50 protein-coding genes, 3 tRNA genes and 1 pseudogene (2 of these 54 only partly in view) are annotated in these 56,269 nt (G+C 70.9%); 27 read left to right on the forward strand and 27 right to left on the reverse strand.

What is annotated here, in order from left to right; genetic code table 11:
- The 3 genes from ACH4FH_RS03300 to ACH4FH_RS03310 form a co-directional block, all read right to left on the reverse strand.
- Positions 1-566 carry the start of a glycosyltransferase gene (locus ACH4FH_RS03300; RefSeq protein WP_398554033.1) on the reverse strand. The gene continues 787 nt to the left of window position 1, outside the view, so only the first 566 of its 1,353 coding nucleotides appear in the window; its start codon is at positions 564-566; its stop codon lies beyond the left edge, outside the window.
- Positions 567-628: 62 nt separating this feature from the next.
- Positions 629-2,266 (reverse strand): sensor histidine kinase, encoded by a 1,638-nt coding sequence (locus tag ACH4FH_RS03305; protein ID WP_398554034.1) that lies wholly within the window; start codon positions 2,264-2,266, stop codon positions 629-631.
- Positions 2,259-2,960 carry a response regulator transcription factor gene (locus ACH4FH_RS03310; RefSeq protein ID WP_398554388.1) on the reverse strand — a complete coding sequence of 234 codons (702 nt, stop codon included), beginning with the start codon at positions 2,958-2,960 and terminating at the stop codon, positions 2,259-2,261. The genes ACH4FH_RS03305 and ACH4FH_RS03310 overlap by 8 nt, the downstream gene beginning before the upstream one ends.
- 759 nt (positions 2,961-3,719) lie before the next feature.
- Between ACH4FH_RS03310 and ACH4FH_RS03315 the strand changes: the two genes are divergently transcribed.
- On the forward strand, positions 3,720-4,298 hold the full coding sequence (locus ACH4FH_RS03315) for an NADPH-dependent FMN reductase (RefSeq protein WP_398554035.1): 579 nt from the start codon (positions 3,720-3,722) through the stop codon (positions 4,296-4,298).
- A 241-nt stretch (positions 4,299-4,539) separates the two neighbouring features.
- Here ACH4FH_RS03315 and ACH4FH_RS03320 read toward each other — a convergent pair whose 3' ends face one another.
- From ACH4FH_RS03320 to ACH4FH_RS03330, 3 genes are all read right to left on the reverse strand, one after another.
- Positions 4,540-5,415, reverse strand: coding sequence for an amidohydrolase family protein (locus ACH4FH_RS03320; RefSeq protein ID WP_398554036.1), 876 nt, complete (start codon positions 5,413-5,415; stop codon positions 4,540-4,542).
- 271 nt (positions 5,416-5,686) lie between these two features.
- Positions 5,687-6,562 carry a DUF2797 domain-containing protein gene (locus ACH4FH_RS03325; protein ID WP_398554389.1) on the reverse strand — a complete coding sequence of 292 codons (876 nt, stop codon included), beginning with the start codon at positions 6,560-6,562 and terminating at the stop codon, positions 5,687-5,689.
- Between the two features lie 267 nt (positions 6,563-6,829).
- Entirely contained in the window at positions 6,830-7,939 is a 1,110-nt protein-coding gene (locus tag ACH4FH_RS03330) for a GlxA family transcriptional regulator (RefSeq protein ID WP_398554037.1), read from the reverse strand.
- A 71-nt stretch (positions 7,940-8,010) separates the two neighbouring features.
- Here ACH4FH_RS03330 and ACH4FH_RS03335 point away from each other — a divergent pair, with 71 nt between their 5' ends.
- On the forward strand, positions 8,011-8,811 hold the full coding sequence (locus tag ACH4FH_RS03335) for an NAD(P)H-dependent oxidoreductase (RefSeq protein WP_398554038.1): 801 nt from the start codon (positions 8,011-8,013) through the stop codon (positions 8,809-8,811).
- Positions 8,812-8,916: 105 nt separating this feature from the next.
- Here the strand turns inward: ACH4FH_RS03335 and ACH4FH_RS03340 are convergent.
- Positions 8,917-8,990, reverse strand: a tRNA-Met gene (locus ACH4FH_RS03340).
- 83 nt (positions 8,991-9,073) lie between these two features.
- On the opposite strand from ACH4FH_RS03340, the gene ACH4FH_RS03345 reads away from it, so the two are divergent.
- Positions 9,074-9,571 carry a hypothetical protein gene (locus ACH4FH_RS03345; RefSeq protein ID WP_398554039.1) on the forward strand — a complete coding sequence of 166 codons (498 nt, stop codon included), beginning with the start codon at positions 9,074-9,076 and terminating at the stop codon, positions 9,569-9,571.
- Between the two features lie 63 nt (positions 9,572-9,634).
- On the opposite strand, the gene ACH4FH_RS03350 is transcribed toward ACH4FH_RS03345, so the two are convergent.
- Together ACH4FH_RS03350 and ACH4FH_RS03355 are read right to left on the reverse strand one after the other, a co-directional pair.
- Positions 9,635-10,075, reverse strand: coding sequence for a GNAT family N-acetyltransferase (locus ACH4FH_RS03350; protein ID WP_398554040.1), 441 nt, complete (start codon positions 10,073-10,075; stop codon positions 9,635-9,637).
- Positions 10,076-10,250: 175 nt separating this feature from the next.
- A complete protein-coding gene (locus ACH4FH_RS03355; protein WP_398554041.1) occupies positions 10,251-10,604 on the reverse strand; it encodes a VOC family protein in 354 nt (117 codons plus the stop codon).
- A gap of 621 nt (positions 10,605-11,225) precedes the next feature.
- Between ACH4FH_RS03355 and ACH4FH_RS03360 the strand changes: the two genes are divergently transcribed.
- The 3 genes from ACH4FH_RS03360 (at position 11,226) to ACH4FH_RS03370 (ending at position 13,755) form a co-directional block, all read left to right on the forward strand.
- Complete coding sequence (locus ACH4FH_RS03360; protein WP_398554042.1) at positions 11,226-11,597, forward strand: hypothetical protein; 372 nt, start codon at positions 11,226-11,228, stop codon at positions 11,595-11,597.
- 431 nt (positions 11,598-12,028) lie between these two features.
- Entirely contained in the window at positions 12,029-12,157 is a 129-nt protein-coding gene (locus ACH4FH_RS03365) for a hypothetical protein (RefSeq protein ID WP_398554043.1), read from the forward strand.
- A 791-nt stretch (positions 12,158-12,948) separates the two neighbouring features.
- The gene (locus tag ACH4FH_RS03370) at positions 12,949-13,755 is read left to right on the forward strand and encodes a hypothetical protein (RefSeq protein ID WP_398554044.1); all 807 of its coding nucleotides are present in this window, start codon (positions 12,949-12,951) and stop codon (positions 13,753-13,755) included.
- A gap of 103 nt (positions 13,756-13,858) precedes the next feature.
- Here ACH4FH_RS03370 and ACH4FH_RS03375 read toward each other — a convergent pair whose 3' ends face one another.
- On the reverse strand, positions 13,859-14,320 hold the full coding sequence (locus ACH4FH_RS03375; RefSeq protein ID WP_398554045.1) for an NUDIX domain-containing protein: 462 nt from the start codon (positions 14,318-14,320) through the stop codon (positions 13,859-13,861).
- 16 nt (positions 14,321-14,336) lie between these two features.
- Here ACH4FH_RS03375 and ACH4FH_RS03380 point away from each other — a divergent pair, with 16 nt between their 5' ends.
- From ACH4FH_RS03380 to ACH4FH_RS03415, 8 genes and pseudogenes are all read left to right on the forward strand, one after another.
- Positions 14,337-15,116 carry a GntR family transcriptional regulator gene (locus ACH4FH_RS03380; protein ID WP_398554046.1) on the forward strand — a complete coding sequence of 260 codons (780 nt, stop codon included), beginning with the start codon at positions 14,337-14,339 and terminating at the stop codon, positions 15,114-15,116.
- 460 nt (positions 15,117-15,576) lie between these two features.
- Positions 15,577-16,046: pseudogene (locus tag ACH4FH_RS03385) on the forward strand (transcriptional regulator).
- 83 nt (positions 16,047-16,129) lie between these two features.
- Positions 16,130-16,387 carry a DUF6284 family protein gene (locus ACH4FH_RS03390; protein ID WP_398554047.1) on the forward strand — a complete coding sequence of 86 codons (258 nt, stop codon included), beginning with the start codon at positions 16,130-16,132 and terminating at the stop codon, positions 16,385-16,387.
- Positions 16,384-17,244: a protein spdB gene (locus ACH4FH_RS03395; protein ID WP_398554048.1), complete on the forward strand. Its 861-nt coding sequence runs from the start codon at positions 16,384-16,386 to the stop codon at positions 17,242-17,244. Before ACH4FH_RS03390 ends, ACH4FH_RS03395 begins: the two co-directional genes overlap by 4 nt.
- A 56-nt stretch (positions 17,245-17,300) precedes the next feature.
- Positions 17,301-17,618, forward strand: coding sequence for a hypothetical protein (locus tag ACH4FH_RS03400; RefSeq protein ID WP_398554049.1), 318 nt, complete (start codon positions 17,301-17,303; stop codon positions 17,616-17,618).
- Positions 17,619-17,620: 2 nt separating this feature from the next.
- Entirely contained in the window at positions 17,621-17,782 is a 162-nt protein-coding gene (locus ACH4FH_RS03405) for a pRL2-8 (protein WP_398554050.1), read from the forward strand.
- Between the two features lie 144 nt (positions 17,783-17,926).
- Entirely contained in the window at positions 17,927-20,044 is a 2,118-nt protein-coding gene (locus ACH4FH_RS03410) for an FtsK/SpoIIIE domain-containing protein (RefSeq protein ID WP_398554051.1), read from the forward strand.
- A 204-nt stretch (positions 20,045-20,248) separates the two neighbouring features.
- Positions 20,249-20,725, forward strand: a complete 477-nt coding sequence (locus ACH4FH_RS03415) for a hypothetical protein (RefSeq protein ID WP_398554052.1) — start codon at positions 20,249-20,251, stop codon at positions 20,723-20,725.
- Between the two features lie 75 nt (positions 20,726-20,800).
- Here ACH4FH_RS03415 and ACH4FH_RS03420 read toward each other — a convergent pair whose 3' ends face one another.
- A complete protein-coding gene (locus ACH4FH_RS03420) occupies positions 20,801-21,811 on the reverse strand; it encodes a hypothetical protein (RefSeq protein WP_398554053.1) in 1,011 nt (336 codons plus the stop codon).
- Between the two features lie 136 nt (positions 21,812-21,947).
- Between ACH4FH_RS03420 and ACH4FH_RS03425 the strand changes: the two genes are divergently transcribed.
- The 4 genes from ACH4FH_RS03425 to ACH4FH_RS03440 all read left to right on the forward strand — a co-directional run bounded on the left by ACH4FH_RS03425 (position 21,948) and on the right by ACH4FH_RS03440 (position 26,246).
- Complete coding sequence (locus ACH4FH_RS03425) at positions 21,948-22,808, forward strand: bifunctional DNA primase/polymerase (protein ID WP_398554054.1); 861 nt, start codon at positions 21,948-21,950, stop codon at positions 22,806-22,808.
- A 3-nt stretch (positions 22,809-22,811) separates the two neighbouring features.
- The gene (locus ACH4FH_RS03430) at positions 22,812-24,287 is read left to right on the forward strand and encodes an ATP-binding protein (protein WP_398554055.1); all 1,476 of its coding nucleotides are present in this window, start codon (positions 22,812-22,814) and stop codon (positions 24,285-24,287) included.
- Positions 24,288-24,765: 478 nt separating this feature from the next.
- A complete protein-coding gene (locus tag ACH4FH_RS03435) occupies positions 24,766-24,963 on the forward strand; it encodes a helix-turn-helix domain-containing protein (RefSeq protein WP_078889597.1) in 198 nt (65 codons plus the stop codon).
- A complete protein-coding gene (locus ACH4FH_RS03440; protein ID WP_398554056.1) occupies positions 24,963-26,246 on the forward strand; it encodes a tyrosine-type recombinase/integrase in 1,284 nt (427 codons plus the stop codon). Before ACH4FH_RS03435 ends, ACH4FH_RS03440 begins: the two co-directional genes overlap by 1 nt.
- Before the next feature lie 80 nt (positions 26,247-26,326).
- On the opposite strand, the gene ACH4FH_RS03445 is transcribed toward ACH4FH_RS03440, so the two are convergent.
- Positions 26,327-26,399: transfer RNA gene (locus ACH4FH_RS03445), tRNA-Arg, on the reverse strand.
- Positions 26,400-26,855: 456 nt separating this feature from the next.
- Positions 26,856-26,946: transfer RNA gene (locus ACH4FH_RS03450), tRNA-Ser, on the reverse strand.
- A 239-nt stretch (positions 26,947-27,185) separates the two neighbouring features.
- Between ACH4FH_RS03450 and ACH4FH_RS03455 the strand changes: the two genes are divergently transcribed.
- Together ACH4FH_RS03455 and ACH4FH_RS03460 are read left to right on the forward strand one after the other, a co-directional pair.
- Entirely contained in the window at positions 27,186-27,677 is a 492-nt protein-coding gene (locus ACH4FH_RS03455; RefSeq protein ID WP_398554057.1) for an SSI family serine proteinase inhibitor, read from the forward strand.
- Between the two features lie 272 nt (positions 27,678-27,949).
- Complete coding sequence (locus ACH4FH_RS03460; protein ID WP_398554058.1) at positions 27,950-32,203, forward strand: PAS domain-containing protein; 4,254 nt, start codon at positions 27,950-27,952, stop codon at positions 32,201-32,203.
- Between the two features lie 132 nt (positions 32,204-32,335).
- Here ACH4FH_RS03460 and ACH4FH_RS03465 read toward each other — a convergent pair whose 3' ends face one another.
- Entirely contained in the window at positions 32,336-33,985 is a 1,650-nt protein-coding gene (locus ACH4FH_RS03465) for a long-chain fatty acid--CoA ligase (RefSeq protein ID WP_398554059.1), read from the reverse strand.
- Positions 33,986-34,786: 801 nt separating this feature from the next.
- Positions 34,787-36,745 carry a SpoIIE family protein phosphatase gene (locus tag ACH4FH_RS03470; protein ID WP_398554060.1) on the reverse strand — a complete coding sequence of 653 codons (1,959 nt, stop codon included), beginning with the start codon at positions 36,743-36,745 and terminating at the stop codon, positions 34,787-34,789.
- Positions 36,746-37,036: 291 nt separating this feature from the next.
- On the opposite strand from ACH4FH_RS03470, the gene ACH4FH_RS03475 reads away from it, so the two are divergent.
- Entirely contained in the window at positions 37,037-41,188 is a 4,152-nt protein-coding gene (locus tag ACH4FH_RS03475) for a HAMP domain-containing protein (protein WP_398554390.1), read from the forward strand.
- Entirely contained in the window at positions 41,185-41,952 is a 768-nt protein-coding gene (locus ACH4FH_RS03480) for a two-component system response regulator (RefSeq protein WP_398554061.1), read from the forward strand. The genes ACH4FH_RS03475 and ACH4FH_RS03480 overlap by 4 nt, the downstream gene beginning before the upstream one ends.
- Positions 41,953-41,989: 37 nt before the next feature.
- Here the strand turns inward: ACH4FH_RS03480 and ACH4FH_RS03485 are convergent, their stop codons facing one another.
- From ACH4FH_RS03485 to ACH4FH_RS03515, 7 genes are all read right to left on the reverse strand, one after another.
- Complete coding sequence (locus ACH4FH_RS03485; RefSeq protein ID WP_398554062.1) at positions 41,990-42,523, reverse strand: SigE family RNA polymerase sigma factor; 534 nt, start codon at positions 42,521-42,523, stop codon at positions 41,990-41,992.
- 180 nt (positions 42,524-42,703) lie between these two features.
- Positions 42,704-43,870 carry a lipid-transfer protein gene (locus tag ACH4FH_RS03490; protein ID WP_398554063.1) on the reverse strand — a complete coding sequence of 389 codons (1,167 nt, stop codon included), beginning with the start codon at positions 43,868-43,870 and terminating at the stop codon, positions 42,704-42,706.
- Positions 43,867-44,286 carry a MaoC family dehydratase gene (locus ACH4FH_RS03495; RefSeq protein ID WP_398554064.1) on the reverse strand — a complete coding sequence of 140 codons (420 nt, stop codon included), beginning with the start codon at positions 44,284-44,286 and terminating at the stop codon, positions 43,867-43,869. The genes ACH4FH_RS03490 and ACH4FH_RS03495 overlap by 4 nt, the downstream gene beginning before the upstream one ends.
- Positions 44,283-45,389 (reverse strand): acyl-CoA dehydrogenase family protein, encoded by a 1,107-nt coding sequence (locus ACH4FH_RS03500; protein WP_398554065.1) that lies wholly within the window; start codon positions 45,387-45,389, stop codon positions 44,283-44,285. Before ACH4FH_RS03500 ends, ACH4FH_RS03495 begins: the two co-directional genes overlap by 4 nt.
- Position 45,390: 1 nt before the next feature.
- The gene (locus tag ACH4FH_RS03505) at positions 45,391-46,479 is read right to left on the reverse strand and encodes an OB-fold domain-containing protein (RefSeq protein WP_398554066.1); all 1,089 of its coding nucleotides are present in this window, start codon (positions 46,477-46,479) and stop codon (positions 45,391-45,393) included.
- Positions 46,476-47,633: an acyl-CoA dehydrogenase family protein gene (locus ACH4FH_RS03510; protein WP_398554391.1), complete on the reverse strand. Its 1,158-nt coding sequence runs from the start codon at positions 47,631-47,633 to the stop codon at positions 46,476-46,478. Before ACH4FH_RS03510 ends, ACH4FH_RS03505 begins: the two co-directional genes overlap by 4 nt.
- A 204-nt stretch (positions 47,634-47,837) precedes the next feature.
- Entirely contained in the window at positions 47,838-48,143 is a 306-nt protein-coding gene (locus ACH4FH_RS03515; RefSeq protein ID WP_398554067.1) for a hypothetical protein, read from the reverse strand.
- Between the two features lie 422 nt (positions 48,144-48,565).
- Between ACH4FH_RS03515 and ACH4FH_RS03520 the strand changes: the two genes are divergently transcribed.
- Entirely contained in the window at positions 48,566-49,549 is a 984-nt protein-coding gene (locus tag ACH4FH_RS03520; protein WP_398554068.1) for a bifunctional DNA primase/polymerase, read from the forward strand.
- Between the two features lie 58 nt (positions 49,550-49,607).
- Here the strand turns inward: ACH4FH_RS03520 and ACH4FH_RS03525 are convergent, their stop codons facing one another.
- The 3 genes from ACH4FH_RS03525 to ACH4FH_RS03535 form a co-directional block, all read right to left on the reverse strand.
- Positions 49,608-50,369, reverse strand: a complete 762-nt coding sequence (locus ACH4FH_RS03525) for a class I SAM-dependent methyltransferase (RefSeq protein ID WP_398554069.1) — start codon at positions 50,367-50,369, stop codon at positions 49,608-49,610.
- A 90-nt stretch (positions 50,370-50,459) separates the two neighbouring features.
- A complete protein-coding gene (locus ACH4FH_RS03530; RefSeq protein WP_398554070.1) occupies positions 50,460-50,957 on the reverse strand; it encodes a GNAT family N-acetyltransferase in 498 nt (165 codons plus the stop codon).
- Positions 50,958-51,179: 222 nt separating this feature from the next.
- Complete coding sequence (locus tag ACH4FH_RS03535) at positions 51,180-51,785, reverse strand: TlpA family protein disulfide reductase (RefSeq protein ID WP_398554392.1); 606 nt, start codon at positions 51,783-51,785, stop codon at positions 51,180-51,182.
- Between the two features lie 193 nt (positions 51,786-51,978).
- Between ACH4FH_RS03535 and ACH4FH_RS03540 the strand changes: the two genes are divergently transcribed.
- The gene (locus tag ACH4FH_RS03540) at positions 51,979-52,440 is read left to right on the forward strand and encodes a hypothetical protein (protein ID WP_398554071.1); all 462 of its coding nucleotides are present in this window, start codon (positions 51,979-51,981) and stop codon (positions 52,438-52,440) included.
- Positions 52,441-52,474: 34 nt separating this feature from the next.
- Here the strand turns inward: ACH4FH_RS03540 and ACH4FH_RS03545 are convergent, their stop codons facing one another.
- Together ACH4FH_RS03545 and ACH4FH_RS03550 are read right to left on the reverse strand one after the other, a co-directional pair.
- Positions 52,475-52,810, reverse strand: a complete 336-nt coding sequence (locus ACH4FH_RS03545) for a hypothetical protein (RefSeq protein ID WP_398554072.1) — start codon at positions 52,808-52,810, stop codon at positions 52,475-52,477.
- Positions 52,811-53,124: 314 nt separating this feature from the next.
- Positions 53,125-54,057, reverse strand: a complete 933-nt coding sequence (locus tag ACH4FH_RS03550; protein WP_398554073.1) for a LysR family transcriptional regulator — start codon at positions 54,055-54,057, stop codon at positions 53,125-53,127.
- 173 nt (positions 54,058-54,230) lie between these two features.
- On the opposite strand from ACH4FH_RS03550, the gene ACH4FH_RS03555 reads away from it, so the two are divergent.
- The 3 genes from ACH4FH_RS03555 to ACH4FH_RS03565 form a co-directional block, all read left to right on the forward strand.
- Positions 54,231-55,058: an EamA family transporter gene (locus ACH4FH_RS03555; protein WP_398554393.1), complete on the forward strand. Its 828-nt coding sequence runs from the start codon at positions 54,231-54,233 to the stop codon at positions 55,056-55,058.
- Between the two features lie 158 nt (positions 55,059-55,216).
- Entirely contained in the window at positions 55,217-55,816 is a 600-nt protein-coding gene (locus tag ACH4FH_RS03560; protein WP_398554074.1) for an NAD(P)H-dependent oxidoreductase, read from the forward strand.
- A gap of 225 nt (positions 55,817-56,041) precedes the next feature.
- A protein-coding gene (locus tag ACH4FH_RS03565) for a PepSY domain-containing protein (protein WP_398554075.1) crosses the window boundary here: on the forward strand, positions 56,042-56,269 show its 5' end (the start). The gene runs 456 nt beyond the window's last position; the window shows 228 of its 684 coding nt (coding positions 1-228); it begins with the start codon at positions 56,042-56,044; the stop codon falls past the right edge of the window.

A 56,269-nucleotide genomic window follows, 5' to 3' on the forward strand; every position in this document is an offset into this window, starting at 1 on the left:
ACCGCCTTGAAACCGCACTGCGCGTCGGAGAACCGGGCGGCGAGCGAACCGCGCAGGATGAGGTTGTACGTCCGCGAGATGAACTCCCGCTTGGGGCCGCGCACCACCCGCGAGCTGCGCGCCAGCCGCGAGCCGATCGCCAGATCGGAGTGCCCGGAGATCAGCGGCGCGACCAGCGGCAGCAGGGCGTTGAGGTCGGTCGACAGATCGACATCCATATAGGCCAGCACCGGCGCATCGGAGAGCGTCCACACGGTACGCAGAGCGCGCCCGCGCCCCTTCTGCTCCAGCCGCACCGCCGTGACCTCGTCGATCGCGTCGTCGAGCAGGGCGGAGACCTCGGGAGTGCGGTCGGTGCTCGCGTTGTCGGCGATGGTGATCCGGAAGCCGTAGGGGAAGGTGCGGGTGAGGTGTTCGTGAAGCCGTCGCACGCAGGGTTCGAGGTCGGTCTCCTCGTTGTAGACGGGGATCACGACATCGAGCACCGTCTCGATCTGACCGAGGCGCAGATGCTCGCGTGGCGGCAGGGAGCCCAGTGGTGTGCGGGCCGGCTGTGTCGTCGTCATGCGACGACACTCGCCAACCCCGCTGTCACGTCGGTGTGCTGAGCCTGTGGCCGGGCTGTGAGTTATTTCAGAGCGGCCGCGGCGACCGGACGCACAGCGGCGTGGGCCGCCGGAAGGGTGACCGCGAAGACCGTCCGGCCGGGCACGCTGTCGACGGTGACCGTACCGCCGTGCGCGGCGACCACCGCCTGCACGATGGCAAGACCCAGCCCGGTGCTGCCCGCGGCCCGCGAGCGGGAGGCGTCGCCGCGCGCGAACCGCTCGAAGACGTGCGGCAGGAGGGCGGCCGGAATGCCGGGCCCGTCGTCCGCCACCTCCAGGCGGACGGTGGGTCCACCGCCCGCGCCACACAGCCGCGCGGTGACGGTTGTCCCCTCCGCCGTGTGTGTACGGGCGTTGGCCAACAGGTTCACCAGGATCTGCTGGAGCCGGCTACCGTCGCCGTGCACCAGCACGGGGTCCTCCGGCAGTTCCAGCCGCCACCCGTGACCGGGACCGGCCGCCCGCGCGTCGCTGACGGCGTCCACGACCAGCGCCGAGAGATCAGTGCTCTCATACGCGAGCGGACGCCCGGAGTCGAGCCGGGCCAGCAGCAGCAGGTCTTCCACCAGCCCCGTCATCCGCTCTGCCTCGGACTCGATACGCCCCAGGGCATGACGGGTCTCCGGACCGGGCTGCTCCCTCCCGCGCCGGGTCAGCTCGGCGTAGCCCCGGATGGACGCGAGCGGTGTGCGCAGCTCGTGGCTGGCATCGGCGACGAAGCGCCGCACCCGCATCTCGCTCTCCTGACGTGCGGAAAGAGCCGAACCGACGTGCCCCAGCATCCTGTTGAGCGCGGCACCGACCTGCCCGACCTCCGTCCGTGCGTCCGCCTCGGACGCCGGCACCCGGACGTGTAGCGCCACCTCCCCTTGGTGCAGGGGGAGTTCCGATACCCGGGTGGCGGTGGCGGCGACCCGGCGCAGCGGCCGCAGGGCGATGCCGACCATGGCGGCGCCCGCGATCCCGGCCGCGACCAGCCCCGCGACCGTCACAAATGCCTCGACGGCGACCAGCCTGCCGACGGTCTGCTGGACGTCGCCGAGCGGCATGCCGACCACGAGGGTGCCGTCTTCGGAGGACTCCACGCGGTAGTCGCCCAGCCCGGGCAGCTCGGTGGTGTGCGGGGAGCCGTCCCGCGGCACGGCGTTGAGCGCCGCTGCCTGCCCCGCGGTCAGCGCTTCCATGCGCTCCGTGGGCAGGCGGCTGGCGGAGCGGTTGCTCTTGGCGCCGTCCTCGATCGTGCCGTCGGGCGTGACCCGCGCGCCGACCGTCCCGAGGGGCTGGCCGCCCATGGCGACGAAATCGAGGCTTGAGGAATGCAGCGGGTCGTGCGGCCTGGGGCCCTGGGCGCGGACGACCGAATCCCGCACCTTGGTGTCCAACTGGCCCTGGAGGTAGGAGTGCAGCGCGATGGTGGTGACCGTACCGATGACGGCCCCGACGACGGCGATCAGCACGACCGCCGAAACGGCCAGCCGCGTGCGCAGGGACCAGCGGCGGCGGGTGGGGCCACTGGGCGCCGGTGCGGGCGCGGGCAGGGGGAAAGGGGCGGACTCGGCGGTCGAGGCGGACGGGACGGAGGGGCCGGAGGGGGCACCAGGGGTGGAGGGGTCGGGCGGGGTGGTGGTGACCGGGGGGACCATCGGCTCGTTACCCACCCGGCTTGATCAGATAGCCCGCGCCCCGCCGGGTGTGGATCATCGGGGCACGCCCCGCGTCGATCTTCCGCCGCAGATACGAGATGTACAGCTCCACGACATTGGCCTGGCCGCCGAAGTCGTAGCTCCACACACGGTCGAGGATCTGAGTCTTGCTCAGCACCCGGCGCGGATTGCGCATCAGGTACCGCAGCAGCTCGAATTCGGTGGCCGTCAGATGGATCTCCTGGCCGTCCCGCCACACCTCGTGGCTGTCCTCGTCGAGCGCCAGATCGCCCACCGTGAGCAGCGACTCGCTGCGCGCGGCGGCCGCGCCCGCCCGACGGAGCAGCCCACGCAGCCGGGCCACCACCTCTTCCAGGCTGAACGGCTTGGTGACGTAGTCGTCGCCGCCCGCCGTCAGCCCGGCGATGCGGTCCTCCACGGCGTCCTTCGCGGTCAGGAACAGCACCGGGACGTCGGGCAGCTCGCGGCGCAGCCGCCCGAGGACCGTCAGCCCGTCCATGTCCGGCAGCATCACATCGAGCAGTACGGCATCCGGCCGCCAGCTGCGGGCCACGCGCAGCGCGCCCGCACCGTCGCCCTCCGCCCGGATGTCCCAGCCTTCGTAACGCAGGGCGAGCGACAGCAGGTCGGCGAGCGAGGACTCGTCGTCCACGACCAGCACCCGCACCGGGCTGCCGTCGGCCCGCAGCAGCTCCGGCTGCTTCCCGGGCGCCCGCGCCGCCGTACCGTTCCCGGCGGCGGTCCGGGAGGCAGCCGAGCGGCCGCCCGCAGCCCTCGCGGGCCTGGGCGCTGCGGGAGCCAAGGGCAGGGCCGGGGCCAAAGAACCGGTGGACGCCGAGGAAGCCGAGGACGCCGCGGGGGACGGGACGGCGGACGACACGGGGAACGACGGGGTGGCGGTCATGCCCTTGAGCGTGACCAGCCCCCGTGAGAGCACCCTTGCGGCTTTCTGTGAATCTCCTGAGAAACCGCGGTGGGTGGGCTGGGCGCCCGGGGGGGCTCCCCCTCCCCCTCTCCCCCCGCGCCCACCCCACCCCACTCCCGCACCCCGAACCCAGCACCCAGCACCACCGCGCACGTACAACCCGCGCCCCTGCAACCGACCGGAACCCCCCGCCCCGGCGGGCCCAGCAGGCAGGCCCGGCCGCCCCGGCAGGCCCGTCACGGCAGCCCCACCCACCAGTCCCGTCAGCACCAGCCCGAGCACCCCATCCCACCCGCTCGGGCCGGCTGCGCAACCGGCCCGAGCCCGCGCGCATGCGGACGGGTCGCCCGTGCAACCGGTCTGGGCCGCCCCCCGCGCGGTCCAGCCCGATCAGCACAACCTCAGGATGACACCCACCACTGACAATCGCTCTGACCAGCAACTACGAGCCCCGAGAGGGTAATTGCCGTCACTCTCGGCCTTCTCGCCACACGACTGCCGTCACCGTCGTACCGTCACGGCATGAAGCTCCTCGCCCTCTCCGGCAGCCTGCGCGCCCGCTCCTCCAACAGCGCTGTACTGCGCTCCGCCCTCGACTTCTTCGACGGCGCCACCACCACCGCGGACATCGGCGCCCTCCCGCACTTCAACCCGGACCTGGACGGCGAGGACGCCACGCCGCCCGCCCCCGTGGCCGTGCTCCGTGCCGCCGTCGGCGCCGCGGACGCCGTCCTCGTCGTCAGCCCGGAGTACGCGCACGGCGTCCCCGGAGTCCTGAAGAACGCCCTCGACTGGCTGGTCAGCAGCGGCGAATGCGTCCACAAACCGGTCGCGGTGATCACCGCCTCGCCGTTCCCCACCGGCGGCGACCATGCCAACGCCCAACTCCGTGAGACCTTGCGGATGATGACGGCCGAGGTCATCACCGCGGCCTGCCGTGAGATCCCCGCCGTCGGCCCGTTGATCGACCCCGCGACGGACCGGGTCAAGGACGAGGCGACCCTCGCCGACCTCCGGACCGCCATGTCCCACCTGACGGCAGCCGCCACCACTGCCGCCACAGCCACCACCGCCACACCCCGGCCATCCCGGACCGCGTGATCCGGACCGCCCAACCCGACCGGGCAGACGGGACCGCCGGGACAGCCAGACAAACGGGGCACAGGGCAGACGGGGCACGGGGCCGACGGGGCCGACGGGGCCGACGGGGCCGACGGGGCCGACGGGGCCGACGAACACTCACCCGCCCCGCCCAGCCACCCAACAACCCCCTCAGCACCCACAGGACCTCACAGGGCCCACAGAAGCCACAACCCCCACAGCCCCCACACCCCCACAACCCTCAGATCCCGAACAGCCGCGCCCCGTTCCCGTAACAGACCCCCCGCAGCCAGTCCTCGCCCAACTCCAGCCGGAGCAGCGCCTCCAGCGCGTGGGCGTACCCGTAGGGGATGTTGGGGAAGTCGCTGCCGAACAGCACCCGGTCGCCGAGTTCCGCGAGGCGGGCGCGTTCGGCACGCGGGAACGGCGCCGTCCGCTCGGCGAAGTCGGTGAACGCCATCGTCGTGTCGAGGTGCACACCCGGGTAGCGCTGCGCCAGGTCCAGGAAATCGGTGTACTCGGGCATGCCCAGGTGCGCGATGACCAGGCGCAGCCGGGGGTGGCGGGCCAGCAGCCGTCCGACCGGCTCGGGGCCGGTGTGCTTGCCCGGCACCGGCCCCGACCCGCAGTGGATGACGACGGGCGTCCCCGCCTCCGCCAGGGCGCCCCACACCGGGTCGAGCAGCGCATCGCAGGGGTCATATCCGCCGACCTGCACATGGGCCTTGAAAATCCGTGCCCCGTCGGCGAGTTCGGCCCGTACGTACTCCGCCGCGCCGTCCTCGGGGAAGAAGGTCGCCGTCCGCAGACAGTCCGGTGTCCTGGCCGCGAAGTCCGCCGCCCAGCTGTTCAGCCACCGCGCCATGCCGGGCTTGTGCGGATAGATCATCGAGGTGAAGGCCCGCACGCCGAACCCGCGCAGCACCGCCAGCCGCTCGTCCTCCTCGAGGCGGTAGCTGATCGGCCACGGCCGGCCGACCAGCGGCCCCGCGGCGTCGAAGTACGCCCAGACCTTCGCCATCACCCGCTCAGGCATGAAGTGCGTGTGCACATCGATCAGTCCCGGCAGCCCCAGCTCCCGCCAGAAGGCACCGACCCGCTCATCGCCGTCCGCCATGCCCGGCCCCTCCCGCAGTTCACGGCCACCGGGGCAGGGTGACTGCCCGGCACCGACCCGTGGCTCCGGCCTGTCCGGCGTCCACCATCCGACGCCCTCCGCTGCCCACGGTGGCGATCTGTGCCCACCACACCTATCAGAGAAAACCCCGGGGGAGAACGCCACCGCACAGGTCAGCCCCCTCGGCACAGAGATCAGCTCGCAACACCCCGGCCTCTCTTCAGCGCCCGACCCCTGCGCCTCTCCCCCTAGCCCTCCCCTGGCCCTCCCCTCAGAAAAGACCCTCCTGGCCGCCGCCCCGCTCTTCCTCGCGTCGCCTCGGGCCGGGCCGCGCCCCCGAGCCGTACGCAGCTGCGCGTACGGGCACCGTCGTCACCCGCCCCTCGGCCGGGCCCAGCACCCACCCGGACAGCATCCGGGCATCCAGCACAGCCACCACGCCGGCCTCATCCGCCCCGCCCCCCGGCGGCTCGCCCTCCCCCGCGAGTCGCAGATACACATCGGCTCCCACACCGGCCAGCACCTCGCCCACGATTTCCGCGCCCGGCGCCAGGCCCGCCAGCTCCGGCGCCTCCGCGGGAATCCGGTCCAGCCCGAACAGCTCACCGTGGTCGCCGCAGGAGAACGCCACCGGCTCCAGCGTCTCCGGCCATCCCGTCAACGCCCGTGCGGTGGCGTGTAGTTGAGCGAGTTCGGCAGCCCGCTCTGCCGGTGGCGGCAGCGCCCCGCGCGCCGCCCGCTTCGCCGCCTTCCCGAACCGGTCGGGAATGCCCAGCGCACTCCCCAGCAGCGCCTCCGCACGCCGCGCCGCCATCAGGGGCCCGCGCCCCAACCACGCGTACGCCACCGCGCCCTGCTCCACCAGACGCGCCGGCCCTCGCTCGGCGGCCGTGATCCCCACCTTGAGGAGCCCGGGACCGAAGTACGCCAGATAGACGCCGTACGGGCGCCTGTCGTCGGCCATGGTGTCCGCGGCCACCGAACGCGACCGGTCGAGCTGCGCACACCGCGCGCACTGGTCCTTCGCGCTCGCCCCGTCCAGCACCGCCGCATACGGACAGACGATCCACCGGCCGGCCCGCCACACCCCCAGGCACCGCCGCTCCCCCCGCGCCGCGAACGCCAGGGCCTTACCGGCGGGGAGCATGCTGACGCGGTCTTCGCCGCGCTCGGCGCTGTACCAGCCGAGCCGCTGCTCGTACCGTCCCGCCGTCCCTGCTCCACCGCCCGACCAGCGCGGTCCCGTACATCGCCACACGCCGCCAGCCTACGGCCCGCACCCGGCCCGCCGAGCCCTTGAGCTCGGCCCCGCACCGGCCCCGAGCCGACCATGGCGTCGCCGCTCAGCGCCCGCGCACCCCGGTCGAGGCCGACGCGCACGGCCCTCCCCGCCACGGACCGCCCTTCCCCGCCCCTACCGCGCCACGCGCAGCTCCGGCCCCCGGAACGTGCTGCGGTACGCCCGAGGGGACACCCCGAGCGCCGACTGCAGATGCTGGCGCAGCGAAGCCGCCGTGCCGAAGCCGGCCTCCCCCGCGATCCGGTCCACGCTCAGGTCGGTCTCCTCCAGCAACTGCCGTGCCCGCTCGATGCGTTGCTGCGTCAGCCACTGCAACGGCGAGATCCCGACCTCCTCCCGGAACCGCCGGGTGAAGGTGCGTACGCTCATCGCCTCCCGCGCCGCCAGCTCCCGCAGGCTCAGCGGCCGGTCCAGATGCTCCAGCGCCCACGCCCGCGCCGCCCCCGTCGAGGACACCTGGGGCTCGGGAACCGGCCGTTGGATGAACTGCGCCTGGCCGCCCTCCCGGTGGGGCGGCACCACCGTGCGGCGGGCCACATCGTTGGCCACGGCCGCCCCGTGATCACAGCGGATCATGTGCAGGCACAGGTCCAGCCCCGAGGCGACGCCCGCCGCCGTCAGCACATCGCCCTCGTCGGTGTACAGCACGTCCGCGTCCAGCTCGACCGACGGGAACAGCCGGCGGAAATCGGCCACCGACCGCCAGTGGGTGGTCGCCCGCCGCCCGTCCAGGAGCCCGGCCGCCGCCAGGACGAACGCCCCCGTGCAGATCGACGCGATCCGCGTCCCCGGCCGGATGTGCGCCAGGGCCTCGGCCATCGCCGGACTCAGCCGGCCGGCGCTCCGCTCCGTCCCCGGTTCGTAGTCCGCCCCCGAGGCCGGTACGACGACGGTGTCCGCCTCGGCGAGCACCTGCGGACCGTGCGCGACATTCACCGTGAAGTCGGTGTCCGTACGCACCTCGCCCGGCTCCGGCGCACAGGTCACCAGCTCATAGAGCCGCTCCCCGGCCGCCGACCTGGCCTCCCCGAAGATGCGGTGCACGATCCCCACCTCGATCGGCAGCATCCCGTCCCGCACCAGCACCGCGACCCGGTGCCGCCCGTCCCGGGAAAACGCCTGCCGCCCGTCCCGGGAAGCCGCTTGCTGTGCCTCCCGGCGCGGCACCTGCCGTCCGTCCGGGGAAGCAGCCCGCCCGCTACGCCCACTCACCATGACTCCCATGGCCCGATCCTTGCACACTATGGCCATCGGGCCACTCGTCCGTTCCACCATCCCGCCGGACAGTGGAGGGCATGAAGGTCCTCTGGCTGTTCGCCCACCCCGATCACCGCTCGCTGAGCGGCTCCCTCAAGACCGAGGGGCTGCGCGCCCTCGACGCCCACGGCCACCGGCACGAGGTCTCCGACCTCCATGCCATGAAGTGGAACCCGGTCGTAGACGCTGACGACTACGCCCACGCCCCGGCCGACCGCCTCCGCATCGGCGAAGCCTCCGAACACGCCTACACGGACGGCCGGTTGAGCCCCGACATCCGCGCCGAACAGGAAAAACTCGCCTGGGCCGACACGCTCGTCGTCCAGTTCCCCCTCTGGTGGTACGGCATGCCCGCCATCCTCAAGGGCTGGTTCGACCGCGTCTTCGTCAAGGGCTTCGCCTTCGGCCTCACCGATCCCGCCACCGGCCGCCCGCGACGCTACGGCGACGGCAAGCTGGCCGGAAAGCGCGCCATGGTCGTGGTCACCGCCGGGGCCCGCGCCGCCACCCTCGGCCCCCGCGGCGTCAACGGCGACCTGAACGACCTCCTGTTCCCCCTCCAGCACGGCACGCTCTGGTACACCGGCATGTCCGTCGTCCCCCCACTCCTGATCCCCGGCGCGGACCGCGCCACGGGCGAGGACTACGAGAAGGCCGCCACCCGCCTGCGCGAGCGCCTGCGCGCCCTCCCCACCACCGAGCCGCTCGCCTTCCGCCACCAGAACACCGGCGACTACGACGACGAGCTTCTCCTCCACCCCCACCTGGCCACCGCCCACCAGGGCCCAGCCGTCCACTACACGGCCCCGCCCGCACCCACCCACGCCGAGCCGGTCTGACGCGCCCCGGCCGCACCGCCGGATCACCCGGTTCCGGCCACTCGGATCAGGACGACAAAAAAGCCGTAGGCCCGGTGGAAGAATCCACCGGGCCTACGGCGTCAGTAGCGGGGACAGGATTTGAACCTGCGACCTCTGGGTTATGAGCCCAGCGAGCTACCGAGCTGCTCCACCCCGCGTCGGTAGGTCAGACACTACGCGACCCACCGGCCAACGCCTAATCCTTTCCTCACGCCCCCGGCCAGCCCGCCCAGGAGCCCGCATGCCGCACCCCGCCCCGGACCCCGCCCGGATCGAAACCGACGAGCACCGACGCATCCCCCTCGCCGGCCCCGGCCCCCGCCCCGACCCGCTGCCCGGCCCCCACTTCGTCCGCTTCCAAGGCACCACGCGCCACCCCCGCGGCCATTTCCCCGGCGTCTTCGCCCTGGTCAACACCCTCGCCAAGAACGGCGAGCTCACCCCCGACCAGGAGCGCTTCCGGCGTACCCACAACGACTGGTACGACACGCACTACCCCGACCCCACGACCGTCGACCCCACCGTCTACGACCCCGCCGTCCATCCCGGCGCCGTCGCCTGGTTCAAGTCGACCTCCCTGGAACTGATCGGCCGCGTCGACGGCTACCTCACGATCCTCGCCGCCCACGACATCCCCTGCCGCCGCGTGCACTCCACACGCCCCGGCCGCATCGTCTACGAGGACATCCACCAGGTGGTCGTCACCCCGTGGCCCACCCGCCGCTCCCCAACCACCTGACACATGACAAACCCCGCCCGGTTCGCCCGGGCGGGGCCACTACTCTCTCCGCGCGCGGCAGACTCACGCCAGCCGCAACGTGAACCAGGGCACCTCGTCCCCCGGCAGCAGGTACCGGTCGACCTCGACGAACCCCTGCTTCCGCGCGAACCGCAGCCCTTCCGTGTTGGAGGCCCACACCACCGTCTCGATCGCCCCGACGCCGAGCTCACGCGCCTGCGCCAGCCCCCGCGCGTAAAGAGTTCCCCCGAACCCTCGCCCACGGTGCTCGGGCAGCACCCGAGCGATCACCGTGGCCGCCGGCTCGTCACTCGTGGGCGGACGCACCGTCGTGCAGCCCACCACCACGTCATCGAGATACGCGACGTCCAACCGGTACCGCCCGGACCTCTCACGCACCTCGTCGAGAGACAGCACGGCACTGGGAATGATCAGGTTGTGGACGTAACGCCAATCCTGGAGCGCGGCTTCGCCGTCCACCGCTTCGATACGAAGTTTCGACACGGCCACAGAGAACCCCGCACCTCGCGGTCCGTCAACTGCATAACGGCCTACGGAGGTTCACGAACCCACCCGGCGGCCACCCCACATGTGCAGCAGGCGCGGTGGTTCTTCGCTGTTTGCGTGGTTACGGGTACCTCGCTGCTGTACTCCTGACTGCGCGCGCGCTCAGGGGTTCTCACTGAGGTCGTCGGCCAAGGACACAGAACTCGTTGCCTTCGGGATCCGCCATGACAACCCACGACTGGTCACCCTGACCGATATCAACACGCTGTGCACCATGAGCCTCAAGGCGAGCCACCTCGGCGTCCTGATCATCAGGCACGAAGTCGAGATGCAGTCGGCTCTTGGCCTTCTTGCTCTCTTCAAGCAGGACGAACTCCAACCCCGGCCGGCGATCCGGCTCCGGGCGGATCGCGAACTCCACATCAGAGCGGTAGACCACAACCCAATCAAGAGCCTCGGCCCACCACTGCCCCAGGGCATGCGGATCTGCCGAATGAACAATCACATTCTGAAACTCCAAGGTCATCAGCCGAGCCTAGGCCCACCGGGCCTTCGAGAACAGGCACTTGAAGCCAAAGGGACGCCATGGGGCGCGTCAGCTCGGCTCTGCCTGGGGCGAAGGTGGACGGGATGGGAGCACCCCTCGGGAAGGCATGGCAGTGCGCCCCTGAGTGCGCGGGGGCGCACTTCCCCGTCCCTCGATCAGGGCGCCGATGCCCGCATGATCATGGAAGTCCTCGGCCACAGCTCGATCCGCGTGCCCATCTGACCCACGCCGCGGAAAAACACCAGAGGCCCCCTTCGATTCGAACGGGGTCCCTGGTCTGCTCTGCGCTCGGCAGGATTCGAACCTGCAACCTTCTGATCCGTAGCTTTGGGCAGGGCCGCCCAGTGACGATGCCTGGTCAGCCGCCCAGTGTTCGACTGAAACGGCTCGCGGACAGTGGAAGCCCGCGCGGAGATCGCAGCGGCCCACGGTCTGAAACCGGCTGAAGCCTGTACGCCCCCGCAGTTCCTGCCGAGCTGTGGCCCGTGCTCGCCCTGTGTTCCTTCGTTGAGCCACTGCGACCCTCGGGAAGCGGCATCGAGCGCGGCTACGATCGGCACACCCGCGTGAATCGCTGGACCGAATCGTAGGAGCACGCACATGGCTGATCACGGCGACGACTTCGACAGCTGGCTGGATGAAGGTGGCACCGAAGCCGTCCAGCGGACTGAGGAAGACTGGGACGTGATCGCTCGACATGTGCGCCATGCAGCGAACAAGATCGGCCCCACTCTGCCGCACTGTCTGCCCGGCGAACCGCAGGATTGCGGGCGTAGCGCTCAACAGCACGTGCTGGCCTGGTCGGCGGCGGTCAAGGCCGCTGCTCAACACCTCATCGAGCAAGCCGCGCCCTCTCCGGCGCGAGCGGCACATGTAGCGGGGCCGCTGTACCAGAGGCGGCTGGAGGAATTGCGTGAACAGGACGCCTCTGGTGCCGACTCCTTTATTGGGGACTCGTATCTGATGGCATGACGACAGAACGCGCGGGGGAACTCGCTTGGTCGACAACAGGGCCCCGCCCGGCTGTGAGTACCAGCCGGGCGGGGCTCTCCTGCGTCTGTGGCCGTTACTGCATATCGGGGCCTGGCTGAGCGGAGAGTGATCGTGGGAGCGTCGACACCAGCCACCGAAAGCCCGCCACGACGCTCCCGCGCTGTAGGAAGCGCCCGTCACGTGTGTCACCCGCGCCCCCGCCGGCCTGCCCGCCACGCTGCACTGTGTTCTGGATTGTTCGTGAGCTGCGGGGCTGAACGCGGATTGGGCCCCGCCCGGATGCTGGTCGCGTGCGCCTGGTCGTGGCGCCTGCGTGGGTCGCTTCCTGTCCTTGCGCGCTGAGCTGCCGGGGGCTGCCGGAGCGGGGCCGGTAGACAGGAGCGTCGGCGGCCTTCGGCCGCTTTGTCCGCGTGACCGTGATCATCTACACGTTCGTGCGGCTCGACTCCCAGCGCTCCGCCTTCGACCGCGTGGGGGACGCGCTGAGGGTGACGGCAACTCGCCGGACGATGACGACGGCACAGCTGGTGTCCCGGTAACCATCTGATCGGCCCCGCACCGACTCCGCTGAGGCGGTTGCCGTCAATCGCTGCTGTCAGGAGAAACACCAGAGGCCCCGTTCGATTCGAACGGGGCCTCTGGCCTGCTGTGCGCTCGGCAGGATTCGAACCTGCAACCTTCTGATCCGTAGGCGGGTGCTGCGGTCAGATCAGCAGATGGTGGCCGGCTCTCGACAGCCGCGACATAGGCGGGCCAGGGCACTCACGTCCGGCGGTGTGTGCCCGTGTTGATGTCAGCTGTTGATGTCAGCCACGGCCCCCGAGGCCCTCCTGCCGGCCCCTCGCCGCTCCGCCGAGCGTCGTTCAGCGGTACTGCATCCACCACAGCACAGCGCTAATCACTGCCGATCCGAGGGCCGAGGCCGCCCCGCGTAGGGCGCTAAGCCCGATGAGGCGCCCGTACCTGCGCCTAGCTCTCCTCTGGTGACGCTCCTGGATAGGTGCCCTACAGTCGGGGGCGGTACTGCTCATCGGTCTCCTTGTCAGGCGTGCGGTGCCATCAGGGAACCGTCGACGGCAGCACTGGCGAGTTCGAGCCTTCGGCGGTCCCCTGAGCTCTTCTCCGAGCCTAGGAGTTGAGACTTGCCGGACCTACCGTTCGAGGACGCAGAGCAGATGTAATTTCGAGGTGCTGGCGATGTAATTTCCAGACGCCAGTGGGGTCTTCAGCAGGATCGACAACCTGACGACCAAGGCGAAGTCACTGCTTAGAGGGCCAACCAGCTTCTATCCACGGCAAGTTGATCTACGTTCTTAGCTACTCTCACGCCATGGAGTTCACTGAGCCTGGAACCATCGACGATCTCGTTGAGGACGCGACGGCTGCTGGCTACCACGCCACGACTCGCCTCGTGCACGACTGGGTCTCTAAGGGGCTACTTGGGAAGCCTCAGCGACGCCGTACAGGGCCGAACGGTTCAGAGAAGGCACTTCAGTCGGCGAACCAACGCTTCCTTTTCATAACCCTGCTGAGAGAAAGGGTCAGCACTCCCCGCCTATCCGAGCTGGCCTCGGTTCCCCTGTCGCTTTGGCTCTACGGTGGCGACGAATGGGTATCGACCGATCAGGCGCTTCGCGCTTTTCAGACATGGGTCGGTGACCCTCGGGGCACAAAGGCTTGGGCGCGGGGAGTCGCGGCACGGGTCATGTCTGATGTAGGTGATCCGCGGCTAGGAACACAGTCCAGTCGGCGCGAACTCCTAGATGCTCTTGCGGAAGCCCTGTACACCGGTTACTTCGACAGGGACCTCATCGTCGCCAAGGCGCGCCCCCTGTTCGAGCCAGCCGATACGCTGCCCCCATCGGCGAACTCTGAAGACCCCGACCAACCACCCAGAACGCCTGAGGCGCTGGCGTTCCATCTTGAGATCATCGTCGCCGCCGGCCAGGCGATCAGAGCAGGCGAGCTGGAGCCATGGGAGCTGGAAGCTATCCGCAAGCTGGAGAACGACGCTGAGGGCGCCACCCCTACGCCCGAGCAGTTCGCTAGCGCTGCGACCAATCTATTTAGATGTATCGGCTTATGGGTCATTATGCGTAGGTACAAGCAGTCGCCTAATCGACCGGATGGGCCCTAGCGAGGACGCGTGGGCGTTCACCTGATTTTCGGCTCACGACTCCGGGTGTCGCGCGCACTCGCACGAGCACCGCGTCTCCCGCGCCTCAAAGTCACCCACAGAACTAGTTCAGCAACCGACGACCATCATGGGCACGCACCTGCGGTTCCCCAGAATCGAGCGCATCGAGGACTCGAACCGCGTACGCCTCCACCATGTGGTTCTCGATCTCTTCGCGAGTGAACCAGCGCACCTCAACGGACTCATCTGACGTGCGCTCCTCACCGCCGACCGGCCGGCAGCGGAAGACCAGGGCGACGACGCCGCGGGTCATGTTCTTGTAGACGCCGGTCAGGCGCTCCGCCTCGACCTTGATGCCGGTCTCTTCGAGGACCTCTCGGCACGCACCGCCCTCGGGGCGTTCGTCCAGTTCGAGGACGCCGCCCGGGGCTTCCCAAGCGCCGTTGTCGGCACGCTTGATCACGAGAACGCGGCTGTCCTCGCGGACTACCACCCCAGCCACCGAAACCGAGTGAAGCGACATTGACCGGCCTTCCCGGTTAGCGTTACTCATGTACAGGAGCATAGGAGGACTGAAGGACATGGGCACAGCAGCCTCTAGAGACTCAGGTCAGCCACGGTACCTACAGATCGCGGAAGACCTGGCTCAGCAGATCAGGTCCGGAGTCCTCGCCCCTGGAACCAAGGTTCCCAGCGAGTCGGAGCTCATGGCTCGCTACTCCGTCTCCCAGGGCACGGCGCGCAAGGCCGTGGCAGAGCTCCGACCTACCGGCTTGATCGACACCCACCACGGCAAGGGCTCGTTCGTGAAGAGCCAACCGCCGGTACGCCGTAAGTCGTCGGATCGCTTCCGGCGGTCCCACCGCAAGGCCGGCAAGGCCGCCTACCTCGCGGAGTCCGAGCAGGCCGGGAAGACCGCAGGCGTGACCGTGCTGTACATCGGCCCCACGGAAGCACCAGCCGAGATCGCAGAGCGCCTGGACGTACCCGCCGGCACCAAGGTGCTGGCTCGCCGACGTCTGTACTTCAGCAACGGGACGCCGACGGAAGAGGCGACGTCATACCTCCCCTGGGACATCGCGGAGGCCATCCCCGAGCTGCTTGCGGAGAACCCCGGGGGTGGCGGTATCTACGCGCGCCTCGAGGAGAACGGGCACCTACTCAAGGAGTTCACGGAGACCGTCCGCGCCCGGCTCGCCACGAAGCAGGAGACCGGCGCCCTGAGCCTGAGCCCGGGCTCACCCGTGATCCACCTGATCAGGAATGCGGAGAGCGAGGATGGTCGGGTGGTCGAGGTCTGCGACACCGTCATGGCGGCTGACCAGTTCGTTCTCGACTACCGCATTCCCGCCGGAGACTGACGACGCCTCACCGCCTCCAGCCCGTCGCGAAGAAAGCTCTCGCGGCGGGTTGACTCATGTGCAGGAGTCGGGCATTCTCATTGCAGCAACTCCTGCACATAAGTACATGAGTGCAGGAGCTCAGGAGGCCTCGACCTCCGTGCATTGCCTGCCTGGGCGCCTCGTCGGCGCCCAGGTGCACCACCCAGGAGCCCCGCAGCGGACGGGGGGAGGCGGCCCGGCGCCTTGTCATTCACCGGAGGGCTTAGACCGAAAGGTCATGTCTCCATACGCCTTCGCCAGGCACAGCGGCTCTACCTCGTACGGGAGTTGCTGGCCTGAAGGAGACACGCACCACCACACCTTCCCGCCGCGCTCTGTTGCGGCGGGCCAGTTGCCTCCTCCGCCCGTCCGGCCCGCTGCCATACGGGCGGGGCTGAGGGGAGCCGGACAGTCCGGATCTATCTCCGAAGGGACCTCGATGTCCGCTACTGCTTTCGCCGCCGTGTTCGTCGCCCTGTACGTCGCTCACAGCGTGGGTGATCACTGGGTGCAGACCTCCTGCCAGTCCGCAGACAAGGGTCGCCCCGGATGGGTCGGCCGCCTGGCCGGCGCGCGGCACGTCGCCACCCTGACCGCCACCAAGCTCGCGTTACTGCTGCCCGTCGCCGCCTGCTGGGTCTGAACCTCTCCGCCGTCGGACTGGTGGCCGGCATCGGCGTGGATGCGGTGACGCACTGGTGGGCCGACCGTCGGAGCACGCTGGCGTGGCTGGCCAAGGTCACCGGCAAGGCCGAGTTCTACAGCCTCGGCACCGCCACCCACCCCGCGCATCCCGTCACCGCCAAGGGCGGCCCGGCCGCCCACCTCGGTACCGGCGCCTACGCGCTGGACCAGTCCTTCCACCACCTGTGGTTGCTGGTCGCCGCGCTCATCATCGCCATTGTCTGAATCCACCCCACACGACGGCGCGGCTCCGGTGCTGGAACACCGGAGCCGCTGTTGGGCCGTCACTTCGAGAGGAACCACGACCCATGAAGCTCATTCTCCCCGCCCAGGACCTATTCACCGCCACCGCGATCGACCTGGAGCCGACCGACGCCGAACTCGACCGGATCGAGCGGGAGATGCCGGTCATCGCCGCCGAGGTCGAGTTGCTGGACGCGCAGATCATGATGCTCGACCGCACGCCGAACGAGCTGGACGCCCGCCGCATCCGCCGGGCCGGGCGCAAGGTGCTCGCCGCTCGCCGTGAGCTGGCCAACCAGGCCGGGACGGGGGACGCGGCATGAAAGCCAAGACCGCCCTGCCCGCCGTCGCGATGACGGCGGTGTCCATGGTGCTGACCCTGGCCGTGGTCGTGATGTGGCTTGGCGCCGCAGTGCCCTGGATCATCGCCGTGGTCGTCGGTCTCGGCATCGACGGGGGATGGCTGGCCACCCTCGCCTACGAACGCCGCCTGGCTGCACAAGGCGACCACAACCGCGCGGTCACCGCCGTCGGCTGGTGCTTCGGCCTTCTCGCGGCCGGCGTCCTGGTGGCGCACGCGCTGACCGCCGAAGCATCCGCCGGCGCGTGGCTGGCCGTGGCATGGCTGCCGATCGCGGCTAAGGCCCTGTGGCTGGTGCACAGTCTGTGGGAGCGGACCGCGCTCACCCCGGGCGCGCTCGGAGCGATCCGGGGCATCCAGCAAGAGGCCCGCGACGAAGCGGCCGTGGCCCGCGCCCGGCTGCGGGCAGAGGCGGTCACCGAGGAGACGCGGCTGACGGCCGTGACGGCCGCCGGCGCACGCGTCGCACGCGTCCAGGCCAAGACCGCCCAGCACCTCTCGCGGGCATGGTCGACGCTGAAGACGGCGCGGGACGGCGAGCACACCGGACCGGCATTGACCAGCATGACGGCCCCCGTCACACCCGGCGTCACGGCCCGCTGGGAACTCCCTGTCTGGGGCCCCACGGAGTCGGTCCCCGTACTCCCGGAGGCGGCGCCCGGCCTCACCGACGAAGCCCTCGACGCGCTCGTCGACCAGATCCGGTACAGCGAGACACCCGCCCTGTCCTACCGCGAGATGGCCGTCCGCTTCCGCGCCGCAGGCCACTCCGCCTCCGAGGTCCGCCTGCGGGCCGCATGGAAGCGCGTCGCCGCGTGACGCGGCTTGGCCTAGCCGCCTCCCCGACCCATCGAACTCCCCAAGGAGAACCTGACATGGGCAACTCCGACCTCCGTCGCCTGGATCGCGAGATTCAGGCGACCACGAAGAAGCTGGAAGCGGTCCGGCGGGGCGAGTCGTGGCCGATGAACGGCAGCGAGCGCCGGGCCATGGCCCGCGCCCTGGCCAGCGGCTCCTACCGCGCCGCCCGGGGCCGCAGCACCGGCCGCGCAGAGGCGCAGATCGACTCCACCGGCAACGCTGCCGAGATGCGGCTGAACGCGGAACTGACCGCCCTGCACGGCGAGCGTCAGCGGCTCATCACCGAGGCCGCCCGCGACAAGGCGGCTAAGAAGTCGTCGGGGTGGTGGTGACCATGAAGGACACGCCTCCCGGCGAGTGCCCGCAGTGCTGGCAGCACGCCCACGACCGGCGCGTTCACCGCAAGCTCGGGCCCCGCGAGGACTGCCCGCAGTGCGTTGACCACATGGTCAACGGCCACCCCCACCTCGTGCCCAAGAAGTCCCGCTGGTGGTGACCGCGCTCGCCGGCGCACTGCCCGCCGCGTGAGGCTCACCGCCCGTCTCTGCTGCCCGGGGTGGCCGTCCCTGCCACGGACCCGGCCACCCCGGCTCTCTCCCTAACTCCGGCCCCTTGTGGGACAGTCAGGAGCGCTTCCAGCATGTCTGAGAACGTCGTCCACCTCCACAAGCCCACCGACCCACCCACCACCGACACCGCCCCCACCGTGCTCACCGTCGTGCCCGACGCCCCGCCCGCGCGGCCCGTGCCGCTGTGGGTGCACTCCGGCCGCGCCGTGAAGCACGCGGTCACTCACGACACCACCAAGACCGCCGCGCGCTCCGTGGCGCGGCACAGCCTCTACACGTTCAACGGGGGTCGGATCGTGGCCCGCCGCACGTGGGAGGGCCGCACCGGGTCCCGCTACGAGCGCATGATCCGGGCCGCCGAAGCCGCGGGAAACCTGGAGATGGCCCACGAGTGGGAAGAGAAGCTGCAGCGCTTCCGCGCCGCCCGCCACCACCGCCGCATGGACCTCCTGCACTCGCCCATGGACGCCGCCAAGGGCGTGGCCGTCGGCGCCGGCATGAGCATCGGTGTCCTCGTCGCCCTCGGCGTCATCATGGCCCTCAACACCGGTCACGTCGCCGACGTCATCACGCCGCTGACCGCGACCATCGACTTCATCGCACTGCTGATCCGGATCGTGCAGGTCGTATGGGGCCCGGCGCTGACGATCGGCCCGTTCCTGGCCCTGCTCGCCCTGTGGTCGGTCGGCCGCAAGCAGCACGCCGCCCCCGCCTGGGCACTGCCCGCCAACGTCCGGTCGGGCGAGGGTGAGCCGATCACCCCGTCCATCGTGGTCAAGGCCCTGCGCGACCTCGGAGTACCCGCCCTGGCCCGCGCCATCAAGGAGATGGGCGACGCCGGCGCGAGCATGCTCGGTCCGATCCGGATCGCTGGATGCGGCGTGGAAGTCGACGTGACCCTGCCCTCCGGGGTGTCGACCAACGAGGTGCAGGGCAAGCGCCGCAAGCTCGCCGAAAACCTCACCCGGCACGAACACGAAGTGTTCATCACCATCCCCCAGGCGGCCCGCACGGTCCGGCTGTGGGTAGCCGACTCCGGGGCGCTGGATGAGCCGATCGGCCCGTCGCCGCTGGTCACCGACGAGTCGATGACCGCCGACTACGCCAAGGGCAAGGCGCCCTGGGGCCAGGACCTGCGCGGAGACGCTGCCGCACTGAGCCTCTACCAGCGCCACCTGCTCATCACGGGCCTGTCCAACCAGGGCAAGACCGTCGCCCTGCGCTCCCTGGCCCTGTGGCTCGCGCTGGACAAGTCGGTGCAGTTCCTCATGGGCGACCTCAAGGGCGTCGGCGACTGGAACATGTTCGACGGTCTCGCCACGACCCTGATCCAGGGCCCGACGGATGAGCACGTGATCCAGGTGACCGAGATGGTCGAGGGCGCGGTGCACGAGATGAACCGCCGTATCCAGGCCCCGCCCGGCACCGTGTTCCCGCCGCTGATCGTGCTGGTCGACGAAGCACAGGTGGCGTTCATGTGCCCCGCCAAGGACGCCGAAAAGCGCCCCTACGGCGGCTCGAAGGCCAACTCCCGGTACTTCATGGCCGTCCGGAAAATCCACAACCAGGGGCGGGCCGTGAACGTGCTGATGTGGCAGGGCACCCAGGACCCGACCAACGAGAACCTGCCCAAGCTGGTCCGCGAGGGCGCCCACACCCGCGCCTCCCTCGCCCTGGGCACCGAATCCCAGGCCCGCATGGCCCTGGGAGACAAGGCCGTTGACGGCGGCGCCGCGCCGAACCTGCTGCGCCCCGGCCTGGACCAGGGAACCCTGGTGCTGGCCTCCAGCGGCATCGACATCCCGGCTGGACAGTCGTCCATCACGGTGCGCACGCACTACATCGACGACGATGCAGCCGAAGCCATCACCGACCGGGCCAAGGCCCTGCGCGACGGCGTCACCACCCTGCACGCCATCGAACGAGAAGAAGAGCACGACGCGCTCGCCGACATCGCCGCCGTTGTCGGGGACGCGACGCGCGTGCGGACCAAGGACGTTCTCGCGCGACTCGCCACGCGGGACGCGGACGCTTACGGCGGCTGGTCGTTCATCGACCTCAAGCGCGTCCTGGACGACGCCGGCGCCGAGCCCTACAAGTCCGACGGCGTGATGGTCGTCGCCCGCGACCGCATCGCCCGCGCCCTCGCCAACCGCGACGGAGAAGGTTCCGCTTCCGCCGAAGGATGACAGGGAGCGCGCCGCCGACGGGTCAGGGAGGCAGGGAGAACTCCCTGACCGCCTCCCTGACCCGCCTCCCTGGCTCTGACCTGCACGAATGATCGTTCAGGGAGTCAGGGAGGCACACAGGTCAGACCCCCCGAACCCCCCTCCACACGGCACCCCGAAGGGGGTGTCTGTGCCTCCCTGGACACGCGCCGGAAGGGATTCCACATGTACCCCGACACCACCCCTCAGACGGCTTCGGCGGGCGCCGGGCTGAGCGAGGCTCAGGCCGATATCGAGGCCCGGCGGATCATCGCCGACGCCTACCGGCCCACCGCCTACCGCGACGACACCCCGGTCCCTGCCCACGGCGACAGCCCACCCGTCGCCCAGCCCGGACGGCCCCCGATGAGCCAGGGCGCCACCGATGCCAGCGTGCTCATGCTCGCCGGCGGCGCCACCACCGCCATGGTCGGCGGCACGGCAGCGCTGGTGATGTACGTGTCCCAGTTCGCCGACCCGGTGGTGTGCGGCCTCGTGTTCGGCGCCCCCACCGCCCTCGTGCTCGCCCTCAGCCGGCTCGCCCAGCGGGCCAAGCCCGCCTCGGACGTCCACCACCACTACCAGAGCCTCGTCCACCAGGACCAACGCACCGTCCACAGCCGCACGGCCGGCGTGTGGGCCAAGACGAACAACCACCAGTGAGACCCAACATGACCCGGCCCGCTCCTTCCGGCGAGCCTCCCCTGGCCGGCGGGAGGCTCGGCCTGGCGGCATCGCTCAGGAGGGGGGCGACGGGAGCGGGAAGCCGGCGAACCCGTCGGCGGTCTGCGTCACCAGTGCGATGTCCTCTGTTTCCAGCAGCGCCCGCAGGTCGCTGGAGGGCTCTTCCGGCAGCAGCACAGCCAGCCGCAGCCCGTCCGGCACCTCGATGTGGCGCCGGTAGTCGCGCAGCTGCCCGATAGCCATGCGCACGTTTTCGCGGGTGGCCTTGCCCTTGGCCTCGTACAACACGTTGTCGGTCGCGTCGTACGTGTCTGTGAGGAAGGTGTTCCGCTCGCCTTTCACCCGGATCTGGAAGCGGCTTACCTCGTGCCCGTGCGCTTCCAAGTGCGCCTCGAACGTCTTGGCGAGCCGACCCTCCCGACGCAGCACTGTGCGGGCGCCGCCGGTGACGTTCGCAGTAGCGGTGTCCGTGCTGTGCTGCTCGGTCGGCACAGCCGTCGCTGACGTTTCCGGCGCCTCCTCGGCGGCCGGCGGCACCGGCAACGCTTCCGTCTTCGGCGCCACGTGCATCGTGTCCTGCTCTGTCAGCGCGAGCGTGACTCCGGGCGCAGGCCTCAGACGGAAGACATACAGCCGACGTCCCGGCTGGCCGTTCACCCGTGTCCATCGCTCGTCATAGGGCTGGATGGGGTCGACGACGACCTGGCCGATGTAGCGCTGGCGCACCGTAGTTGTGCCCGGCTTTACCCCGTCGGCGACGAACAGGTGCACGTCCCGACCAGCCTGCGCATGGTTCAGCAAAGACCGGTTGCGGTCAGTGAGTTCCTGATCGCTCGTGCCCTGGCCGGCGCCGGTGTAGAGGTAGAGCACGCCGAACTCGTCGTCGTCGGCGCGGCCATCGAAGGTGTAGTCGTGCTCCTTGCCGGCCGCCGGGTCGGAGAACACAAAGATGTTCTGGCTCTGGTTGGCCGGCACGATGCCGCCGCCGTACTGCGAACCGCCGTAATCCGCAGCGAGTTCCGCGCGCGTCGTAAGGGACCCCTGAGCAAGTTCAAGACTCGACATGCCGCGGAATCTAGCGGCACCTACTGACACTCCCCGTTTCCCCGCTTCTCGCGGGGCGCACCAGGGGCGGCCCCGCTCACGCCAATGACACCGGGCCGCCCCATCCACCTGCAACAGAACAGTGGAGGTATCCAGCATGACCCAACCCACCGACATTCGGCGACCCTCCGAGCCGCTGAGGACCGCACTGCAGCTGGCGACGGCCGGGGTGCCGGTGTTACCGCTGCGGGCGGGCAAGCTCCCGTTCGGCAACTGCCGCGCCTGCGCGGGCAACGCCTGCGGTGGCCGGTGGAACATGAAGACCCCGGGCCCCTGCACCTGCCCGCACCCGTGCCACGGCTGGGCCGCCGCCACCACCGCCCCCGGTGTCGTCAACTCGTCTACATGGGCGCAGGCGTGGCGGGATGCGGCGGGGGTGGCCTACCACCCCGGCGGCGCCGGTCTCACCGTCGTCGACCTCGACAACGCTGAAGCCATCGCGTGGGCCCGTGCGAGCTTGCCCGCCACCCGGATCGTGCCGACGACCAGGGGCGAGCACTGGCTCTACCGAGGCGCCATGCAGTCAGCCAACGCCGTACGGCCCGGCGTCGACGTCAAGTCGTCCATGCAGTACGCGCGGTGGCTCGGTCCCGGCTCCGGCACCCTCACGGTCCTGCCGGACGTGGTGCGCGCGCTGACCGTGAAGGAGCCGACCGCAGTCCTGCCGGCGGCCATCACCGTGCCCGCGCTGGCCGGCGGCGGGGAGTGTCCGCACCGCACGCCCACGTACCTCGACCGTGGCATCGCCATGGCCGAGCAGCGCATCACCGAAGCCCGTGAGGCGGTGCACGCCACCGTCTACCGCACGTTCCTCGCCGTGCTGTCCAGGCACGGCCGGTGCGGCTGCCTCACCGAGGCGCACACCGCGCGGCTGTTCGCCGCCGCTCAGGCCAAGGGCGAATCGCCCCGGCACTGCACTGACGCGTGGACCAACGCCCGCACCGCACTGGGGATGTGAGCCATGACCGAGGACGACAAGACCCCGGCCCGCGAGATCATCACCGACTACGCAAAAGCCCACTTCCGGTACTTCCGCACCACCGAAGGCACCGTCTACGCACAGAAAAACGGCCACCCCGTGGCCCGCCCGATCCGCTCCCAGGGCACCACAGGCAGCCACCGCCAAGAACTCATGGTCGGTCTCTTCAACGACGGAATCGGCGTGTTCAACGGCACATCACTCAAGGAGGCGTTGGACTTGATCGAAGCACTCGCACTCAGCCAGGACGTCCAACCCACGCACATCCGCGTCGCCCCCGGATACGACGGGGCGACGTGGCTGGACCTGGGCCGCGACGACGGACAGTCCGTCCGCATCCACCCCACCGGCTGGGACATCCTCACCCCCGACCCACGAGAGGTGTGCTGGCGACGCACCCAGCTCACCGGCGAACTCCCCCTGCCCGCACGGGACACCGAAGGCAAGGGCATCGACCACCTGCTGAGGCTGACCAACTTCGCCACCGCCCAGACCGAAAGCCTGGCCTTGGCCTGGCTCATCGGCTGCCTCGAACCGTCCGTGCCCGTCCCCGCCCCGTTCCTCACCGGCCCCCAGGGCGCCGGCAAGTCCACAGCGGGCCGGATGCTCGTACGGATCATTGAGGGCATGACCGGCGACCTGCGCCGCGCACCGAAGGACGAAGAGAACCTGATCACGGCCGTCGCCGCCGGATGGGTCACCGCCCTGGACAACCTCAGCCACCTGGCCCCGGACCTGTCCGACCTGATGTGCTGCATCGTCACCGGCGCCGAGAGCATCAAGCGCGCCCTCTTCAGCGACGGCGACGTCGTCCGCTCCCGCTACCGCCGCCCCCTGCTCCTGACCGGCATCGACGTCGGCGTCATCCGCCCCGACCTCGCCGAACGCCTCCTGACCCTGCGTCTGGAGCGGCCCCGGGTGAGGCGGACCGAAGCGGAACTGTGGGCAGAGTTCGAACCCGCGCTGCCCGTCATCCTCGGCTCCCTCCTCGACCTCACCGTCAAGGTCCGGGCGACCGAAGCCGACATCCCCACCGACCTGCGCATGGCTGATTTCGCCCACCTGTGCGCGCAACTCGACGCAGCGACCGGCTTCCAGACGCTCACCGCCTACCGGAGCAGCCTGGACGAGCTCAACGACGACGTCATCGAAGGCGACCTGCTCGCGCAGACCGTCCTCAAGCACGCCGCCACCCTCGAACCGGGCACGGAAACCCGGATGACGTCCTCGGAGTGGCTGCACTGCCTCACCGGCCTCTACAGCGGCGACGAGCTTCGTCCTCTGCCCAAAGGGTGGCCCACCACCGGGAAAGTCCTCTCCGACCGCCTCAAGCGCCTTCAGCCCACCCTGGCCGCCCGAGCCGTCCTCATCGACTGGGGCCGCACCAAGGATGGCCGCTACATCGAAATGACCCGACGCCCGGCCCAACCGCCCCACGAGCAACCGTCGATGCTCTGACCGGCATCCACGACAGGCACGGACAAGCAAGAGGAGCACCAGTCGCCAAGCCGCCGGGTGCTCCTCTTGCTGTTCGGCGGAACGCCGCCCCCAGGACGCGCCGCGAAGCGGCTCCTTCTTCACGCCTGAAGCGGCACCGCAACACAACAGACACCCCCTCTTTTTTTCCTAAGAAGGGGAAAGCTGCGTCACCCGCGTCACCCGAAGGCCCAGAACACCCCCTGAGCTGCGGCAACAGGGATGACGCAGGACGGATTCGGCTGCGTCATCCCGCGTCACCTGCGTCACCCCATGACGCACGCCTGCGTCACCGATGACGCACCCCCAAACCGCTGCGTCACCACAAACCCCCAGGTCAGAAGCGCACATGACGCTAATGACGCGATGACGCAGAAATCCGCAGCTCGGACAGACGCCACGTGGAAACGGGCGCGTTCGACCTACCAACTCAACAGAAAGCCAGCCCGTGGAGGCAGCCGTGAGCACAGCTCCGCCCACCTCAATCGACGCGCTACGGGTGCCGGAGGTCATGACGGCACTGCGCCTCAGCCGCAGCAAGGTCTACGACCTCATCCGCTCGAACGAACTCCCCAGCATCACGATCGGGCGGGCCCGCCGCATCCCGGTCGACAGCGTCCGCGCGTACATGCGCGACCGATTGGAGGAAGCTGCCTGATGGCCAAGCGACGCGCCAACGGCGAAGGAACGATCACCAAGCGCACTGACGGGCGTTATCACGCCGCCGCCTACGTCTACCGGCCCGACGGGACCAGGGTGCGGAAGTTTGTCTATGGCAAGACTCGCGAGGACGTGGGCAACAAGCTCATCGAATTGCAGGAGAAGACCCGGCAGGGAATCCCGGCCGCTACGTCCGCGATGGCGTTCGGCGACTTCCTCACCTACTGGCTCGCAGCCATCGCGCCCAACCGTCTCAAGCCCGCGACACTCAACAGCTACGAGGGCCTCTCACGGCTCTACATCAAACCCGCCCTCGGCAAGAAGAAGCTCAATCGCCTCTCCCCTACCGACATCCGGCTGTTCCTCGCGGCGTTCAAGGGCGGCTGCCTCTGCTGCTTGCGAGGAGTTGATGCGGCACGCGCCAAGGACGACCGGACTTGCTGCGCAGTGAACAAGTGCTGCAGGCGCCGGCCATCGGCACGCACCGTGCAATACGTCCATGCAGTGCTTCGGTCCGCGCTCCAGCAGGCCGTCCGGGAGGAACTGATCGCACGCAACGTCGCCCGCATCGTCGAGACACCCACCGTCGAACCCCAGGAGGTACAGCCTTTGGATGCCGCTGAGGCCCGAATTTTGCTGAAGACGGCCCGCAATCACCGCCTCTACGCCCTGTGGCTGCTGCTCATCTCCACCGGCCTGCGTCGCGGGGAAGCTCTCGGGCTCACCTGGTCTGACATCGACCTGGCCGCCGGTCAGCTCCGGGTCCGGCGCAATCTCCAACGCATCAAGCGCGAGTTGCTCTTCGGCACACCGAAAACGGCCCGGTCACTCCGAACGGTGTCCCTGCCGAAGAGGTGCGTTGACGCTCTCATCGCCCACAGGGCGCAGCAGGACGAGGAACGGAAGGTGGCCGGCTCCAAATGGCAGCCGGTCCCCGACCAGCCGAACGGCCTGGTCTTCACCACAGCCACCGGCCGAGCCACTGACCCCCGCAGCCTCAACCGCATGCTCACGATCCTGTGCCGGAACGCCAAGGTCCGTCGCGTACGGGTGCACGACCTCCGCCACACCTGCGCCTCCTTGCTCCTGGCTCAGGGCGTCGATGCCCGCACGATCATGGAGACACTGGGCCACAGCACCATCACCATGACACTGGATACGTACGCGCATGTGATGCAGACCACTCTCAAGGCTGCGGCTGACCGGATGGACGACGCCTTGGGGGTGGACAACCTGGGCGACGAAGAGAAGAACGATCCGGAGGCCCCGCCGGCCGCGTGATGCCCACCGCACCCCGCGTTGATGTCACCCGCTGATGTCAAAGGCCCCCTGGACGATGTCCAGGGGGCCTTTGACCTGTGTGCGCTCGGCAGGATTCGAACCTGCAACCTTCTGATCCGTAGTCAGATGCTCTATCCGTTAAGCTACGAGCGCTTGGCTTTCCCGGCGGTTTTTCTTGCCGGTCGGCGTTGCGGGAACAACATTACATGACCGGCGCCGTGAGGTGAAATCCATTCCCCCAACCCCCTCTGACCTGCACAAACGCGTTCGCAGGGGGTTCTGAGGGCGGCCGGGCCCCGGCGGGCTCCTCGATGATCCGGGCGAAGTTCGGGCGGGTGCAGTCCTCTTCGAAACCCGTACCGGCCCACATGGGGATATCCGCCCCCCGTCACCGGGCTCGCGTCACGGTGTGACCCGGACGCCGGGGCCTCGCCCCGTTCGTGCGGGCCGGCCGAGGCGTACTCGTACGGACGCCCGCCCGGGGAGAACCCGAAGGAAGTAGCGGGAGGCTGCCGGGCGGTGGCCGGAGCCCGGGAGCAGGGCCCGCGCAGCAGGCGCAAAAGCGTTCAGGCCCCGGTCGCGGACGACCGGGGCCTGAACGAAGAGAAGCGGAGGCGGAGGGATTTGAACCCTCGATGGGGGGTAAGCCCCAAACCGCATTAGCAGTGCGGCGCCATAGACCGGACTAGGCGACGCCTCCACACACCCCACACGCGCAAGCGCGCTGTGGCGTGTCCAGATGATGGCACAGCTCTGCGGGCTGTCACCAATCGCCCCCTACCGTACTAGGCAGGCGACCCGACCGGCAAAGACGTTCCCGCGGCGCAACGTCGGCGTCGGCGGCGCGTTAGGAGAAGCGGGGCCGTGCGGTCACGCAGCCGTACGCCCCCCGCGCGTACGCACCGCGTGCCCGCCCCGCACTCGCCCCTGGAGCTTGTGATGCCGCACCGCCGGACCTCCCTTTTCGCCGCGGCCGCCACCGCCGCCGTGTCCGCCGTCGCCGCCCTCACCCTCGGGCCGGCCGCCTCGGCCGCCCCGATCCCGCTGCCCCAGCACCGCTCCCCGGAAGGTCTGGCGCCCCTCCTCGACGGGCTGCGGTCCTCCGACCACCTGACGGTCACCGTCCACCACTCCGGTTCACCGCGGACCGACGGCACCTTCGAGCTGTACTGCCACCCCGACGGCGGCACGCACCGGTCCGCCAAGGACGCCTGCGACAAGCTGGACGGGATGTCGCGGTGGGGCGAGGACCCGTTCGCTCCCGTTCCGCAGAGCGCGCAGTGCACGATGATGTACGGCGGCCCGGCCACCGCGCATGTCACCGGCACCTGGGCGGGACGCCCGATCGACGCCGACTTCCGTCGCAGCAACGGGTGCGAGATCCACCGCTGGGGACGTTTCCAGCCGCTGCTGCCGGTGACCTCCTCCTGAGTCGGCCCCAGTCCGGCGTGGCGTGCGGGCGTGGTCCGGCGTGGCGCGTGGTCGCGCCCCGGTCGGGGGGCTGTTGATGGGCCGATTCGTGACGGAGTGGCGCGGCAGATCAGGACGCGGGGCACATGTCCGGCGTGCGGTGAGTCGCACACAGCCGTGGCATTACCTCCTCGTCATCCGCCTCCGCGTCCCGGGCAAGTGCCCGTAGACTCCATTCCAGCGACCTGCCACGGTGGGTCGGCAAGGTGCGGTAACAGGGAGGAAGCGTCGTCGTGAGCAGCAGGCCATCCCGAGGCGCTGCTCGCCTCGCAGCCATACTCGATGCCCTCCCGGACGCGCTGTTGCTCGTCAACTGCAACGGCACGGTCGTCAACGCCAACACCATTGCCCTGGAGACCTTCGAGGCGCCGGGCACCGCCCTGGTCGGGCGTGGCCTCCTCGATCTGCTGCCGACCTTCGACTCCAAGCGCATCCCCGGCTCCATGCGGCGCCGGGACGAGGAGACCGACGGCCCGCGCACCAAGCCGACCCGGATGGTGGCGCGGCGTACCGACGGCACGGAGCTGCTGGTCGAGGTGACCAGCGCCAACCTCGAGGACGGCCGCACGCCGTACGAGTCCGCCTTCGAGGCCGCGTACGCCGAGCACCGGACCGGCTACACCGGCGATGAGCTGCTGATGCTCGTCGTCCGCGATCTGACCGGGACGCTGGACACCGAGACCGAGCTGGCGCGCCAGCAGCGGCAGACCGAGATGATCCTGCGGGCCGCGGCCGAGGGTGTCGTCGGGGTCGACGCCGAGGGCAAGGTCGTCCTGGTCAATCCGTCCGCCGCGCAGATCCTGGGCTTCCGGGCGAGCGAGCTGGGCGGCAAGGAGCTGCACCCGCTGATCCACCACTCGCGGGCGGACGGCTCACCGCTGCCGTGGGAGGACACGCCGCTCGCCGACACGCTCAAGTCCGGGCGCAAGCACCGGGTGCGGGGGCAGGCGCTGTGGGCGAAGGACGGGCGCGCGGTGGCCGTGGATCTGACGACGGCGCCGGTGCGGGACGGCGAACAGCTCGTCGGCGCGGTGATGACGTTCACCGACCGCCGCCCGTACGACGCGCTGGCGGCCCGGCACGCCCAGCTGCTCGCCGTGCTCGACCAGGCGCTGCGCGGGCCGCTGGAGGAGCTGAACGGCGAGCTGAGCACGCTCGCCTCCGACCCCGCCGGGCAGCTCTGGCCCGAGGCGAACCAGATCTTGCATCACCTCGCCGCCGGGCACGCCCGGATGACGACGCTGGTGGACAACGTCCTGAGCTATCAGCGGCTGGACTCCGGCACGGACCGGCTCAACCGCGCGAAGGTCTCGCTCGACGGCGTCGTCGCGGCGGGCGTGGAGGGCGCGATCGAGCTGATCGGGCCCGGTCGGGCACAGTTCGCGGTGCACGCGCCGCCCATAGAGGCCACCGTCGACGCCGACCGGATCGCCCAGGCCCTGTCGCATCTCATCGCGGACGTCGCGGGTGTGGACTCCACGGGCCGGATGTCGGCCGCCACCGGGGAAGCGGGCGCGCGGCCGGGGCCGGTCCCCGGCGACTCGACGATCGTGGTGGCGGCCGCCCAGCGCGGTGACGTCGTACGGATCGAGGTGCGCGGGCCGTACGGCGGCGGGGACCCGGTCCACGGGCCGATCGTCCGCGGGATCGTGCGGCAGCACGGCGGCCTGGTGCAGACGCACGACGTGCCGGGTGCGCCGGGCGCGGGCGGCAGCGCGTATGTGCTGGAGCTGCCGATGGCGGCGGACGGCGCGGCGGCGCAGCCGGAGAGCGTGCCGGAGACGACCGGCAACGAGACGACGGTGATGCCGGTTCCGGCGGCCCGTGCGCGCGGCACGCAGGCGCCGGACGGGACCGACGGCGCGGGCGTCCGGCAGCAGGGCGACGACGGCACGGAGGGCGGTGACGGCGGGGGCACCGGTGGCTCGGGAGGCTCCGGTGGCCGCCCGGGTCCGGCCGGCTCCGACGGCACCGGCGGCGGCGCCACGGGGCAGAGCCCTTCGGACGGCGGCGGCGTGGCGTTGCCGGCCCAGGCGAACGGCGCGCAGCCGACCGGTCGTCGGCGGGCGCGGCACTCCGGCGCGGAGCAGGGCGACACGTCCGGTGGCCCGCGGGCGCTGGGCCCGGGGCCGGACCCCCGAAACGGACAGGACCCGGCCGCCGCGGACGACCGCGGTACGGCCCCGGCAGCCGCGGGCGGCGACCCGCACGGCGCCACGGGCTCCGGTACGGCGGGCGGCGGGGTGAGTGCGCAGCCGCAGCATGGCAACGCCGTGGGCGGCTCCGACGGCGACAGTCACGGCGGCCGTCCTGGCACGGCCGGCCCGGCGGTGCCTCCGGGCGCCGAAGCCGTTCCGCCGAGCGGTCGGCGGCGGGCACGTCAGGCGGGACCGGAGGGCGGCGCGCTGCCCGCGCTCCCCCCGGGTGCGCAGAGCGCACCGCACAGCCCCGCCGCACCGGCTGCGTCAGCACCAGCACCTGCTGCGCCACAGGCGCAGGCACACGATCAGAGTCATGGCGGGCCACAGGGCCTGTCGCCGGTGCAGCCGGCCGGACGGCGTGCGCGCCGCGCGCTGGCCGAGGCGCCCGAGCGGGCCGCGGCGGGCGACCAGGGCCCGGCGCACCCGTCCGACGCCGCACCGCAGTCGGGCGGCGCGCCGCACCCGTCTTCCGCGCGGTCCGCGGACTCCCTGTCGCCCGCCGGGGCGCGTACCGCGTTCGCGTTGCCGCCCGCAGCGGCGGACCGGTCCCCGCAGACTGCGCCGTCCCTGCCCGCGCAGGCGGGCCCGCAGGACGGCGGCGGCACCGGTCGGCGCCGGGCGCGTCGCGCGGTGGCGGGCGGCCCGGACCAGGCGCCGGGTGAGCAGCACGGACTCGCTCTCGAAGCGTCGGGCAACCACGTGGACGCACAAGGCGATTGGGAGGCCGAGCCGACCGGCCGCAGGCGTGCGAGGCGGGCCGCCGCCGAGGAGCGGGCGGCCGCCGCGATGGCCGATTCCGAAGCGTCCGGCACGTTCGTTGCGGGCCCGGAAGGGCTCGTGGCGCAGCCCTCCGAGCCGGCCGAGGCGACCGGTACGGTGACCGGCGCGGCGCCCGGGATCGCCCCGGCCGCGGACGCCGCCGCTCCCGGCGCGCCCGCTCCGACGGGCCGCCGCCGTGGGCGTCCCAGCCCCGTCGAGGAGCCGCCCGGCCAGGCGCCGGGCCACGCCCCGGAGCAGGCCCCGGAGCCCGCGCAGGGACAGCCGCCGGTGCCCCGGCAGCCGCTGCCGCCCGCCGAGGACGCCGGGGGTCTGCCGCCCGGCCATCCCCAGGAGCGGGCGTTCAGCGTGCGCACGCTCGGCCAGGGCGTGCCGTTCGCTCAGCAGATCTCCGACCAGCAGCGTGCGGCGGTGCCGCCGGGCAGCACTCCGCCCGGTGGCACGTCCGCCGGGTCGGGGCGCCGTCGCAAGCTCGCCGCGCCCCCGCAGGAGGGTGAGCGGGCCGCGGCCGCGGACTCCTCGGCCACCCAAGGCGGTCGCCCGCAGCCGACGCAGCCCTCCCCTGCCCCGCAACAGCCCCAGCAGCATCCGCAGCACCAGCAGCACACGGCGCAGCCGAAGCCGCAGGCCGCGGCGCCGCAGCCGCATCTGATGGACGTCGGCGAGGGGCGTGCCTTCGCCATCTCGGCGCCCGACGAGGGCAGCGAGGGCCCCGAGCCGCTGGACGGCCCGAACGGCGCCATAGAGGTGATGAACCGTCAGCCGCCGCCCATGGACGACGAGTTGCCGCCGGAGCCGCTGGACAATCCGCGGCGGCTGCTGGTCTGGCCCGCGCCGGACGTCTCCACCCAGCAGGCGCTGAGCGATCGCGGCTACCGCCCGGTGATCGTCAACTCCCGCGAGGAGGTGGACGCGCAGATCGCGGCCTATCCGGCCGCGCTGTTCGTCGACCCGCTGACCGGGCCGATCACCCGCACCGCGCTCCAGTCGCTGCGCCAGGCGGCCGGCGCGGCAGAGGTTCCGGTGCTGGTGACCGCGGGCCTCGGGCAAGCCACCCGGGAGGCGGCGTACGGCGCCGACCCCGCGGTGCTCCTCAAGGCCCTCGCCCCGCGCGACAGTGAGCAGCACCCCCCGCGGGTGCTGCTGATCGAGCAGAACGACGCCATCGCGGGCGCGCTGACCGCATCGCTGGAGCGGCGCGGGATGCAGGTCGCACGGGCCGACGCGGACACCGACGCGGTCACCCTCGCGACGCAGATGCGGCCGAACCTGGTCGTGATGGACCTGCTGCAGGTGCGGCGCCGTCGGGCCGGCATCGTGGACTGGCTGCGTGCCAACGGGCTGCTCGACCGCACTCCGCTGGTCGTCTACACCTCCGCGGACATGGACCCGGCCCAGCTGCCGCGGCTCGCGGCGGGTGAGACGGTGCTCTTCCTTGCGGAGCGCTCCACGAGCGCCGAGGTGCAGGCCCGGATCGTCGACCTGCTCGCCAAGATCGGCACGAACTGACGGAACGGCCCGGGGCGGCCTGACCGAACGGCCCGACGGGCGGCGCACAGGGGAGGGGCCTCCCCTACGGCAGCCCCCTCCCCTACGGCAACCCCGGAGGGGCCCGCCTTGGGCCCCCGCTCGCTCGTCGGCTCAGCCGAGGGTCGTCACGTCCAGATCCCCGTCCGCGTACTGCCGGCGCAGCACCTTCTTGTCGAACTTGCCGACGCTCGTCTTCGGCACCGCGGGGATCACCGCCCACCGTTCCGGCAGCTGCCAGCGCGCGATGCGCTCGCCGAGGAACGCCTTCAGCTCCTCGTAGCCGATGGCGGCGCCGTCCACCAGGACCACCGTCGCCAGCGGACGCTCGCCCCACTTGTCGTCCGGTACGGCGACCACCGCGGCCTCGGCGACGTCCGGGTGGGCCATCAGGTGGTTCTCCAGCTCGACGGAGGAGATCCATTCGCCGCCGGACTTGATGACGTCCTTGGCGCGGTCGGTCAGCGTCAGATAGCCGTTGTGCGTGATGGTGCCGACGTCACCGGTGCGCAGCCAGCCGTCCGGGCTGAACTTGTCCTCGGGGCGCAGCGGTTCGCCCTGGGCGCCGCCGTAGTAGGAGCCCGCGATCCACGGTCCGCGGACCTCCAGTTCACCGGCGGACTCGCCGTCCCAGGGCAGTTCCTCGCCGCCGGGGCCGATCAGCCGCGCCTCGACGGAGGCGGGGAAGCGGCCCTGGGTGGCGCGGTAGGTCCACTCCTCCTCGCCGCTCACGCCGGCCGGCGGGTGGGAGACACAGCCCAGCGGGGACGTCTCGGTCATGCCCCAGGCGTGCACGACGCGGATGCCGTGCCGCTCCTCGAAGCCGCGCATCAGCACGGGCGGGCAGGCGGAGCCGCCGATGATGACCGTGCGCAGGCAGGAGACATCGCGCTGCTTCGCGTCCAGTTCGGCGAGCAGGCCCTGCCAGATGGTGGGCACCGCGGCGCCGATGGTGGGGCGTACGGTCTCGATCATCTCGGCGAGCGGGGTGGGCTGCAGGAAGCGGTCGGGCATCAGCAGGGACGCGCCGGCCATGAACGCGGCGTGCGGCAGGCCCCAGGCGTTGACGTGGAACATCGGCACGACCGGCAGTGCGGTGTCGCGGGAGCTCAGCGCGAACGCCTCGGCGTTGTTGACCTGCAGGGAGTGCAGGTACAGGGAGCGGTGGCTGTAGAGCACTCCCTTGGGGTCGCCGGTCGTCCCGGAGGTGTAGCAGAGGGCCGCCGCCTGCCTCTCGTCGATCTGCGGCCAGGGGTAGCGCTCGGCACGCCCGTCGATCAGCTCTTCGTAGTCGTGCACCCGTACCTCGGTGCCCTGGAGGAGGGAGCGGTCGCCGGGGCCGGCGACGACGATGTGCTCCAGGGTGGGCAGGTGCGGCAGCAGCGGGGCGAGGAGCGGGATCAGGGTGCCGTTGACGAGCACGACCCGGTCCGCGGCGTGGTTGACGATCCACGTCAGCTGCTCGGCGGGCAGCCGGAGGTTGAGGGTGTGCAGCACCGCGCCCATGGAGGGGATCGCGAGATACGCCTCCAGGTGTTCGGCGTTGTTCCACATGAGAGTTGCCACGCGCTCCTCGGCGGCTACCCCGAGTTCGTCGCGCAGGGCGTGGGCGAGTTGCCCGGCGCGGCTGCCGACCTCGGCGAACGAGCGCCGGTGCGGTTCTGCGCCGGTCCAGGTGACGACCTGGGACTCGCCATGGACGGTCGCCCCATGGGCAAGGATTCGCGAGACCGTGAGCGGTACGTCCTGCATCGTGCTGAGCACCGGGTGCCTCCGCTTGTTACGGGCGGGTAGTGGTGCTGCGATTCTCGACGCGTACCGGGCGGTATGTCACGCCCTTGAGATGTGTTCTTTATCGTTCGCCGCCGGGGCCGCGCCGGGGCGAGCCCGCCCGGCCGGCGGCGGGCGGAGGCCGGCGGAGGCTCGTCCCCCTCGGGCTCTGGGCGGCGGAACGCCCCGGCGAGGGCCCTCCCGCCGGGGCGTCGTTTCTCTTCTGCCGCAGGAGCCGGATATTCCGGAGAGGCAGGCCGGACCACGGAGGAAATGGTCCGGCCCGACACTCTCAGGAAGCCTCTGCTTCACGCAGAAGAGTCGAATCCCAAGAGCGCCTGTAAACCCTCGGGAGAAATACACCTCCGATCTCGTTCAAAAACTCTTCCGGAAGGCGCATCGAAGCCGTGCCGCACCTCGCCCGCACCGGAGAAGAACGAGACTTCAGCGCGAGCGAGGTGACGGCTCCTTTTCCTTCCGTAGGGCTTCGCGCCCTACCCGTACCAGCCCATGACGTGCACTTCATGCTGCTCCTCGCGTCCGACAGCTGCGGATCCTCCGGGCTTTCGCGACCCACCCCGGTCGGTGAACTCGTCAAGGAAATCGTCACTTGAACTCGCGCCTTTGAATGCAAATTCACCGGAGCCACTGCTTCCTCGTTTGCGTCGGCACCACCTTTTCGCCATTGACGAAACTAGCGGGCGGGACGAGTCTGCAACAATTCCCCGAAAGGGTGATGACAGCCCCGCTGGCGGATATCTGATAATTGCCGCGAGAAAAGACTCCCGTCGCATTTCAGCGGGAGCGGCCGGATTCGTTCGGCGCGGCCTGCAGGACCAGCACCGAGAGGTCGTCCTCGACCGGGCCCACGCCGAAATCGTGTGCCGCCCGCCGTACGTGCTCCGCCATCGCCTTGGCACCCATCCCGGTGCCCTCGCGCAGCACCTCGGCAAGGCCGTCGTTGTCGTCCAGCTGCCAGTTGCCGCAGCGGCGTTCGGTGACGCCGTCGGTGACGCACACCAGGGTCTCCCCCGGCGCAAGGATGAAGGGGCTGGCCCGGAATTCGGCGCCCTCGTCGATGCCGAGGAGCATCTGGGGGTCGCCGGTCGTCGTGACGGACCCCTCGGCGGAGAGGTGCAGGGGCAGCGGGTGGCCGGCACTGGCGACCGTGCCGCGTGCGCCGGCGCCGCCCGGGTCGACCTCCAGCTCTCCGTAGAGCAGGCTCAGGAAGCGGGAGCTGGCGAGTTCGCCGCCGATCGCCACGGCCTCCGCGCTCTCCTCGGCCATGGCGACGTTCAACCGGCCGAGCACCGACTCGACGCCGTGGCCCTCACGGGCCAGCAGGCGCACCAGGTGGCGGGCCAGCCCGGTGACCGACATCGCCTCCGGGTCCTTGCCCTGGACGTCCCCGAGGAGGAAGCACCAGCGCCCGTCGCCCATCGAGAAGATGTCGTAGAAGTCGCCGCCGACGGTCTGGCCCTCGCCGTGCGGCTCGTAGACGATCGCGGTGTCGACACCGGCGATCCTGGCCAGCGACGCGGGCAGCTGCCTGCGCTGGAGGGCCCGGCTGATGGTGGTCTGCCGGGTGTACTGGCGGGCGGTGAAGACGGCCTGGGCCACCCTGCGCGCCACGTCCTCCACCATCCGCACCACCGCGTCCGTCATCAGCAGCTGTCCCGACCGGCCGAGCAGCAGAAGGCCCTGGTCGGTGTCACGGGCGACCAGGGGGAAGGCCAGTGCGGAGCCGCCGCCGGGATCGTCGCCCGCGCTCTCCGGCCAGGGCCACGGAGTCCCTGCCGTCCGTACCGCGACTGCCGGCGGATCGCGCTCCAGTTCGGCGCGCAGGGGGTTGATGCGTTGCTCGTCCACGTGCCAGACGCGGGACAGCTGCATCTCCGGGCCCTCGCTGGTCAGCCAGATGCCGCACCAGTCGGCCAGCCGGGGGACGAGCAGCTGGGCGGCGAGCGCGGTGACCATGTCCTGGTCGAGCTGCCCGGCCAGGAGTTCGCTGGTCTCGGCGAGGAACGAAGGGCCGCCGCGGTCGGCCCACTCGGCGGCGTAACGCGTGTGCGGGTGCGCGTGGGCATGGGAGAGGCTCACCGACGGCTCGGCGGTGGGCGACTCGACCGGGGGCGCCGCTGCGGGCGGGGGCTCGGCGGGGGCTGCCGCAGCGGGCGGCGGCTCCACGGACGGCGCGACGGCGGGAAGCGGCTCGGCGGGACGGGGTGTCCCGTCGACGCCGGGCTCGTGGGCGCCGGCCGGGGTCGGCGGCGCCGTCCCGCGCTCCCGCTCGGCGATGGCCAGGCGGAACCACACGGTCTTCTCCGCGTGGCGGTAGGTGACTCCCCACTCCTCCGCCAGGGCGCCGACGAGCTGGAGGCCGTAGCCGGGCTCGTCGTGGCGGGCGTCCACGCCGCCCCGCACCATCCGGGAGGGGTGACGGTCGGTGACCTCGACGACGATGCCGCCGGGCCCGTTTGCGGCCGGATCCCCGGGCGGGGCCGGTGCCCGCTGCTCCATACGGCAGAGCACGTCGATCTCGGTGCCCGCGTACATCACCGCGTTGGTCACCAGCTCGCTGACCAGCAGCGAGACATCGTCCGCGAGGTCCTCGGTGAGCGCTTCCGCGAAGGCGCTCGCGGCCGCGTCAGCGGGTTCGGACACCGTCCTGGTGCGCCCGGTCAGTACGGCCCGGACGAACTTCCTGGCGGCGGAGGGCGCGAGTGGATTCGCCGGCAGCCCCTTTCGGGACACCGACTGAGTCGCGTGAGCGGACAGTTGTCCCACTGCGCCCCCTGGGTGCACCGGGGAAGAAGGAGTGACGGGCGCTTTATACTATGACATACATGCCCAAAAGGATCATTGGGGGGATGGTGCGCCATGGCACTCGACCCGGCCCGGCCTGATGCCGCCTCTTCGCCCCCGGACTCCCCCGACGCCCCCGACCCGCCGGACACGTCGGCGCCGGCCACCCCGGCCGGTCCGGTCACCTCGCCCGACGGGCAGTGGGTGCGCACGAGTGCGCTGCGGCCCCTGCTCGCGGCGATGAACGCCCTGTGCGACGGCGACTTCTCGGCCCGGGTGGCGAGCCCCGACGACGGTGTGGTCGCCGACATGACCGGCGTCTTCAACCGGATCGTCGCGCGGAACGCCCACCTGGCCCAGGAGATGGAGCGGGTGCGGGGGGAGATCATCCGGCAGGGCCGGCTGGACGAACGGATCACCGCCAGCCCCGGGCAGGGGACCTGGGCGGCGAACGTCGACGCGGCCAACACCGTGCTGGAAGCGCTCGTGGTGCCGGTGGCGAAGGCCACCCGGGTGCTGGACGCGGTGGCGGACGGCGATCTGACCCAGCATGTCGACCTGCACGACGGCAAAAGGCAGATGCGCGGCGATCTGCGCCGTCTGGGCAGCGGCGTCAACCGAATGGTCGACCAGCTCTCGCTCTTCACCGGCGAGGTCACCCGCGTCGCCCGCGAGGTCGGCACCGAGGGACGGCTGGGCGGCCGGGCCAAGGCGCAGGGCCTCTCGGGCGACTGGCTGCATGTGACGGAGGCGGTCAACACCATGGCGTCGCGTCTGACGGCGCAGGTGCGCGACATCGCGGTCGTCACCACGGCGGTGGCACGCGGCGACCTGACGCAGCAGGTCACCGTGGAGGCCACCGGCGAGCTGCTGGAGCTGAAGCTCACCGTGAACAAGATGGTCGACCAGCTGCGGGCGTTCGCCGACGAGGTCACCCGAGTGGCCCGTGAGGTCGGTACCGAAGGCCAGCTCGGCGGCCGGGCACAGGTACGCGGCGTCTCCGGGGTCTGGAAGGACCTCACGGACAACGTGAACTTCATGGCGTCCAACCTGACCTGGCAGGTCCGCAACATCGCGCAGGTGACGACGGCCGTCGCCAACGGCGACCTGAGCCAGAAGATCACGGTGGACGCGCGGGGCGAGATCCTCCAGCTGAAGTCGACGATCAACACGATGGTCGACCAGCTCTCCGCCTTCGCCGACGAGGTCACCCGCGTCGCCCGCGAGGTCGGCACCGAAGGCCAGCTCGGCGGCCGGGCACAGGTACGCGGCGTCTCCGGGGTCTGGAAGGACCTCACCGAGAGCGTCAACTTCATGGCCGACAACCTCACCTCCCAGGTCCGCAACATCGCCCAGGTCGCCACCGCCGTCGCCGAGGGCGACCTCGGCAAGACGATCACCGTCGAGGCGAAGGGCGAGATCCTGGAGCTGAAGTCGACGATCAACACGATGGTCGACCAGCTCTCCGCCTTCGCCGACGAGGTCACCCGCGTCGCCCGCGAGGTCGGAACCGAGGGCAACCTGGGCGGTCAGGCGCAGGTCAGGGGGGCGTCCGGGGTCTGGAAGGACCTCACCGACAGCGTCAACTTCATGGCGCTCAACCTCACCTCGCAGGTCCGCAACATCGCCCAGGTGACCACGGCCGTCGCCAACGGCGACCTGTCGAAGAAGATCGACGTGGACGCCCGCGGCGAGGTCCTTGAGCTGAAGGACACCGTGAACACGATGGTCCAGCAGCTGCGGGCGTTCGCCGACGAGGTCACCCGCGTCGCCCGCGAGGTCGGCACCGAGGGCAGGCTCGGCGGCCGGGCACAGGTCCACGGCGTCTCCGGGGTCTGGAAGAACCTCACCGACAACGTCAACTCCATGGCCGACAACCTCACCTCCCAGGTCCGCAACATCGCCCAGGTCGCCACCGCCGTCGCAAAGGGCGACCTCTCGAAGAAGATCGACGTCGACGCCCGCGGCGAGATCCTGGAGCTGAAGACCACCATCAACACGATGGTCGACACCCTGTCCTCGTTCTCCTCCGAGGTGACCCGCGTGGCCCGCGAGGTGGGCAGCGAGGGGCAGTTGGGCGGCCAGGCCAGGGTGGAAGGCGTCTACGGGACGTGGAAGCGGCTGACCACCAGCGTCAACGAGCTGGCGCTCAACCTCACCACCCAGGTGCGTGCGATCGCCGAGGTCGCCAGCGCCGTCACCCAGGGCGACATGTCCGGCTCCATCTCGGTGGAGGCCCAGGGGGAGGTCGCCGCCCTGAAGAACAACGTCAACCTCATGGTGGCCAACCTCCGCGAGACCACCCGGGCCAAGGACTGGCTGGAGTCCAACCTCACCCGCATCGCCGGCCTCATGCAGGGCCACCGCAACCTGGTCGAGGTCGCCGACCTGATCCTGCGCGAGCTGACCCCGCTGGTGAACGCGCAGTTCGGGGCCTTCTTCCTGGCGGCGGCCGGCGCCGAGCCGGGCGAGGGCCTCGAACTGATCGCCGGATACGGCACCGGGCAGGCCGAGGGCCGCAGCTCGCTCCCCCGCCCCGGCGCCCCCGGATGGGGACTGATCACCCAGGCCGCGACGGAGAAGAGGCGCATCATCGTCGAGGCCGTCCCGCCGGACTACATCACCATCCGCTCCGGGCTGGGCGCCGCGCCGCCGGCCGCCGTCGTCATCCTGCCGATCCTCTTCGAGGACCAGGTGCTCGGCGTCATCGAACTGGCGTCGTTCAGCCGGTTCAGCGAGGTGCACCTCGCCTTCATCGATCAGTTCGTCAACACCATCGGCGTCTCCATCAACACCATCCTCGCCAACTCCCGTACCGAGGCGCTACTTTCGGAGTCCCAGCGGCTCACCGCCGAGCTGCGCCAGCGCTCCGACGAACTCCAGCTCACCAACGCCGAGTTGGAGGAGAAGGCGGCACTGCTGGCCACCTCGTCGCAGTACAAGTCGGAGTTCTTGGCCAACATGTCGCACGAGCTGCGCACCCCGCTCAACTCCCTGCTGGTGCTCTCCCGGCTCCTCGCCGACAACCCCGACCAACGACTCTCCTCGCAGGAGGTGGAGTTCGCCGTCACCATCCACCGGGCGGGCTCCGATCTGCTCCAGCTGATCAACGACATCCTGGACCTGTCGAAGATCGAGGCCGGGCGGATGGACGTGCACCCCAAGGCGCTGCCGCTGGACAAGCTGCTGGAATACGTCCGGGCGACGTTCCGGCCGCTCTGCGTCGACCGCGGCCTTTCGTTCGATGTGCAGGTCGGCACGCAGGTGCCGGACGAGCTGTTCTCGGACGAGCAGCGCCTCCAGCAGATCCTGCGCAATCTGCTGTCCAACGCGGTGAAGTTCACCTCGTCCGGCGGCGTCGAGCTGAGCGTCGAACGGGTGTCGGACTTGGACTTCGAGGAGGAGCCGCTGCGCAAGGCGGACGCGGTGATCGCCTTCTCGGTCAAGGACACCGGCATCGGCATCCCGCCGGAGAAGCTCGACGCGATCTTCGAGGCGTTCCAGCAGTCCGACGGCACCACCAACCGCAAGTACGGCGGTACCGGCCTCGGCCTCTCCATCAGCAGGGACATGGCCACGCTGCTCGGCGGCCGGATCGTCGCCGAGAGCGAACCGGGGGTCGGCTCCACCTTCACCCTCTATGTGCCCGCGCGTTACGCCGGTCCCTCCCCCGCCCCGGGCTCCACCACGATCCGGTCCGCGCGCAGCACCGCGCCGACGGGGGCGGTGCTCTCCGTACCGGGCGGGCGGATCACCGCCCGCACCGAGACCGCGCCGGGCACTACGCCGGGCACTACGCCGGCCGCTCCGCCCGCCCCGGCCGCCTCGGCGAGCCCCGCGCCCGCCGCCCCGCGGGCCGCCGACGGCGGGGACGTCACCTGGCCGGAGACGACCCGGCTCAAGCAGTGGCTCAGCGGGCGCGCCGGGAAGGTGCTGGCCAACCGCCTGGTCCTGATCGTCGATGACGACATCCGCAACGTCTTCGCGCTGACGCATGTGCTCGGCCGGGTCGGGATCAGCGTGAAGTACGCCGAGAACGGGCGCGAGGGCCTCGAAGTCCTCGACCGTGCCCCCGAGGTGTCCCTGGTGCTGATGGACATCATGATGCCCGAGATGGACGGCTACGAGATGATCAAGGCGATGCGGCGCACGCCGCAGTTCGCGGAGCTGCCGGTCATCGCGCTCACCGCCAAGGCCATGCCGGGCGACCGTGAGAAAGCCATCGAGAGCGGGGCCGACGACTACATCCCCAAGCCGGTCGATGTGGACGGCCTGTTGGCGGTCATCTGCCGGCTCCTGGATCCGCAGGGCGAGCCCCCGGATGCCACGGAGGACACCTCCCGGGCCACCGACGGGGAGGACGACGAGGGAAAGGCGGAGCAGCAGTCATGAGCACAGCACCGGACACCTCCAGCATCCTCATCGTCGACGACATGGAGGAGAATCTCGTCGCCCTCGAAGCCGTACTGAGCTCCCTGACGCAGAAGGTGGTCCGCGCCCGCTCGGGGGAGGAAGCGCTCAAGGCGATGCTGCGCGAGGAATTCTCCGTCGTCCTCATCGACGTGATGATGCCGGGCATGAACGGCTTCGAGACCGCCGCCAACATCAAGGGGCTCGACCAGACCAAGGACGTCCCCATCATCCTGCTGACCGGTGCGTCGGTCGATCCGAACTACGCCTACCGCGGCTACACCGTGGGCGCCGCCGACTTCCTGATAAAGCCGTTCGATCCGTGGCTGCTGCGCACCAAGGTCAACGTCTTCCTGGACCTGCACCGCAAGAACCGTCAACTGGCCGCTCAGGCAGACCAGTTGAAGAGACTGCTGACCTCGGACAGCCCGCCCGAGGGTGTCCCGGAGGCACCCGTCTCCGAGGACGACTCGTCCCCGGAGAATCCGGCGGAGCCCGCGGCGGACAAGACCCCGGTGCTGACGGAAGGCCCGCGGCCGGCCGCGACGGGCGACGCGGCGGAACCCGATACCGCCCCGGGCGACGGCTCCGACGACGCGACGCGACTGGCGGAGATCTCCGGTCAACTCGCCCAGCTGGAACTGACGTTGCGCGACAACAAGGGCCGGGAGCCCGAGGGGCTTGCCGAGCGCATCGCCGAGCTGGAGCGGGCCGTCAGCCGGCTGCTGCCCGACCGGGGACGGTGAGCGCCCGGCAGACCTGCCGAGTGGCTCGCCCGCACTCTCACGCCGACAGGGCGAGTTCCGGGTCCTCGCGGAGCTTGGCCAGGGCCCGGGAGACGGCGCTCTTGACCGTGCCCACCGAGACCTCCATGACCTCCGCGGTCTGCGCCTCGCTCAGGTCCTCGTAATACCGGAGCACGACCATGGCCCGCTGGCGGGCGGGCAGCCGCATCACCGCGCGCCACATCGCGTCCCGCAGGCCCTGCAGCTCCGCCGGGTCCGGGGCCGGCGTCGGATCCGGCTCGGGAAGCTCGTCGCAGACGAATTCCTCGACCTTGCGCTTGCGCCACTGCGAGGTGCGCGTATTGATCAGCGCGCGGCGGACGTAGCCGTCGAGGGCCCGGTGGTCCTCGATGCGCTCCCACGCCACGAAGGTCTTGGTGAGCGCGGTCTGCAGCAGATCCTCCGCGTCGTTCGGATTCGCGGTGAGGGAGCGCGAAGCGCGCAGCAGCACCGGCCGCCGGTCCCGTACGTAGGAGGAGAACGACGGGAACACAGTGGCGTTCGAGGCGCTTGTGCACACTGGCGTGGTCATGGCTCAACGCTAGAAGTGAGCGAGGCCCCGGGGATCGGCCCCAGGTGCCGAAGCACCCTCCCTCTCAAGTTGTACGGGCGGTGCCACCGCCACCTCCTCAGGGCGGACGGGCGACTCCTCCCCCCTAGGGCGTGTCCGCCAGGGTCCCGCCCGGACCGCGAGGGGCTCCCCATGCCCCGTTCAGTTGTCGGCGCCCAGGATCAGCCCGGAGGTCGGCACTCCGGTTCCCGCGGTGACGAGTACCCGGGCGGCGCCGGGTGTCTGGTTGACGGACGTGCCGCGGACCTGGCGCGCCGCCTCGGCGATGCCGTTCATCCCGTGCAGATACGCCTCGCCGAGCTGCCCGCCGTGGGTGTTCAGCGGCAGCGTGTCCGCGGCGACGAGGCCGGACGCCTCGCCGGGCCCGCAGAAGCCGAACTCCTCCAGCTGCATCAGCACGAACGGGGTGAAGTGGTCGTAGAGGATGGCCACATCGATGTCCGACGGTCCCAGAGCCGCCGTACGCCACAGCTGGCGGGCCACCACCCCCATCTCCGGCAGGCCGGTCAGTGCGTCGCGGTAGAAGCTGGTCATCTGCTCCTGCGCGCGGCCGGCTCCCTGCGCCGCGGCCGTGATCACCGCGGGCGCCCGGCGCAGATCGCGGGCACGCTCGGTGGAGGTCACCACGATCGCCTGCCCCCCGTCGGTCTCCTGGCAGCAGTCGAGCAGCCGCAGCGGCTCCACGATCCAGCGGGATGCCGCGTGGTCGGCGAGGGTGATCGGCCTGCCGTAGAAGTGGGCGGCGGGGTTGCGGGCGGCGTGCCTGCGGTCGGTGACGGCGACGTGCCCGAAGGCGTCCGGGCTCAGCCCGTAGGTGTGGAGGTAGCGCTGGGCGGCCATGGCGACCCAGGAGGCGGGGGTGAGCAGCCCGAAGGGCAGGTTCCAGCCGAGCGCCGCGCCCTCGGCGGACGGCTCGCGCTGCTGCACCCCGGAGCCGAAGCGGCGGCCGGATCGCTCGTTGAAGGCGCGGTAGCAGACGACGACGTCGGCGATGCCGGAGGCGACCGCCATGGCCGCCTGCTGGACGGTGGCGCAGGCCGCACCGCCTCCGTAGTGAACGCGGGAGAAGAAGGACAGCTCACCGATGCCGGCCGCCTGGGCGACGGTGATCTCCGGGTTGGTGTCCATGGTGAAGGTGACCATGCCGTCGACATCGGCGGGGGTGAGGCCGGCGTCGTCGAGGGCGGCCCGCACGGCCTCGACGGCCAGTGTGAGCTCGCTGCGGCCCGAGTCCTTGGAGAACTCGGTGGCCCCGATCCCGGCGATTGCCGCCCGGCCGCCGAGCGCATCGGCGCGGCGCACGCTCACCGGTCCGTCTCCCGGCCTTCGGCGGCGGGGACGGTGACCGTGACGGTGCCGGTGACGTGGTTGCCCAGCCCGTTCGCCCCGACGATCCGCACCTGCGCGGTGTCACCGTCGACGGCGGTGACCGTGCCCCTCAACACCATGATGTCCCCCGGGTAGTTGGGTGCGCCGAGCCGGATGGCGACCTTGCGCAGGACGGCCCGGGGGCCGAAGGCGTCGGTGATGTAGCGGCCGACCAGTCCGTTGGTGGTCAGGATGTTCATGAAGATGTCCGGGGAGCCCTTCTCCCTTGCGGCCTCCGCGTCGTGGTGCACGTCCTGGTAGTCACGCGAGGCGACGGCCCCGGCGACGATCAGGGTCCGGGTGAGGGGAAGGGTGAGGGGCGCCAGTTCGTCCCCGACGGCGGCGGGCGGTGTCATGCGGGCTCCTCCATCCGGCTCATAGTCAGCAACTCACCCAGTTCTTCCAGCAGTTGAGCTCCGGACCCGAGGTAGGCGCCGAGCTGCCTGCCCCACAGGAAGTGCCGGTGGGCGGGGTGGGTGACATCTGCCCCGATGCCGCCGTGCAGGTGCTGGCCGGCGTGCACGACGCGGATGCCCGCCTCCGCCGCCCACCAGGCGGCGGTCATCGCGTGCGGCGCGGCGTCCAGGCCCTCGTCACGGCGCCAGGCCGCCTCGTAGGCGGTGACCCGGATCGCCTCGGTGTCCATGTACGCGTCGGCGGCGCGCAGCAGGACACCCTGGTTCGTGGAGAGCGGGCGGCCGAACTGCTCGCGGGTGGAGGTGTGGGCCACCGCCCGTGCCAGGGCGCCGGCGCAGACACCGGCCTGCAGACCGGCGAAGGCGGTGCGGGCGGTGGCGAGCACCTCGTCGTACGGGGCCGGCCCGACGGCGTCCCCCAGCGGCTCGGCCGGGGCCCCGTCCAGGGTCAGCCGCCCGGCCGACCAGGGTGCGGTGGTCGCCACCGGTGCGACACCGACGCCCTCGTCCGCGGTCCGTACGAGCCACAGCCGCCGGTCGGCGTCCGGGACCAGGAGCAGTGTGGCCTCGCACAGCCAGGGCACGACGGGGACGGTGCCGGTCAGCCGGGCCGGGGCGGCGCAGGGGGCGGACCGGGGCGCCCCTCGCATCGCCCCCACCAGGGCCGCCCGTACCGGGGGCGCCGCCCCGCCGTGGGTGAAGGCGCCGGCTGCCACCTCCGCCCCCGAGCGCAGCGAAGGCAGCAGCCGCTCACGCTGCTCAGGGGTGCCGTGCGCGGCGACGGCGAGCAGACCGTGGACGCAGGTCGCCGCCAACGGCACCTGCGCGGTCGTCCGCCCCTGCTCCTCCAGCAACAGGACCAGGCCGAGCAGCCCGATGTCCTCGACCGCCTCCGGCAGCCCGGCAGCGGTCAGGGCTTTCCACAGGTCCCCGTCGGTGGTGGTGCCCAGGGCCGACAGCCGCTCGGGCGTGGACAGGTCCGTGAAGATCTCCGCGGCCAGAGCGCACGCGGCCCGCTGCTCCTCCGTGGGCGTGAAGTCCATCTCAGCCGTCCCCTTCGGCCCGGAAGACGGGCAGCTCCAACTCGTCGTCCACACGCAGGAATTCGAGCCGTACCGGCATCCCGATGCGCACCTTGTCGTGCGGCACCCCGACGACGTTGCTCACCATCCGCACCCCTTCCGCGAGCTCGATGAGCGCCACCGCGTAAGGGCCCGCCGCGTCGGAGCCCTGGTCGAGGCGTGCGAAGGCGGGGAAGGGCGGGTGGTGCATCACCACGTACGAATAGACGGCTCCCCGCCCGCTCGCCTCGACGGCCCGCCACTCCGGCGACCCGCACGCGTTGCACCCGGGCAGCCATGGGAAACGCAGCGTCCCGCAGCTCTCGCACCGCTGGATCAGCAGACGGTGCGCGGCGACGCCCTCCCAGAACCCGGCGTTGTCCCGGTTGACGACCGGCCGCGGGCGCCGGGCGGCAGGGGGCGTGGACGCCTTTGGGGCGGTGGCCGGGGTGTGGGCTCCTGCCGCTCCCTTGGAGGCCGGGCCGGTCGGTCGCGCGGCGGCCGGGCCGGTCGGTCGCGCGGCGGCCGGGCCGGTCGGTCGCGCGGCGGCCGGTGCGTACTTGAGGATTCGGAAGCGATGGGTACCGGCGAGCTCACCATCGGCGTGGACATCCATGCGGGTGGTCACGAAATACCCGGTGCCCAGCTTGGTGGTCTTGCGCTCGGACACCGACTCGATCACCGCGTCGAAGGTGATCCGGTCCCCGGGGCGCAGCGGCCGCAGATACCCCTGCTCGCAGTCGGTGGCCACGATGGAAGTGCACCCGGCGGCATCCAGCAGGGCGGACAGCTCGCCGTACGCCGACGAACGGTCGGTGTGACCGGACAGTCCACCCATCGTCCATGCCTGCAGCATCGTCGGCGGAGCGACCGCACCGGGCCCCCGGTAGGCCGGGTGATCATCACCCATCGCCTCGCACCAGTGCCTGATCATCGGCTCGTTGATCGGGTCCTTGCCGACACCCGCGGTGGTCGTCGCCCGGCCCTCGAAGCGCTTGAGGTCCGCGTACAGCGGGTCCGGGGCATCGTCCGCCCGCGCCCCCGGCGCCCGCTCCGCACTCCGCCCGCTCACCGGCGCCCCCTCCGCATCCCGAGCCGCATCGTCGCCACGATCTCCCGCTGCACCTCGCTCACCCCGCCCCCGAAGGTGTTGATCTGTGCCGCGCGGTTCATCCGCTCCAGCTCGCCGTCCCCGAAGGCACCCGGCGAACCGGCCCGTACCAGGGCGGCGTCACCGGCCACTTCCTGGCACATCCGATAGACCTCGACCGTGCTCTCCGTCCCGGCGAACTTCACGCCCGCCGCGTCGCCCGGATGGAGCGTCCCGGCGCCCACGTCGCCGACCAGCCGCCAGCTCAGCAGCCGGGTGGCGGCCAGCCGGGCGTGCGCCTCGGCCAGCCGGGAGCGCACCCACGCCTGGTCCGCGGGCCGCTGCCCCGTCGCACGGTCCGGGCTCGTGGCGTGCGCCAGCGCCGCGTCGAAGGCGTCCTCGGCCTGCATCCCGATGGCGGCCAGCGCCACCCGCTCGTGGTTGAGCTGGTGGGTGATCAGCTGCCAGCCGGCGTTCTCCTCGCCGACGAGATTCCCCGCCGGTACCCGGATCCCGTCATAGGAGGTCGCGGTGGTCGTCAGCCCGCCGACGGTTTCGATCGGGGTCCAGGTGAACCCGGGTGCGTCGGTCGGCACGAGGAGGATCGAGATACCGCGGTGCTTGGGCGCTTCCGGGTCGGTGCGGCAGGCGAGCCATATCCAGTCCGCCTGCTGCGCGTTGCTGGTGAAGCTCTTGGCGCCATCGATCAGCCAGTCGTCACCCGAGCGGACCGCCCGCGTGCGGAGCGAGGCGAGGTCGGTGCCGGCCTCCGGCTCGGTGTAGCCGATCGCGAAGACGAGGTCACCGCTGAGGATGCGCGGCAGGAAGTAGTCCTTCTGGTGCCGGGTGCCGTAGGCCATCAGCGTCGGGCCGACGGTGTTCAGCGTGACCATCGACACCGGTGCGCCCGCGCGGTAGGCCTCGTCGAAGAAGACGAACTGTTCGTCGGGCCCGCGGCCCTGCCCTCCGTACGCGGTCGGCCAGCCCAGGCCCAGGAGGCCGTCGGCGCCGATCCGGCGGCGGAGCGCACGTTGCTGCGCGGCGCCCTCGACCGGGCCGTCCGGCATCAGCTCCCGGAAGTAGGAACGGAGTTCCGCGCGCAGACGCTGCTGGCGCGCGGTAGGGGCGAGGTGCACGTCGGTGGCCTCCCCTTCAGGTGGCGGCACGCCGGGCGCCGGCCTCCTGGCGCACGAACGAGCGAGAGGGTTTCTGACTGTCCGTCAGAAACCCTCTCGCTGTCAAGGTCGGCGCGGCGGACCCCAGAGCAGCCCCATTCACCACCGCGCCGTACCTCGCGTCACCCGCCGGTCATCCGCCGCTTCCCCGAGCGGCGGGGTGTGTCACCAGAGGTTGCTGAAGTTGACGGTCTCGTTGGCCTGGTCGATCTGCGTGAAGCCGGAGCCGTTCACGCTCGCGGTGTTGTTCTGGTTCGAGGCACCGGGCCCGTTGGCCACCTGCTGGGTGGACGTCGAGTTGCCGTTGTTGTTGCCCCCGACGCCACTGCCCGACTGGCTCGTCGATGCCGCGCTCGACCCGTTGTTCGCAAGGCCGCCGTTGTCGGCCTGCGCCACGCCGGTGAAGAGGACGGCCGCGAAAGGCACGGCGGCCGCAAAGGCGATGACGCGGGCGGTACGGGTGCTTGCCATGTCTATTCCTCCTACGGAACACAACTTCGGAACCTGCTGGAACTCATTGATCCGGAGACGCCCCACGCTTGCCGGCGCCCCCCTTTGGAAGCTCTTGAAGTGCAGGAACTCCGTTTGTTCACCGAGCAGTTGGCCACCTGCCGCGGTGCTTGTCTCGACGTCGCGAACTCAGGATTGCCCACCGAATCCCCGGCGAACCCGTCAGGAAGGGTCGATTCCCTCGCAAGCATGAGGAACCCCGGGTAAACCCAGCCCGCGCCCCGGCGCCCCCACTCGCGCCCCTCACAGCACCCCCTCCGCCGCCCCGAGCCTGGTCGGGGGCCCCGCACAAGGGCTGCGGCAACCGTGATTTTTTCGGGCCGCCCCCCGGCGCGCGGCCCACCCCCCTTCCCTTCGTCGAACATTCGTACGAAAATAGATCCATGGCCACGCCACGACGCCATACAGAACCGCCCCCGAGCCGCCCCCGACGCCCCCACCCGGCAGCGGACACCGCCCCACACCCGGAAGAAGCCCCGGAAGGCCCCCCGCAAAGCCCCGGCTCCTCGCCACTCCTCATCACACCCGCCGATGCGCACTCCGCCGCCCTCGCGCATGCCCTGAACGCCGCCGCCCGCGGCTACGCCGTCATTCCGCTGACCCGCACCAAACTGCCCGCCGTCCGCTCCCCGCACCGCGGCCACCCCGAGTCCCCGCCCTGCCGCGGCGGCTGCGGCCGCCCCGGCCACGGCGTGCACGACGCCACCGCCGACCCCCTCGGCATCCGCAGACTGTTCGCCGCCGCCCCATGGGCCACCGGCTACGGCATCGCCTGCGGCCGGCCGCCGCACCACCTCATCGGCATCGACCTCGACACCAAGAACGGCGCCGACAGCCTCACCGCCCTCCGGTTCATCGCCGAGGCGCACCGCTTCCCGCTCCCGCCGACCGTCACGGTCCTCACCCCCAGCGGCGGCCGCCACCTCTGGCTGACAGGTCCGCCGTCACCGCCGGCCCCGCGGGTCCCCAACTCCGTCGGCCGCCTCGCCCCGGGCATCGACATCCGTGGCGCCGGCGGCTACCTCGTCGGCCCCGGCTCGGTCACCGTCCACGGCCGTTACGCCCTCGCCCCGGGTTCGCCCGACCGCCCCGCCCCGGCCCCCCGAGCTCTGCTCGCCCTGCTCACGCCACCCGCACGCCCCGACGCCCCACCGGCCGTACCGCCCCAGCCCGCCGGTGCCCTCGTCCGCTTCGTCCGCAGCTCTCCACCCGGTCAGCGCAACGCCCGCCTCTTCTGGGCCGCCTGCCGCGCCCACGAATGCGGCCTCGGGCCGGAACTCTCCGCGCGCCTCCTCGCCGCCGCCCGCCACACCGGCCTCTGCGAACAGGAAGCCCGCGCCACACTCGCCTCAGCCGCCCGCCGCTGAGCCGGCCCCCGCTCACACGCCGCACCAGGCCCACGCGACGATCCCCCGTTCGCGCTCCTCACTCCGGCTTACGCGCCTCGATCAGGAACCGACTCGTCTGCGCGACGAATGCGCCCTCCCGGCGGATCAACTCATCCAACTCCCGCAGCCGATCGCGGTATTGCTCGACGGTGAATCCCGGGACCATCCAGATCACCTTCCGCAGGAAGTAGACGACGGCCCCGATGTCGAAGAACTCCGTCCGCAGCGACTGCGTACGCAGATCGAGCACCTCAAGGCCGGCCGCCTCCGCATCCCGTCGGGCGTCCTCGGGGTGGCGGGCCCGCCGTACCTTCTCCGGCTGCGGCCCCAGGAAGAACTCGACCAGCTCGAACACACTGGCGGGGCCGACCTGCTGGGAGAAATACCGCCCGCCGGGGCACAGCACCCTGGCGATCTCCGACCACCACACGGTCACCGGATGGCGACTGGTCACCAGGTCGAAGGCCGCATCGGCGAACGGCAGCGGCGGCTCGTCCTCGTCGGCCACCACGACGGCGCCGAGCGGATGCAGCAGGGCGGTGGCCTTGGCGACGTTCGGCGGCCAGGACTCCGTGGCCACCATGACCGGCGGCAGCGGCGCGGCCCCCGCCAGCACCTCCCCGCCCCCGGTCTGGATGTCCAGCGCCGCCGACGCCTTCGCCAACCGCTCGCTCATGGAGCGTTGGTACCCCCACGAGGGCCGCTCCTCCGTGGCCCGCCCCGCCAGCCAGGAAAAGTCCCAGCCTTCCACGGAGACCGCCTCGGCCTCGGCCACCAGTTCCTCAAAAGTGCGTTCCATACCTACATATTCACGGCAAAAGTGCCACCCGGCCAACGATTTACGTCCACCGCGCCCCGTCCACTCCGCCGAGCCGTCGGGGCCGCCGGCCTACTCCTCCGCCACCTCGATCATGAAAACCGGCCGGTCCCACATCACGGCAGGCGGATTCGCGGGCTCCGTCCCGCTCGGCCGGGCTCCCACGCTCCGGTAGAAGCCGGCCGCCGGCGGATGCGAGACCACCCGCACCCGGGCCAGGCCGGCCCGGCGCGCCTCCCCCCGCATGTGCGCCACGAGCAGCCGCCCGATCCCGGCACCCTGCTCCTGGTCCGCCACGAACATCAGGTCCAGCTCGGGCGGATCGACCACCAGCGAGTAGAAACCCAGCAGCCGGCCGTCCCGCTCGTCGTCCACGGCCACGAACACCCGGTGCGCCTCGACGTAATCCGGACCCACCCGGTACCCGTCGACCGCCGCGGCGTACAGCCCTTCGTAGGCCCCGGAACCCCGCACCATGCGGCTGATCCGCTTGGCGTCCCGCGCCACCGCCCGCCGAATGGTCACCCCGGACCCGGCCCGGCCCCGCGCCCCCACACCCCGCGAACCCATCACGTCCACTCCCTCTCACCGGCTCCGGACCGCCGCCCACCCCGAAACGGACGCAGACACCCGGCCGGCTACCGCCACCCCTGAAATGGGGCATCACCTGCAGGTTTCCAGCCGGCGGAGGCTGTGCGCAACGTCGGAGCGACCCGCACGCCGACAAGGCCCGCTCGCTCCTCCTATCGGTCAGCTACCGGACTCGACCATCAGCAGGTCCGCCGGGACGGCTCACTTCTCGGCGACCACCGGAGCGATCACCCCGCGCAGCTCGTCCTGCCCCAACGCCCCGAGAGTCCGGGCGGCGGGCCGCCCCTGGCGGTCGAGGACGATGGTCGCCGGGATCGCCTGCACAGGGAGAGTGCCCTTGGGAAAGCGCAGCAGCAGCTTCGCTGTCGGGTCGAACAAACTCGGGTAGGGCGTCTTGTGCCGCTCCTCGAAGCTGACGGCCTGCGCCTTCTCCGCATCACCGACGTTGATGCCCACAAACGCGACCCCCTTGCCTTTGACGGCCTTCGCCACCTTGGCGAAATCGGGCGCCTCGGCGATACAGGGGCCACACGTCGAGCCCCACACATTCAGGACGACGACCTTGCCCTTGTAGTCGGCGATATCCAAGGACTTGCCGCGTGTGGTGCCACCGGAGATGTCGGGAGCCGGCTTCCGGTCGGCCACGGGAATCGCGCCGACTCCGCCCTTCCCCGGCACGTAATCAGCCCGGGAATCCTGGTCGGATGCGCCGCCGTCACAGGCGCTCAGACTCAGCGCCACAACGCCCGCGAGGAGGGCCCTACGCCCGTACCGCGGCACGAATTTGAGGATGCGACAGGCACTCATGAACAGCAGTTTTGCACGAGGTGACAACCACTCTTCATGCGGGTCGGCAGCAACCACTTCGCCCCAACAGGCCGTCCATGACAGGGCCTTCGCCCCTACGCAGGCGAAGCCCGGAACTGACGCCCACCTGCCCCTTCGGAACCCTTCCGGTCGGTGGCACGTCCTCCTGGACATGGAGCAGAAGGGAGAAACCATGAGCGTGTCCACGTACACACGTCGCGCTTTTCGGGCGAGCTGCGTCCTGTTCCCCCTGGCATTCCTCGCATGGGGCGTCACCTCCCTCCTGCCGGCACCTGCCACCAGATCTGCGGAGCAGGTGGAACGGCTGGCATGGATGCACCACGACCAACACAAGCCGGCCCAACGCTTCTACGTCCCGTTGTCCGCGCAATTCAAGGATGGCGTCGCGGTGCTGCGATACCGGGTGAACGGCAGTCAGGATTCCTCCGTACGGGACTTCCTCAAAACGTACGAAATCAAGGCCGAGCCCCAGACCATCACGCGCCTCAAAGCCACCTACAACGACGACACAGGCAAGACCAACCGCCTGGTCACCGTCGTCTACAAGCACCCCGCCGCCCCCGGCAAAGACCCCCGCCCGGACAACGCAACCGCCCGGATAACCGTCACCGCCAAGGCCCCCGCCGACGGATGAGGAATTCAGCGCGCGGTCGCGGGCCGCATGTGGCTCAGCTGGTGAGGTCGAGCTTGAGGAGCGGTCGGAGCTTGCACTTGGCGTGATTCGACCCGTGGCTTCCCTTGAGGAGCGTGTCGCCGACCGGAAGGGGCCGGGTCTCACCGGCGCCCACACGCTCCACGGAGAACACTGCCCCTCCGATGTAGCCACCGGATTCGTCATTGAACACCACGGTGCCGTTGTAGGTGGCAGCACTCCGGGAATTGCCGTTGTGCACGCTCAGTTTGGCCTCCAGCGTGCCGGCCGCGTAGTCCACCTTGCATTCGGTGACGGTGACGTCCGACTCGGGCTCGGTGAACGTCTCGGCCGTCGGCGAGCTGCTGGGCACGACGATCCGCGGCTTCGAGGTGAAAGCGCAACCGCCGGCGCCGGTCAAGGCGACGACTACCACTCCGCAAACGGCTGCGGTACGAACATGACGACGGTTCACGTTGCTCCCCCGAGGTGCCCGGCCGCAGGAGGCCGAGCTGTGTGCGTACACCGGATGGCGTCCGCTGTGTGCCCGGCCGCACGCTCTACGTGTTGTTGACAGGCGCGCGTCAGGCTACAAGCCGGGGGCGCCGAACCCGAATTCCGGGTCGACGAGCGATTGCCCGGAAACCGTGGCTGCCGGTGAGCCCCACCTCGGTCCTTTGCCTCAGATCAACGCCGGCTGTTCACGGAGCCCGAGGCGCTGCGGTCCTCGCGGTAGAGGGCGTTGGCAAGGGCGATAGCGGTGTGGGTGGCGGGGTGGGGGTCGTGGGTCCGCCAGATGAGGTGGACGGGTACGGGCTGCGCGTCGCGCAGGGGGCGGTAGGTGATGCCGTCGCGGCGGTACTGGGCGGCGGTGGCCTGCGCCGTGAGGCCGACGCAGCGGCCGGTGGCGATGGCGGCGAGCCAGTCGTCGATGTCCTGGGTGTACTCGACGGCGGGCTGCTCGTGTGCGGGCCACAGGTCGAGGGTGGTGGTGCCGGTGCGGCGGTCGATGGCCAGGGTGCGGCTGGAGACCTCGTTCAGGCGGATGTGGCGGCGGCGGGCCCAGGGGTCGTCCGAGGCGAGGGCCACATAGCGGGCTTCGTGGCCGATCAGGGCGTGTGACCAGGGGCGCAGGTCGAGGGGGGCGCGAACGACGGCGAGGTCGCACAGCCCTTCCGCGAGGCCGCCGGTGGGGGTGTTGTGGCGGATGAGGCGTAGTTCGGTCTCGGGGTGCTGGTCGTGCCAGCGGCGCTGGAATTCGGTGGTGTGGTGGCCGAAGGCGGACCAGGCGTGGCCGATGTGGAGGCGGTTGTGGCCGGTGGTGGCTTCGCGGACGAGTTCGTCGGCCCCGGTGAGCAGGATGCGGGCGCGGGCGAGGACCTGGACGCCTGCGGTGGTGGGGGCGACGCTGCGGCTGGTGCGGTGCAGCAGGCGCACCCCGAGGAGCTGTTCCAGGGCGGCGAGGGTGCGGGAGACCGCGGCCTGGGAGATGCCGAGCTGCAGAGCGGCGTCGGTGAAGCTGCCGGTGTCGATGATGGCGACCAGGCACCGCAGGTGCTTCAGCTCCAGCGTCGCCGCGCTCTCCCGCTTCGCCTGCGCGTTCTCCCGTTCCGCATCCATACGCTCAGCGTATAGGAGGCCGCGTGAATGCATTTTGCGTATCGAGGTGAGGCTTCCATCGTGGGGATATGCACCTCGACTCCGCTCCCTCCCCAGCCGTTCTGCCTCAGGCCGCCGCGTCCGCCGGTTCCGCCGCTTCCCGGCAGTCGGGGCGATGGGGCGGGGTGACGCTGATGCTGGGGAGCGGCCTGTCCAACCAGACGGGGGCATCGATCGCGGCGCTTGCGTTCCCGGTGCTCGGCCCGGCCGGGGTGGTGGCGGTGCGCCAGTGGGTGGCCGCCGTCGCGCTGGGGGTCGTGGGCAGGCCGCGGCTGCGGCAGTTCACGGCGGCGCAGTGGCGCCTGGTTTTGGGGTTGGCGCTGGTGTTCGCCGGGATGAACCTGTCCCTGTACGCGGCGATCGAGCGGATCGGGCTCGGCATGGCGGTCACGCTGGAGTTCCTCGGCCCGCTGACCGTGGCCCTGGCCGGCTCCCGCCGCCGCCTCGACCTGCTCTGCGCGGCGGCGGCCGCGGGCGCGGTGGCGGTGCTGATGCGGCCCACGCCCTCCACCGACTACACGGGCATCGGCCTGGCGCTGCTGGCCGCGCTGTGCTGGGGGTGCTACATCCTGCTCAACCGGGCCGTCGGTGTCCGGCTGCCCGGTCTGGAGGGTTCCGCCGCGGCCGCGGCGGTCTCCGGCGCCCTCTACCTGCCGGTCGGCGCGTGGGTGCTGTGGCAGCACCCACCCACGGTCGCGGCGCTGGCCTGCGCGCTGGCGGCCGGGGTGCTCTCCTCCGCGGTGCCGTTCCTGGCCGACCTGCTGGCCCTGCGCCGGGTCCCGGCGCACCTGTTCGGGGTGTTCATGAGCGTCAACCCGGTCTTCGCCGCCCTGGCCGGCCTCGCTGTGCTCGGCCAGCACCTCGATGCCCTCGCCTGGCTCGCCATCGCGGTGATCGTCGGCGCGAACACCGTCGCCGTGACCACCGCGCACCGTCCCACCGCCCGGCGCAGCACCACATGAAGGTCCTGATCGTGCACGCGCACCCCTAGCCCGCCTCCTTCAACTCCGCCTGAAGGACACCGCCGTGGCCACCCGCACCGCCCAGGGGCACGAGTGGAGGTCAGCGACCTGTACGGGATGGGGCTCAAGGCGATCCCCGACGCCGACGACTTCGCCGTATGCGCAAGGACCGCGACCGGCTCCAGGTCGATGTGGAGCAGGAGCACCAGTACGACACCGGCACGTACCCGCCGGATGTGGCCGCTGAGCAGGCCAAGGTCGTCCGGTGCGACCTGATGATCTTCCAGTTCCCGATCTGGTGGTTCTCCATGCCCGCGATCCTCAAGGGGCGGGTGGAGCGGGTCGTGGCCCGTGGCTTCGCCTACGGCGGTGGCCGCAAGCACGCCAAGGGCGTCTTCCTCGGCCGCAAGGCCATGGTCAGCTGCACCACCGGGACCTCGGCCGACACCTACGCCCCCGATGGCGTCGAAGGCGATATCCATCACCTGCTGTGGCCGGTCAACAACGGGATCTTCCACTACCTGGGCTTCACCCCGCTGCCGCCGTTCATCGCCTTCGCCCCTCGCCCGGCCGACGAGTCCGAACGCAAGGACCTCCTCGACGCCTACGCCGAACGCCTGCGCACCATCGAGACCACCGAGCCCTTGCTCATGCATCCGCGCGAGGACTACGGACCCGACCAGCGCCTCCTGCCCACCGTAGAAGCCCGCAGCGGCTTCCAGCGGAACCCTCGCACCGGCCGGACCCCCGCGAAGTAGCAGCCGGGCACACCCCGGCAACAGCGTGACGGACAAGGGGGGTTCGCCCCGCTGCCGAGAGCATTCGGAGGAGGCCCTTCGCCCGTTCCCGGTCCGCACCTGAAGAGCGCTTCAGGTACTTCAGGCTGTGTTCAGGTTCCGATCGGCACTGTGGTGAATGTCGGAAGGGCGCGACAGGGCCCGCCGACCGAACCACACCGCAACACGATCCGGAGGAACGTCCCCATGAAGGCCACCGCCAAGCGCACGCTCACCCCCCGCGCCGTCGTCCTCGCCACGGCTGCCGCCGTCGCACTGATCGGCAGCACGGGTGCCGCGACCGCTTTCGCGGACGACGACGCCCCGGCCCCGCACTCCTCGGTCCAGCTCTCCCAGAGCGAGCGTCACCTGGACGACACCGCCAAGGACCGCGCGCAGGTCAAGGCCGACAAGATCAGCCAGTCCGAGGCCACC

It is taken from the genome of Streptomyces sp. NPDC017993 (genome assembly GCF_044328065.1).
Classification (GTDB): domain Bacteria; phylum Actinomycetota; class Actinomycetes; order Streptomycetales; family Streptomycetaceae; genus Streptomyces.

Bases quoted from the DNA above. Each gene is read 5' to 3' on its own strand.
- ACH4FH_RS03315 (WP_398554035.1), top strand. From the start codon at position 3,720: ATGAAGCTCCTCGCCCTCTCCGGCAGCCTGCGCGCCCGCTCCTCCAAC.
- ACH4FH_RS03320 (WP_398554036.1), bottom strand. From the start codon at position 5,415: ATGGCGGACGGCGATGAGCGGGTCGGTGCCTTCTGGCGGGAGCTGGGG.
- ACH4FH_RS03325 (WP_398554389.1), bottom strand. From the start codon at position 6,562: ATGCTCCCCGCCGGTAAGGCCCTGGCGTTCGCGGCGCGGGGGGAGCGG.
- ACH4FH_RS03330 (WP_398554037.1), bottom strand. From the start codon at position 7,939: ATGGGAGTCATGGTGAGTGGGCGTAGCGGGCGGGCTGCTTCCCCGGAC.
- ACH4FH_RS03335 (WP_398554038.1), top strand. From the start codon at position 8,011: ATGAAGGTCCTCTGGCTGTTCGCCCACCCCGATCACCGCTCGCTGAGC.
- ACH4FH_RS03345 (WP_398554039.1), top strand. From the start codon at position 9,074: ATGCCGCACCCCGCCCCGGACCCCGCCCGGATCGAAACCGACGAGCAC.
- ACH4FH_RS03355 (WP_398554041.1), bottom strand. From the start codon at position 10,604: ATGACCTTGGAGTTTCAGAATGTGATTGTTCATTCGGCAGATCCGCAT.
- ACH4FH_RS03360 (WP_398554042.1), top strand. From the start codon at position 11,226: ATGGCTGATCACGGCGACGACTTCGACAGCTGGCTGGATGAAGGTGGC.
- ACH4FH_RS03370 (WP_398554044.1), top strand. From the start codon at position 12,949: ATGGAGTTCACTGAGCCTGGAACCATCGACGATCTCGTTGAGGACGCG.
- ACH4FH_RS03375 (WP_398554045.1), bottom strand. From the start codon at position 14,320: ATGCTCCTGTACATGAGTAACGCTAACCGGGAAGGCCGGTCAATGTCG.
- ACH4FH_RS03380 (WP_398554046.1), top strand. From the start codon at position 14,337: ATGGGCACAGCAGCCTCTAGAGACTCAGGTCAGCCACGGTACCTACAG.
- ACH4FH_RS03390 (WP_398554047.1), top strand. From the start codon at position 16,130: ATGAAGCTCATTCTCCCCGCCCAGGACCTATTCACCGCCACCGCGATC.
- ACH4FH_RS03395 (WP_398554048.1), top strand. From the start codon at position 16,384: ATGAAAGCCAAGACCGCCCTGCCCGCCGTCGCGATGACGGCGGTGTCC.
- ACH4FH_RS03400 (WP_398554049.1), top strand. From the start codon at position 17,301: ATGGGCAACTCCGACCTCCGTCGCCTGGATCGCGAGATTCAGGCGACC.
- ACH4FH_RS03405 (WP_398554050.1), top strand. From the start codon at position 17,621: ATGAAGGACACGCCTCCCGGCGAGTGCCCGCAGTGCTGGCAGCACGCC.
- ACH4FH_RS03410 (WP_398554051.1), top strand. From the start codon at position 17,927: ATGTCTGAGAACGTCGTCCACCTCCACAAGCCCACCGACCCACCCACC.
- ACH4FH_RS03415 (WP_398554052.1), top strand. From the start codon at position 20,249: ATGTACCCCGACACCACCCCTCAGACGGCTTCGGCGGGCGCCGGGCTG.
- ACH4FH_RS03420 (WP_398554053.1), bottom strand. From the start codon at position 21,811: ATGTCGAGTCTTGAACTTGCTCAGGGGTCCCTTACGACGCGCGCGGAA.
- ACH4FH_RS03425 (WP_398554054.1), top strand. From the start codon at position 21,948: ATGACCCAACCCACCGACATTCGGCGACCCTCCGAGCCGCTGAGGACC.
- ACH4FH_RS03430 (WP_398554055.1), top strand. From the start codon at position 22,812: ATGACCGAGGACGACAAGACCCCGGCCCGCGAGATCATCACCGACTAC.
- ACH4FH_RS03440 (WP_398554056.1), top strand. From the start codon at position 24,963: ATGGCCAAGCGACGCGCCAACGGCGAAGGAACGATCACCAAGCGCACT.
- ACH4FH_RS03455 (WP_398554057.1), top strand. From the start codon at position 27,186: ATGCCGCACCGCCGGACCTCCCTTTTCGCCGCGGCCGCCACCGCCGCC.
- ACH4FH_RS03475 (WP_398554390.1), top strand. From the start codon at position 37,037: ATGAACGCCCTGTGCGACGGCGACTTCTCGGCCCGGGTGGCGAGCCCC.
- ACH4FH_RS03480 (WP_398554061.1), top strand. From the start codon at position 41,185: ATGAGCACAGCACCGGACACCTCCAGCATCCTCATCGTCGACGACATG.
- ACH4FH_RS03485 (WP_398554062.1), bottom strand. From the start codon at position 42,523: ATGACCACGCCAGTGTGCACAAGCGCCTCGAACGCCACTGTGTTCCCG.
- ACH4FH_RS03495 (WP_398554064.1), bottom strand. From the start codon at position 44,286: ATGACACCGCCCGCCGCCGTCGGGGACGAACTGGCGCCCCTCACCCTT.
- ACH4FH_RS03500 (WP_398554065.1), bottom strand. From the start codon at position 45,389: ATGGACTTCACGCCCACGGAGGAGCAGCGGGCCGCGTGCGCTCTGGCC.
- ACH4FH_RS03515 (WP_398554067.1), bottom strand. From the start codon at position 48,143: ATGGCAAGCACCCGTACCGCCCGCGTCATCGCCTTTGCGGCCGCCGTG.
- ACH4FH_RS03520 (WP_398554068.1), top strand. From the start codon at position 48,566: ATGGCCACGCCACGACGCCATACAGAACCGCCCCCGAGCCGCCCCCGA.
- ACH4FH_RS03525 (WP_398554069.1), bottom strand. From the start codon at position 50,369: ATGGAACGCACTTTTGAGGAACTGGTGGCCGAGGCCGAGGCGGTCTCC.
- ACH4FH_RS03530 (WP_398554070.1), bottom strand. From the start codon at position 50,957: ATGGGTTCGCGGGGTGTGGGGGCGCGGGGCCGGGCCGGGTCCGGGGTG.
- ACH4FH_RS03535 (WP_398554392.1), bottom strand. From the start codon at position 51,785: ATGAGTGCCTGTCGCATCCTCAAATTCGTGCCGCGGTACGGGCGTAGG.
- ACH4FH_RS03540 (WP_398554071.1), top strand. From the start codon at position 51,979: ATGAGCGTGTCCACGTACACACGTCGCGCTTTTCGGGCGAGCTGCGTC.
- ACH4FH_RS03550 (WP_398554073.1), bottom strand. From the start codon at position 54,057: ATGGATGCGGAACGGGAGAACGCGCAGGCGAAGCGGGAGAGCGCGGCG.
- ACH4FH_RS03555 (WP_398554393.1), top strand. From the start codon at position 54,231: ATGCTGGGGAGCGGCCTGTCCAACCAGACGGGGGCATCGATCGCGGCG.
- ACH4FH_RS03560 (WP_398554074.1), top strand. From the start codon at position 55,217: ATGCGCAAGGACCGCGACCGGCTCCAGGTCGATGTGGAGCAGGAGCAC.